The following is a 46,543-nucleotide window of genomic DNA, read 5'->3' as shown; positions in this document are numbered from 1 at the left end:
CAAGATCGCCTCCGCCGAGCTGCTGGACCTGCCGCTGATCCGGCTGGCCGCCTCCACGGGCAAGCCGCTGGTCATCTCCACCGGCATGGCCACCCTCGGGGAGGTCGACGCCGCGCTGTCCGCGGCCCGCGGCGCCGGGTCCGGCCAGGTCGTCCTGCTCAGCTGCACGGCCGCCTACCCCGCCGACCCCGCGCAGAGCCACCTGGCCAACATCGCCGTCCTCCGCGACGCCTTCGGCGTCCCGGTGGGGCTGTCGGACCACACTCCTGGCATCGGCGTGCCGATCGCGGCCGTGGCGCTGGGCGCGGTGGCCGTGGAGAAGCACATCACCCTCAGCCGGGACGGCGGCGGCGTCGACTCCGCCTTCTCCCTGGAGCCGTCCGAGCTGGCCGCGCTGGTGCGCGAGTGCGCCGCCGCCCGGGCCGCCGTGTCACCGGGCCCGGCGTTCGGGGTGCGCCCCGGCGAGGAGGAGACCGCCCGCTTCCGCCGCTCGCTGTGGGTCACCCGCGACGTCGCCGCCGGTGAGGTCGTCGGCCCGGACACCGTGCGGGCGCTGCGCCCGGCCGGCGGCCTGCTGCCGGGCACCCTGGAGCAGGTGACCGGGCGCCCCTTCGCCCGCGCGGTCCGCCGGGGCACCCCGCTGGGCTGGGACCTGCTCGACGCCCCGGTCGGCCCCTGAGGGTCAGCCGGCGAAGTAGGCCCTGACCAGGTCGCAGACCCGGTCGACGTCGTCGTCGGTGAGGCCGACGAACAGCGGCAGCGAGATCTCCTGGCGGTACCAGCGCTCGGCGACCGGGCACTGCCCGCGCTGGTAGCCCAGGTCGGCGAAGACCGGGTGCCAGTAGGCAGGTACGTAGTTGACCTGGACGCCGATGCCGGCGGCCCGCAGGTGCTCGAACAGCGGCCGCCGGGCGTCCTCGGGGACCCGGGCCGGGTACAGGTGCCAGGCGACCTCGGCGTCGGCCGGCCGGGTCGGGGTCCGCACCTCGGCCACCTCGGCCAGCGCCGCGTCGTACCGGGCGCTGATCTCCGCGCGCCGGGCGACGAAGCCGGCCAGCCGCCGGAGCTGGCTGGAGCCCAGCGTGCACAGCACGTCGGGCAGCCGGTAGTTCAGCCCCAGGGAGTGCACCTCCTGGTGCCACGGCCCCTCGTCCGGCCACCGCTGCTCGGCCGGGTCGCGCACCAGCCCGTGGTTGCGGAACCGGGCGGCCGCGCGGTGCAGGTCCGGCGAGGTGCTCACCACCGCACCGCCCTCGGCGGTGGTGAGGTTCTTGGTGGCGAAGAAGCTGAGCGTGGTCAGGTCGGCGAGCGAGCCGACCGGGCGCCCGCGCCAGGTGGTGCCGATGGAGTGCGCGGCGTCCTCGAGCAGCAGCGCGCCGGCCCGGTCGGCCACCGCACGCAGGGCGTCCATGTCCGCCGGCGCCCCGGCGTAGTCGACGCTGGCGACCACGGACGTGCGCTCGGTCAGCGCGGCCTCGGCGGCCGCCGGGTCCAGGCAGCCGGTCGCCTCGTCGACGTCGGCGAAGACGACCTCCGCCCCCAGCAGCGCGGCGGCCGCGGCGGTGGCCACGAAGGTCAGCGGCGGGACGACGACCTGCTGCCCCGGACCGACCCCGGCCGCGGCGTAGGCGGTGTGCAGGGCCGCCGTGCCGGAGGTGACGACGACCGAGGGGTGCCCGCCGGTCCAGGCGGCGAGGTCGGACTCGAACCGCGCCACCGCCGGGCCGGTGCTCAGGAAGGGGTCGGTGAGCGCGGAGGAGACGGCCTCGACGTCGGAGGCGTCGATCTCCTGCCGGGCGTAGGGCAGCACGCCGCTCAGTCCAGGGACTCGACGAGCCGGCGGACACCGTCCACGTCGAGCAGGAGGTCGTTGGTGTCCGACTGGTACGCCTGCCCCTCGGGCACCTGCTCCCCGGCGGGCGGCTCGTACCCCCAGCCGGCGAGGTAGGGGGTGATCACGTACCGGTCGCCGGTGAGCAGCGTCCGGCGCGCGTCGTCGGCGGCGATCATCTCCTCGTGCAGCTTCTCCCCCGGCCGGATGCCCACGTCGACCGTCGCCGCGCCGGGCGCGACGGCCTCGGCCAGGTCGATGAGCCGGCTGCTGGGGATGCGCGGGACGTACAGCTCGCCGCCCACCATGAGGTCCAGTGACTCCACGACGAAGTCCACGGCCTGGGGCAGGGTGATCCAGAACCGGGTCATCCGGCGGTCGGTGATCGGCAGCGGCCGGCCCTCGGCGGCCAACCGGCGGAAGAAGGGGATGACGCTGCCCCGGCTGCCCAGCACGTTGCCGTAGCGCACCACGGCGAACCGGGTCGGCTGGTGGGCCGCGTAGTGGTTGGCGGAGATGAACAGCCTGTCGGCCGACAGCTTGGTCGCGCCGTAGAGGTTGATCGGGCTGGACGCCTTGTCCGTCGACAGCGCGACGACCTTCTGCACCCCGCAGTCGATGGCGGCCTCGACCACGTTCTCCGAGCCGTTGACGTTGGTGCGGATGTACTCGACCGGGTTGTACTCGGCGGTGTCGACCTGCTTGAGCGCCGCGGCGTGGACCACGACGTCGACCCCGTGCATGGCGCGGCGCAGCCGGTCGCGGTCCCGGATGTCACCGATGAACCAGCGCAGCCGGTCCTCGCCGGGGAAGTCACCGCGCATGTCGTGCTGCTTGAGCTCGTCGCGGCTGAAGACGACGACGCGGCGGGCACCCTCCTCCAGCGCGCGGCGCACGAAGGCCTTGCCGAACGAGCCGGTGCCGCCGGTGACGAAGACCGAGGCCCCCTCGAGAGAAGTCCGACCGCTCAGCTCCACCAGGTGTTCCCCCTACCGCGTTCGGTGACCCCGTGCCCGGATCGTGTCACAGCGTGCTGCAGCGGGCTCCGCCGCGGTCGGCGCCGTGGGGCAGGATGAGCGGGTGCGGGTCGCAGCTGTCGTCCAGGCCCGGATGGGCTCCACCCGGATGCCCGGGAAGGTGCTGCGGCCGCTCGCCGGCCGTCCGGTGCTCTCCTGGGTGCTCCGCGCGGTCGCCGAGAGCGGCTGCGCCGACGAGGTGGTGGTGGCCACCAGCACCCTCCCCGAGGACGACGCGGTGGCCGAGCTGGCCACGATCGAGGGCGTGGCCGTGGTGCGCGGCCCGGTCGACGACGTGCTGGACCGCTTCCTGCTGGCCCTCGACGCCCACCCCGCCGACGCCGTGGTGCGGCTGACCGCCGACTGCCCGCTGCTCGACCCGGCGCTGCTGCGCTCCGTCGTGGGCGCGTGGCGGGCCGCGCCGGACCAGCACGACTACGTGGCGACCACGCTGCAGCGCACCCTCCCCCGCGGGCTGGACGTCGAGCTGGTCACCGCGGCCGCGCTGCGGACGGCCGGGCGCCTGGCCCGCGACCACGACCGCTCGCACGTCACCTCCTACGTGTGGTCCCACCCGGCGGACTTCCGGCTGCTCGGGCTGGTGGTCGCCCCGGCCGCGCAGGACCTGCGGGTCACCCTCGACACCGCCGAGGACGCCGCGCTGCTCGACGCCGTGGTCGCCGAGCTGGGCGACCGGGCGCCGGGGTGGCGTGAGCTGGTGGCGCTGCTGCGCTCCCGCCCGGAGCTCATCGCGCTGAACGCGGCGGTGCAGCAGAAGGCGCTGGAGGAGGGCTGACCGTGACCGCTCCGGGCACGGCGCCCCTCGTGCTGCTGCGGTGCGACGCGGTGCCCGCCGGCGGGGTCGGTCACCTGGTGCGCTGCCTGGCGGTCGCCGAGGCGGCCCGCGCGGCGGGCTGGCGGTGCGTGCTGGTCGGTGAGGTGACCGCGCCGCTGGCCCGGGAGATGGTCGGGCACGCGGGCGTCCTGGTGCACCCGGCCGGCCCGGGCCCGCTCGACGCGCTCGCCCGGCAGCTGGGTGCCGCGGCGGTGCACGTCGACTCCTACGACCAGCTCGACTGTGCCGTCGGGGACCCGGCCGAGCTGCTGGTCAGCGCCGTGCAGGACGGCCGGTACGGACGCCGCGACGCCCACGTCGTGCTCGACGCCTCCGCCGCCGGGCACGTGACCGCCGCGGTGGTGTCGTCGGCGCGGGTCCGGCTGACCGGGCCTCGCCAGGCGATGGTGCGTGCGCAGGTCCGCACCGCTGCGCAGACCCGCACCGGACGCACGCCCGCGGCCCGGGTGCTGGTCGTGGCCGGCGGCACGGATGCCACCGGGGTCGCGCCCCGGCTGGCGGCCCTGGCGCTGGCGGCCACCGACGGGCTGCGGGTCGGCGGCGTCCCGGTGGAGGTGCTGTCCCTCGACCCGGCCGCCGGGGAGGAGCCGTCCACCGATGGGCGGCTGGTGCGCCGGCGCCCGGCGGCCGACCTGGTGGAGCTGGCCGCCGACGCGCTGCTCGTGATCACCGCGAGCGGCACGACCACCGCCGAGCTGGCCGTCCTCGGGGTGCCGATGGCCGTGGTGCAGGTCGTGCCCAACCAGGCCGAGACCCACGACCGGCTGGTCACCGCGGGCGCGGCGCTGGGTCTGGGGGCGGCCGAGGAGCTGGCCGACGACGGCGCCCGGGCGCTGCGGGAACTGCTGGACGACCCGGACCGGCTGGCCGCGCTGACCGCCGCCGCCGCCGACCAGGTCGACGGTGCGGGTGCCGCCCGGCTGGTGGCCGCGTGGAGTGCGGTGGCGGCGGGGTCGAGCGCGCCGGAGCAACGCGGCTGGGAGGTGGCACCCGCGACGGCCGCCGACAGCGACCTGCTGCTGTCCTGGCGGAACGACCCGGAGACCCGGCGCCGTTCGCTGAACCCGGCGGAGGTCTCGCCCGCCGAGCACGGGGCGTGGTTCGACCGGGTGCTCGCCGACCCGGACCGCGAGCTGCTGCTGGTGCGGCACGACGGGGACCCGGTGGGCACCGTGCGGTTCGACCGGGACACCGGCACCGACCGGGAGGTGTCGATCACCCTCGCCCCGCAGCAGCGGGGCCGGGGCCGGGCGGCCACGGTGCTGGCCTGCGGCGAGGAGTTCCTGGCCGCCGGGCCGGCGGCCGACTGCCGGGTCACCGCCCGCGTCAAGGTGGACAACGCCGCCTCGGGGGCGCTCTTCCGGCGGGCCGGGTACTCCCGCGACGAGGCCGCGTCGGCGGCGGACCCCGGCGTCGACCACTGGGCCAGGACGCTGGACCCCGGACCCGCCGGGTCACTCCGCGCAGGATCGGCCGGCCCCGGCCCGACCCGGTAGGCCGACCCGGGAGGTCGGGTCCAGCCGGGTCGACCCGGGGCGTCAGCTCGCCAGCCGGGAGCCCTCCCGGCCGCTGACGACCTCCAGTCGGCTGGTGATCCGGGTGCGCAGCTCCTCGACGTGGCTGATCACGCCGACGGTGCGCCCGCCGCGGCGGAGCTCGTCGAGCACGGTCATCACCGCGTCCAGCGACTGCGGGTCCAGGGTGCCGAAGCCCTCGTCGACGAAGAGGGTGTCGATCTGCACGCCGCCGCTCTCGGCGGTGACCACGTCGGCCAGGCCGAGCGCCAGGGCGAGGGAGGCCATGAAGCTCTCGCCACCGGAGAGGGTCTTGGTGGGCCGGCGCACGCCGGTGTACTCGTCGAGCACGTCGAGGCCGAGGCCACCGCGGGCACCGTGCCGGCCCTGGGCGTCGCTGTGCAGGAACGTGTAGCGCCCACCGGACATGTCGCGCAGCCGACGGCTCGCCACCTCGGCCACCTGTTCCAGCCGCGCGGCGAGCACGAAGGACTGCAGCCGCATGCGCAGGGTGTTCGCCCCCCGCCCGTTGACCAGGTCGGCGAGCGCGGTCACCTGCTCGGCCGCGGCCCGCCGCTCGTCGAGCTCGACCTCGACGGCGGTCAGGTCGGCGGCCAGCCCGTCGAGCGCGGTGGTGCGCGCCCGCGCCTGGGCCAGCGCGGCGACGGCGTCCTCGCGGGCGGTGGTGGCCGTGCGGCAGGTGGCGGTGATCGCCTCGACGTCGGGCCGCGGGGCGAGGTCGGCCAGCTCGGGCTCGGCCAGGGTGGCGTTGACGACCTGCCACTGCTGGTCGTGCCCGGCCACCCGGGCGCCGATCGTGGCGGCGCGCCCACGGTCGAGCAGGGCGTCGGCGGCGGCCAGCAGGTCGGGGAAGCCGGCCTCGACCACCCGCTCCCGGGCCAGCCGCTGCGCGGCGTCGGCCACGGCGCGGGACCGCAGCTCGGCGCCCTCGGCGTCGACGAGCGCCTCGCAGCACTCGGCCTCGCCGGTCAGGCGCCGGATCCGCTCGGCGAGGCCGGCGTCCTCGCCCCGGGCCGCGGTGAGCCGCTGCTCGACGTCGGCGAGCTGGTCCCGGGTGGCGGCGAGCTCGGCGCGGGCCAGGGCCAGCTCCTCGCGGGTGGCAGCCCGGGCGGTCACCGCGGCGTCCCGTTCGGCGACGAATGCGGCGAGTGCCCGGCGGGCGCCGTCGAGTGCGCCGGCCCGGTCGCGGACCACCCGCTCCTCCGCCGCCGCCGCGGCCAGCGCCGCCTCCTGCTCGGCGAGCGGCGTGCTGCCGGCCCGGGCGCGCAGCGCGGCCAGCTCGCGCTCGGTCTGCTCGGCCTGCTGCTGGACGGCCCGGTGCGCTGCCTCGAGCCGGTCGGTGGTGGCGCGGGCGGCGTCCTCGTCGGCCTGGGTGACGACGGGGCCGGTGTGCACGGCCAGCCGGGGGTGCTCGTGGGCGCCGCACACCGGGCAGTCGGCGCCGTCGGCGAGGCCGGCGGCCAGCTCGGCCGCCATGCCCTCCAGCCGCTGGGCCCGCAGGTCGGTCCAGCGCTCGCGGGCGTCCAACCAGGTCTCCCGGGCGGCGGTGGCCCGGTCGTGCTGCTCCTGCGACCGGGCGGTGAGGGAGAGCACCGCGGCGGCGGCCCGCACCGCTGCCCGGCCGCGCTCCAGGGCCTCGGTCAGCCCCGGCAGCCGCGCGGCGGCCTCGGCGGCAGCCTCGACCACCTGCTCCTGGGCGGCCACCCGGGCCGGCCAGGCCTCGGCCGCGGCGTCGTCGGCGGTGCTGCGGCGCTCCAGGTCCTCGACCCGGCGGACGCCGCGGCCGACCGCGGTGGTGAGCGCGGCGGCCCGGTCGACCTCCGGCAGCAGGGCCCGCAGGGAGGCTGCCTCGTCCCGCAGCGCGCGGGCCAGCGCGGTGTCGGCGGGCCGACCGGCCGCGACGGCGGCCCAGGACCGCCGCGCCCCGGCCAGCTGCCCGGCGGCGTGCTCGGCGTCCAGTGCGACGCGCCCGGCGGCCTCCAGCACGTCGCGGACCGGTTCGGCCCGGGTGCCGGCGTCCAGCAGGTCGCGCAGCGGCTCGAGCTCGTCGGCCTCGGCGGCCAGCCGGGCCCGCTCGGCCCGCGCGCGGTCGCGGCGGACGTGCCGGTCGACCTCGGCCCGGGCCGCGGCCAGCACGGCGTCGACCCGGACCACCTCGGCCGCCGCCTCCGCGGCCGCCCGCTCCTGCGCGCGCAGGTGCTCGGCGGCCCCGGCCCGCACCCGGTGCACCCAGGTACCTGCACGTGCGGACGAGGGGGCGCCCACGAGGTCGGGTGCCAGCTCCTCGGGCACCGCGACGTCGGCGACCTGGGCGACGCGGGCCAGCAACGTGCCGGCCTGCCCCGCGACCGCCCGCAGCTCGCCCTCGGCGGCGCGGCGCTGCTCGTCGAGCCACCCCTCGACCTGGCCGAACCGGCTCACGTCGAACAGGGTCTGGAGCAGCTTGCCGCGCTCCTCGGGCTCGGCCCGCAGGAACCGGGCAAAGTCGCCCTGGGGCAGCAGCACGACCTGGCAGAACTGCTCGGCCGAGAGCCCCAGCCGGGTGCGCAGGTGCTCGGAGCCCTCGTCGATACGGGTGCTCACCGGCTCCCAGCCGGCACCGGTCCACCGCTGGACGGTGAGCCTCGCCTGCTCCTTGGTGACGCCGGTGCCCTTGAGCTTGGGGCGCTGCTGCTCGGGACGGCGGACCACCAGCAGGCGCTCCCCGCCCAGGGTGACCTCGCACTGGACCTCGGTGCGCACGCCGGGGCCGGCGTGGTCGCTGCGCAGCCGGCGCTCCTGCCCGCGGGCCCCGGGGACGGTTCCGTAGAGGGCGTAGACGACCGCGTCGAGCAGGGTGGTCTTGCCCGCGCCGGTGGGGCCCCAGAGCAGGAACAGCCCGTCGCGGCCGACCTCGTCGAGGTCGACGGCGACCGTGTCGGCGAACGGGCCGAACGCGGTCAGCTCCAGCCGGTGCACCCTCACAGCGCCGCCTCGGCGCGCGCCGCGGCGGCGAGCGCCCGACCCAGCAGCTCCCGCTCGACGGCGCTGGCCTCGACCCCGCCGCGGACGTGGGTGACGAACTCCCCGGCGACCTCGAGGTCGCTGCGGCCGGAGAGCCGCTCGGTGTAGGAGCGGGTGTCGGTGCCCGGGCCCGAACCGGTCCACTCCAGGTGGACGCAGTGCGGGAACCGGCCCTGCAGCTGGCGCATCGGGTCGACCGGGCGGACCGGGTCGCTGAGCTGCACGGAGACGAAGTGCTCCTCGACCGGAGCGAGGGCCGGGTCGGCGAGCAGCTCGGGCAGCTCGCCGCGCAGCACGGTGAGCCGGCGCGGCGTCGGCAGCGGCACGGCCCGCACCCCGGCCAGGCCACCGGCGTCGAGGTCGACGAGCCAGGCCTGCTTCTGCTGCCCGGCCTCGCCGAAGGAGTAGGCCAGCGGCGAGCCGCTGTAGCGCACCCGGTCGCTGAGGGACTGCGGGCGGTGCAGGTGGCCCAGGGCGACGTAGTCGACGCCGTCGAAGACCCCGGCCGGCACCAGGTCCACCCCGCCGACGGCGATGTCGCGCTCGCTCTCACTCGGCTGGCCGCCCCCCACGAAGGCGTGCGCCAGCACGACCGACCGCGCGCCCGGCCGCCGGGACAGGTCGGCCCGGACCCGCGTCATCGCCGCGGCGAGCACCGCCTCGTGGCTGCGGGCCTCGGGCAGGCCCAGCTCGTGGCGGGCGATCTCCGGCTCCAGGTAGGGCAGCCCGTAGACGGCCACCTCCCCGTGCTCGTCGGTGAACAGCACCGGCTCGTCGAGCCGCGGGGTGTCGGCGCGGACGTGCAGCCCACCGGCGGCGAGCACCTCCGACAGGGTGCCGAGCCGGCGGGCGGAGTCGTGGTTGCCCGGGGTCAGCACGACCTGCGCGCCGGCCCGGAGGAGGCGGTTGACGACCCGGCTGAACACGCCGGTCGCGTCGGCGGAGGGCACCGCGCGGTCGTAGACGTCCCCGGCGACCAGGACCACGTCGACCCCCTCGGCGGCCACCACGTCGGCGAGGGCACCGAGCACCGCCTCCTGCTCGGCGAGGAGGTCGGTGCCGTGCAGGGAACGGCCGACGTGCCAGTCGGAGGTGTGCAGCAGCCGCATGCCCCGCACGGTAGGTCGCCCCTCCGACAGGACCGGACGCGGCCCGCCGTCCGTCGCCGGGTCCGGGCTCAGAACCGCTCGGTGGGGTGCTGCCCGTCGTAGGCTTCCCAGGGCTGGTGGCCGGCGGCCGGGGACCCGCCGCGGGCGGCCCGCCGGTCGGCGTCCTCCTCGACCAGCTGGTTGAGCAACTGCTGCACGCCCTCGCTGTCGGGGATCGCGGAGAACACCGTGGCCCCGCCCTCCCCCGCGGTCTCGATCGAGACCGTGCCGGAGTTCACGACCCGGTCCCACAGGCTCTGCCGGAAGGAGACGTCGGTGATCCGGGACAGCCCGATGTCCCGGCCGTGCCGGGCCAGCACCCCGGTGCGGAACAGCAGCCGGTGGGTGGTGAGCACGTAGTGCGTCGTCCGCCAGCGCAGCAGCGGGACGGCGACGAACACCAGGGCGAGGACCAGCGCGGCCGCGACCAGGACCAGCCGCCACGTCCCCTGGTCCGCCCCCGCCGGCACCAGCGCGGCACCGAAGGACGTCGCCCCGACCAGCACGAGGAAGAGCACGACGGGCCGCAGGACGGTCAGCCAGTGCGGGTGCAGGTGGCGGACGACCTCTTCGTCCTCGCCGAGGACCTTGTCGGGGTACGGCACCCCCTGAGGATGCCCGAGCACCGGCCCGATCGAGGGCACCCCCGCCGTGGTGACCGTGTCCCTCCCCTCACCCGCGCGGCACCGTGCCTAGCATCGCCGAGGGGCCCGGGGCCGGCGCGGCCCCGCCCGCCACCGGTGACCGCGCCCAGCGCAGGGAGGAGGCCCGTGGACGTCGACCGCCGCGACGACCGGGTCGGCCGGGAGCGCACCGGCCGGCCGGTCGGGGGCGCGGGCGTGACGGCCGTCCACCCGGCGCCCGGTCCCGTCCCCGGTCTGCTCGCCGTCCTCGCCGCAGGCGTGGGCCTGGCCGCGCTGCTGTGGGTGCTCGCCGGCGTCGTGGGCCCGGGTCTCACGGTCCGCTCCGTGCTCGCCGTCGCCGGGCTCACCGCGCTGCACTGCGGTCTCGTGGCCCTCGCGCTGCCGCGGGCCGGCGCTGCCGTGCGCCTGCTCGTCGGCGCGGTCGTCGGCCTGGCCGTCGCCGGGACCGCGGTGTGGCTGTCCGGCGTCGCCGGCTGGGCGGGCCTGCGGTGGGTGGTCGTCGCGGCGCCGGCCCTGGCCTGGCTGCTGCCCGCTGCCCGCACCGGCTGGCGGTCCCCGGCGGAGGACCGGTGGGCGCGGCTCACCCGCCACGCGCCGGCGCTGTGGGGCCTGGCCGGCGCGTGGCTGCTCGCCGCGCCGGTGCTGGCCGACCGGATCGGCCCGTCGGCGGGGGCCGGCCCGTTCCGCGTCTACTACGTCGACGTCACCTGGCACATCGCGCTCACCGCCGAGGCCATGGCCCGGGCACCCGAGGTCTACCCGTGGATCCCCGACGTCCCGATCGGCTACTCGTGGCTGTTCTTCGGCACGCTCGGGCTGCTGGGCAACGCGACCGGCGCGACGGCCGCGCAGCTCGTGCTGGCGGTCGGGCCGGCGCTGATGGCGGTCCTGGTGCCGGTGGCGCTGGCCGGCTGCGCGTGGGTGGTGAGCCGCAACCGGCTGGCCGCCGCGCTGGCCCCGGTGCTGTTCGCGGTCATGCGCGGCCCGGTCCTGGCCACCGTCGAGCAGGTGCAGCAGACGCCGGGCTGGGTGCTGATCAACCGCGACTCCACCAACGCCCTGGTGCTGGCGGTCGTCGTCGTCCTCGTGCTGCAGGTGCGCACCCCACGCGGACCCCGGGGTGCCCGGGCGGCGTCGGTCCTGCTGCTGTTCCTGCTGACCTTCGCCGCGGCCGGCGGCCGTGGCGGGGCGGTGCTGCCGGTCCTGGGCGCCGTGGGCCTGACCTGGCTGGCCTGGCTGCGCGACCGGGACCGCCGCCTGCTGCTCACCTGGTCGTCGGTCGCCGTCGTGGTCGCGGTCGTGGGCGCCACGCTGGGGGTGACCCGGTCCTCGGGGAGCTTCCGGGTCGAGCCGCTGAGCTTCCTGCCGGCCGGTGCCACCGTGGGCCACGACGGCCCGCTGCTGCAGCTGGCCTCCGTCGCGGTGATGGTGGCGATGACCAGCGCCCTGCTGCTGCTCCACCGGTGGACGCCGCAGGCAGCCGCGGGCCAGCCGGCGCTGGTGGGCGGCGCGCTCGCCGGGGTCCTGGGGCTGGCCGTCTTCGGGCACCCGTCGTTCTCCCAGCTCTACTTCTTCCACGCCTGCTGGCCGCTGCTGGTCGTGGGCCTGGCGGTGCTGCTGGCCGGGGCGGTGCGTGCTCTGGGACCGCTGGTGCTGGTACCCGTGGCGGCCGCCGTCGTGGCCACACAGCTGGTGTCCCGGCCGCCGGCGGCCCTGTCCGCCACCTCCGGGCCGGTCCGCCTCGCCCTCGCCGCGGCCCTGGTCCTCGCCGGGCTGGTCGTCGTCGGCCTGGCCGTGGCCCGGCGCCGCGGTGGGCTGTGGCCGGTCGTGTGGGCGCTGCCGGTCCTGGTGCTGGCCCTGCAGCCCTGGGCGCTGCCGGAGGTGCTGCACGCCTCGGTCACCGTCGAGGCCGTCCCGAGCGACGCGACGGTCAGCGACGGCCAGCTGGCGGTGATGGCCGAGCTGCGTGAGCGGTCGGACCCCGAGGACCTGGTCGTCACCAACAAGCACTGCCTGCGCGGCGACGTCGGCGACTGCGACGCGCGGTGGTTCACCGTCGCCGCCTTCTCCGAGCGGCGGGTGCTGGTCGAGGGGTGGTCCTACGACTACACCTGGACGTCGTCGGGGAACGACACCGCCGACTACGACGACCCGGAGCTGCTGGCCGCCAACGACGCGCTGATCGCGGCCCCGTCGGCCGCCGGCTGCGCCCGGATGCGGGCCGAGGGCGTGCGCTGGGTCTACGTCGACGAGCGGGAGGCGTGGAGCCCGGCGCTGGCCGACGTCGCCGACCTCGTGGCCTCAGCCGACGACGCGGCCCTCTACCGCCTGCACGACGACTGCGGCTGACCGCTCAGCTGCGGGGACGGACGTGCCGCACGTCGCCCGACGCCAGCTCGACGACGCCGCCGTCGGTGCGCACCACGAGCCGGCCGTCCCAGTCGACGGCCTCGGCGACGCCGTCGAGGGTCGAGCCGTCGGGCAGGGTCACGGTGACCGTCGTGCCCACGGTGGAGCACCAGGCCAGGTAGTCGCGGGCCAGCCCCGACACCACCGGGTCACCGAGCACCTCGACCCAGCGGGTGTACCGGGTCTCGAACGCCCGCAGCCAGGCCAGCAGCAGCGCGGCCCGGTCGACCGGGGCGCCGGTGGCCAGCTCCAGCGACGTGCCGGTGTCGGGCAGCTCGTCGGCGCGGGTGGAGACGTTGACCCCGGCCCCGATGACCACCGCCTGCCCCGAGCCCTCGGCGAGGATGCCGGCCAGCTTCGACCCGTCGGCGGCGAGCAGGTCGTTGGGCCACTTCAGCGACGTGCGGACGCCGGCCACCCCGGCCACCGCCTCGGCCAGCGCGACCCCGGTGAGCAGCGACAGCCAGGCCCGCCGGGCCGCCGGGACGTCGGGGCGCACCAGCACCGAGACGGTGAGCCCGGCCCGCGGCGGGGAGGTCCAGCTGCGGTCGAGCCGGCCGCGGCCGGTGACCTGGTGCTCGGCGACCAGCACCAGCCCGGCCGGCTCCCCGGCGGCGGCGCGGGCGGCCAGCTCGGCGTTGGTGGAGCCGATCTCCTCGACGACCTCGACCGACCGCCACAGCGCGCTGGACCCGGCGACCGCGGCGGTCAGCGCGGCGGCGTCCAGCGCCGGCCGGTCGGGGTGAGGAGCTGCGGGGGAGGCGGCGTCGGGCACGTCACCTACGCTACGGCGCTGTGAGTGCCGCTGAACCGGAGAACACAGCTCCTGACCCGCACACCACCGCCGGGAAGCTGGCCGAGTACGAGCGGCGGGTGGAGGCGGCGACGCACGCCGGCTCCGAACGTGCCGTGGAGAAGCAGCACGCCGCGGGCAAGATGACCGCCCGCGAGCGGATCGAGGCGCTGCTGGACCCAGGCTCGTTCACCGAGCTCGACGAGTTCGCCCGGCACCGCTCCACGAACTTCGGCATGGAGGCCCGCCGCCCGTACGGCGACGGCGTGGTCAGCGGCTACGGCACGGTCGACGGTCGCCAGGTCTGCGTCTTCTCCCAGGACGTCACCGTCTTCGGCGGCAGCCTCGGCGAGGTGTACGGCGAGAAGATCGTCAAGGTGCTGGACCTCGCGGTGCGCACCGGGTGCCCGGTCATCGGCATCAACGAGGGCGGCGGCGCGCGCATCCAGGAGGGCGTGGTCAGCCTCGGCCTCTACGCGGAGATCTTCCGGCGCAACGTGCACGCCTCCGGCGTCGTCCCGCAGATCTCCCTGGTCCTGGGTGCCGCGGCCGGCGGGCACGTCTACTCCCCCGCGCTCACCGACTTCATCGTGATGGTCGACAAGACCAGCCAGATGTTCATCACCGGCCCCGACGTGGTGAAGACCGTCACCGGCGAGGACGTGACGCTGGAGGAGCTGGGCGGGGCACGCACCCACAACACCCGCTCCGGGGTCGCCCACTACCTGGCCGAGGACGAGACCGACGCGCTGGACTACGTGAAGGCCCTGCTGGCCCACCTGCCCAGCAACAACCTCGACCCGCTGCCGGTGGTCGAGGTCGCCCCGGTCGACGTCGCGCTGCCCGAGGCCCTCACCGAGGCCGACCGGGAGCTCGACACCTTCATCCCCGACTCCCCCAACACCCCCTACGACATGCACACCGTGCTCACCCACGTCCTGGACGACGAGGAGTTCCTCGAGGTGCAGGCGCTGTGGGCGCCCAACATCCTGGTCGGCTTCGGCCGGGTCGAGGGCCGCCCGGTGGGCGTGGTGGCCAACCAGCCCACCCAGCTGGCCGGCACCCTGGACATCGACGCCAGCGAGAAGGCCGCCCGCTTCGTGCGCACCTGCGACGCCTTCAACATCCCGGTCCTGACCTTCGTCGACGTCCCCGGCTTCCTGCCCGGGACGTCGCAGGAGTGGGACGGGATCATCCGGCGCGGGGCCAAGCTGCTCTACGCCTACGCCGAGGCCACCGTCCCGCTGATCACCGTGATCACCCGCAAGGCCTACGGCGGCGCCTACGACGTCATGGGCTCCAAGCACCTGGGCGCCGACGTGAACCTGGCCTGGCCGACCGCGCAGATCGCCGTCATGGGCGCGCAGGGTGCGGTCGGCCTGCTGTACCGCCGTGAGCTGGCCGCCGCCGAGGACCCCGAGGGCCTGCGCGCCGAGCTGGTCACCGAGTACGAGGACACCCTGGCCAACCCCTGGGTCGCCGCCGACCGCGGGTACGTCGACGCGGTCATCCCGCCCTCGCACACCCGCGTCCACGTCGTCCGGGCGCTGCGGCTGCTGGCGAACAAGCGCCAGACGCTGCCGCCCAAGAAGCACGGGAACATCCCGCTGTGACCGGCGTCCCGATACTGCAGGTCGTGAAGGGCGAGCCGACCGCGGAGGAGCTGGCCGCGCTCACCGTCGTGGTCTCCGCCCTGTCCCAGCGCCGTCCCGCGCGCCGTCCTCCGCTGCCGGTCGGGGGCTGGTCGGCGCGGGCCGGCCTGCTGCGCCGTCCGCTGCAGGTCGGCCCCGGTGGCTGGCGTGCGGCCGGGGGCCCGGCATGAGCCGGCGTCTGGTGCTGGCGTCCCAGTCCCCGGCCCGGCTGGCGCTGCTGCGCCAGGCGGGGCTCGCACCCGAGGTCGTCGTCAGCGGCGTGGACGAGTCGGCGGTCACCGCGCCGCGGGTGCCGGAGCTGGTGGCGCTGCTGGCCACCGCCAAGGCCCGCGCCGTCGCCGAGCAGACCGACGACGCGCTGGTCCTGGGGGCGGACTCGCTGCTGGAGTTCCGCGGCGAGCCGCTGGGCAAGCCGGCCGACGCCGCCGAGGCACGCCTGCGCTGGCTGCGGATGGGCGGCCGCTGCGGCACGCTGCACACCGGCCAGGCCGTCCTCGACGTCCGCGACGGGGGCATCGCCGCCCGGGACGTCGCGGTCTCCTCCACCGTCGTGCACTTCGCCACCCCCACGCCCGAGGAGCTGGAGGCCTACCTGGGCTCCGGCGAGCCGCTGCACGTCGCGGGCGCCTTCACCCTCGACGGGCTGGGCGCACCGTTCGTCCGCCGGGTCGAGGGTGACCCGTCCGGCGTCGTCGGGCTGTCGCTCCCGCTGCTGCGCACGCAGCTCGCGCGGCTGGGAGTCCGGCTCACCGACCTCTGGGTGCGCTGAGGCCGCAGCTCAGGGACGCACGAGGTCGTGGACGATCGCCCCCGCGAGGAACGGACGGTGCTCCCAGCGCCGCTCCAGGCGCGCGGCCCAGCCGGGGACCCGGGCCACGCCGCTGGGGTAGGTGAACAGCCGCCGCCGCCGGACGAGCGCCCAGCCGCGGGACCGGGCGCGCCGCAGGAAGTCACGGGCCGGGAAGGTGCGCTCCCCCTCGGTCAGCACGTGGTAGGCCAGCACGTAGGGGTGCAGCCGGTCGGGCTCCATGGCCACCCAGCGGCCGCTGCGCCTCGTGGCGGTGAAGACCTCGTCCACGACCCGGTCGAGGTCCTGGACGTGGTGCAGGGCGTCGACGCTGATGACCAGGCCGGCCGACCCCGGCGGGACGACCGTGCCCAGCACCTCCCCCGTCGCCGCCTCGAACCGGACGTTGGACAGCCCCAGCGCCGCCGCCTCCCGCCGGGCGAAGTCGACGTAGTTGGCCAGCGGCTCGACGCCGAGGAAGGACCGGTCGGGGTGGGCGGCCGCCAGCTGGCGCAGCAGCGTGCCGGTGCCGCAGCCCAGCTCGACCACCGGTCCGGGGGTGCGGTGGACCGCCATGCTGAAGAACGCCACCCGCCGCCGCGCCATGTGCCCGGCGGCCCGCAGGTCGTCGTACTGCTCGGGGTCGTCGTCGAAGCTGCCGTTGAGGGCACGCCCCTGGGCCACCTGCGCAGCGAGCATGTCCCCGTCGACGGCCATGGGCAGAACCTAGGGCAGAACGGGCCGATCGACTCACTGGCGGCGCGCGTCGCGGCGACCGGCGTCACACCGGCCCGCCGCGGGTGGCGCCGCCCACCGCACCGACCCACCGCCCCGGCTGACTACAGTCCGATGGTCGTCGTCGAGGGAGTGCGAACGTGCAGAAGGTCCTGATCGCCAACCGCGGTGAGATCGCGGTACGGGTGGCGCGTGCGTGCCGGGACGCCGGGCTGACCAGCATCGCGGTGTACGCCGAGCCCGACCGCGACGCCCTGCACGTGCGCAGCGCCGATGAGGCCTTCGCCCTCGGTGGCACCACGCCGGGCGACTCCTACCTGGTCATCGACAAGATCCTGGACGCCGCCCGCCGGTCCGGCGCGGACGCGGTGCACCCCGGGTACGGGTTCCTGTCCGAGAACGCCGACTTCGCCCAGGCGGTCATCGACGCCGGGCTGACCTGGATCGGGCCGTCCCCGCAGGCGATCGTCGACCTCGGCGACAAGGTCGCCGCGCGGCACATCGCGATGCGCGCCGGCGCCCCGCTGGTGCCCGGCACCAAGGACCCGGTGGCGAACGCCGAGGAGGTCGTCGCCTTCGCGCAGGAGCACGGGCTGCCGGTGGCGATCAAGGCCGCGTTCGGCGGCGGCGGCCGCGGCCTCAAGGTCGCCCGCACCATGGAGGAGATCCCCGAGCTGTTCGACTCCGCCGTCCGCGAGGCGGTCTCCGCCTTCGGCCGCGGCGAGTGCTTCGTCGAGCGGTTCCTGGACGAACCCCGCCACGTCGAGGCCCAGGTGCTCGCCGACACCCACGGCACCGTGATCGTCGTCGGCACCCGGGACTGCTCGCTGCAGCGGCGCAACCAGAAGCTGGTCGAGGAGGCCCCCGCGCCGTTCCTCACCGCCGAGCAGCGCGAGCGCATCCACTCCTCGGCCAAGGCCATCTGCCTGGCCGCCGGTTACGTGGGCGCGGGCACCGTCGAGTACCTGGTCGGCACCGACGGCTCGATCTCCTTCCTGGAGGTCAACACCCGGCTGCAGGTCGAGCACCCGGTGAGTGAGGAGACCTCGGGCATCGACCTGGTGCGCCAGCAGTTCCGGATCGCCGACGGCCTGCCGCTGGAGATCACCGAGGACCCGGTGCCCCGCGGGCACAGCATCGAGTTCCGGATCAACGCCGAGGACGCCGGCCGCAACTTCATGCCCGCCCCCGGCCCGGTCACCCGGCTCGTCGTCCCGCAGGGACCCGGCGTGCGCTGGGACTCCGGCGTCGAGGCCGGCGGTGAGGTGGCCGGCGCGTTCGACTCCATGTTGGCCAAGCTCATCGTCACCGGGGCCACCCGGGCCGAGGCGCTGCAGCGGGCGGCCCGCGCGCTGGACGAGCTGGTCGTGGAGGGCATGCCCACCGTCGTCCCGTTCCACCGGGCCGTGGTGCGCGACGCCGCCTTCACCAGCGAGCCGTTCACCGTGCACACCCGCTGGATCGAGACCGAGTGGGACAACCAGGTCCCCGCCTACTCCGCCGCGCCGGTCGAGGCCGCCGACGCCGAGGGCCGGCAGACCGTCGTGGTCGAGGTCGGTGGCCGCCGGCTCGAGGTGACCCTGCCGGCCGGGCTGGCCGCCGGCGGCGCTCCCGCCGCCGCCGCCGCCGCGAAGGCGCGCCGGCGCAGCGGCGGCTCCGGTGGCGCAGCCGCCTCCGGGGACGCCCTGACCGCGCCGATGCAGGGCACCATCGTGAAGGTCGCCGTCGCCGACGGGGCGACCGTCGCCGCCGGTGACCTCGTCGTCGTCCTGGAGGCGATGAAGATGGAGCAGCCGATCACCGCGCACAAGGCCGGTGTCGTCTCCGGGCTCACCGCCGAGGTCGGCGCCGCCGTCACCAGCGGCGCCGTCCTCTGCAGCATCGCCGACGCCGGCTGATCCCCCGGGCGGGACGGCGTCCGTCGTCCCGCCCGGGTCGGCTCAGAGGACGCGGACGGCCCGGGTGCTCGCCGACCGGAGCAGCGTCCCCCCGTGGAAACGCTGCGAGGTGTCGCCGTTGGACAGCACCACGACCGCGGCGACCGGGTAGCCGAGCTGGCCGTTCTCCCAGCCCAACTGGCCCCAGCGGGTGCGGATGTCACCGTCCACGGGGTGCGCCCCGGTGGTCGGGGACCAGTAGACCGACCCGCCCTGGAACGGCTGGAAGCACCCGCCGTCGCGCAGCCCGCAGACCTGCTCGGCGACCGGGTACCCCAGCGCGCCGTTCTCCCAGCCGGTGCGGGCCCAGCGGTCGGCGACCGGACCGGCCGGCACGAGGCGGGCGCCGGTGGCGTCGGAGCGGTAGACCGCGCCCCGCTGGAACTGCTGGAAGCAGCCACCGTCGCGCAGGCCGCACACCTGCTCGGCCACCGGGTAGCCCAGCGGTCCCCGCTCCCAGCCCGAGGCGCCCCAGCGGTCGCGCAGCGCACCGGTGACCACCGTGGCCGGCGTCCCCGTGCTGACGTAGACCGCGCCGCCCTGGAACTGCTGGAAGCAGCCGCTCGCCGGCAACCCGCAGGCCGAGTCCGACACCGGCCAGCCCAGGGCCCCGTTCTCCCAGCCCGCCCGGGCCCACCGGTCGGCCACCGCGCCGGCCAGCACCACCCGGACACCGGTGGCCGGCGACTGGTACAGCGCGCCCCGTTGGAACTGCTGGAAGCAGCCGCCGTCGCGCAGCCCGCACACCTGCTCTGCGCTCGGGTAGCCCAGCGCGCCGTTCTCCCAGCCCGCGGCGCCCCACCGGTCGCGCACCGCACCAGTCACCACCGTCGCCGGGGTCCCCGCGCTGACGTACACCGACCCGCCCTGGAAGTGCTGGAAGCAGCCGCCGCCGGCCAGCCCGCAGGTGGCGTCCGAGACCGGCCAGCCCAGCGCGCCGTTCTCCCAGCCCGCCCGTGCCCACCGGTCCGCGACCGGCCCGGCCGGCACCACCCGGGCACCCGTCGCCGGCGACCAGTAGATGCTGCCGCGCTCGTAGGTCCGCAGACACCCGCGGTCGCGCAGCCCGCACAGCTCGGCTGCGGTCGCCGCGCCGAGCGGACCCGCTGCCCCGCCGGTGGCGCGGTACGCCAGCTCGACCGGTGACACCTCGACGGCCACCCGGACGACGGCGGCCGCGGCGCCCTGGCGGAGGACGGTCACCCGCACGCCCGCGCTGCCGACCGGCACCGACATGCCCACGGGGAGGGCCGTGGCGCGGTCGTCCCGCCAGCCCGACCGCGGCGAGGGGGTGGCGTCCAGCAGCAGCGACGTGTCGTCACCGTGGCTCCCGACCCGGACGGTCACCCCCGGCTGCAGCCGCGGCCAGTTCACGGTGGCGTCGCCGAGCCAGGCGTCCTGGCCGCTCGCCGTCCGGTACTCCAGCCAGTAGACGTCCCCGCTCACCGGGTCGACGTAGCGGGCCGCGCGGACCCCCGAGCCCGCCGAGACCGGGGCGAGGGCCACCTCGGCCGGCGCGCGGACCTCGGCGACCTCGGCGCCGGGGAGGAGGCCCAGCAGCGCCGCCTGGACCCGGTTGAGGGTGCCGACCGGGCCCCAGGAGACGCCCATGACGTCGTACTGGTCGCCGTAGGAGGCGACCAGGCAGTCGCCGGACTCGACGGCGCCGTCGCACTGGACCGCCGAGGAGTGCCCGAGCCCGAGGTTGTGGCCGAACTCGTGGGCGACCACCGAGGTGGCGGTCGACTGCACGTAGGCCAGTCCGCCGTCGTCCAGCGAGGTGCCCACGGTGCCCAGGCCGTAGGCGCAGCCCGGGGCGCCGGCCGGGACGTACACGAGCAGGTGCCGGCCCGACCCCGGGGTCCAGCCGGCCACCCGGGCCGCCGCGTCCCAGAGCGACCAGGGCGTGCCGCAGCCGGCGTCGGTCGTCGTCCAGTCGTGGCCGGCGACGACGGTGGGGCGCACCGCACCCCCGCTCTGCCGGACCCAGAAGTCGCTGACCGGCCCGTTCACCGCGGCCACCACGTCGGCCAGCGTCGTGCGGTCGGCGGCCCGCTGGCTGCTGCTCCCGGCCGGCTGCAGCATCACCACCGTCACCTGCTGCTGGGCGAGGGCCGCCGGTGCCGCGGCGCCGGGGTCCGCCGGGGCGACCACCGCGGCGGACAGCACGTCTCGCGCCGGCGCGAGACCGGCCTCGGTGACGCCCGCGTCGCGCACCTCCCCGCCCAGGGCGACCCGCAGCGTGGCACCGGCCTCGAGCCCGGTCACGTCGTCGGTGGGCACCCGCACGGCCGCGGTGGCGCCGGTCTGCACCCAGCTCAGCAACCCGCCGTGCGCGTCGCCCCCGTCCGCCCCGTGGTGCTCCTCCGGGCCGGGGTCGGCGTAGCCCTGGACGAGCTCCCCCACGACGGTGCTGCCCGCCGGCCCCCCGGCGGACGCCAGGGGCGGGACGGCGAGGGGCAGGGCCGCGGCGAGCAGGACGGCGGCACCGGACAGGGCGACCCGTCGGGACCGGGGGCGGGGCAGGACGCGCACGACGACTCCTGAGCAGAGGGGACCGTCCTCTGCATCGGCACCGCGCCGCGGATGTGGAGCGCTGCGGCCCGACCGGTCCCCGCCGGCACGTGCACCACCGGGGACCGGCGTCCCGGGTCAGACGACGCGGACCGTCCGGGTGCTGGCCGTGCGGTACAGCGTCCCGCCCTGGAAACGCTGCGAGGTGTCGCCGTTGGACAGCACCACCACCCCGGCCACCGGGTAGCCGAGCTGGCCGTTCTCCCAGCCGAGCTGACCCCAGCGGGTGCGGATGTCACCGTCCACGGGGTGCGCCCCGGTGGTCGGGGACCAGTAGACCGACCCGTTCTGGAACTGCTGGAAGCAGCCGCCGGCGCGCAGACCGCACACCTGGGCCGCCGTCGGGTAGCCCAGCGGCCCCCGCTCCCAGCCCGAGGCGCCCCACCGGTCGCGCAGCACGCCGGTGACCACCGTCGCCGGGGACGCGGAGCTCACGTAGACCGACCCGCCCTGGAACTGCTGGAAGCAGCCGCTCGCCGGCAGCCCGCAGCCCTGGTCGGACACCGGGTAGCCCAGCGCCCCGTTCTCCCAGCCCGTCGCACCCCACCGGTCGCGCACCGCGCCGTCGGGGACCACTCGGGCCGCCGTACCGTTCGACCGGTACACCGCGCCCTTCTGGAAGCGCTGGAAGCAGCCGCCGTCACGCAGCCCACAGACCTGGGCCGCCGTCGGGTAGCCCAGCGGCCCCCGCTCCCACCCCGAGGCACCCCACGCGTCGCGCAGCGCACCGGTCACCACGGTGGCCGGCGACGCGGAGCTCACGTAGACCGAGCCGCCCTGGAACTGCTGGACGCAGCCGCTCGCCGGCAGGCCACAGGTGGGGTCGGACACCGGGTAGCCCAGCGCACCGTTCTCCCAGCCGGTCGTGCCCCAGCGGTCGCGCACGGCACCGTCCAGGACCGCCCGGGCCCCGGTCGCCGAGGACCAGTAGACGGTCCCCTTCTGGAACCGCTGCAGGCAGCCGCCCGAGCGCAGCCCGCAGGTCTGCTCGCCGGCCGGGTAGCCCAGCGCGCCGTTCTCCCAGCCCTGCGTGCCCCACCGGTCGCGCACCGGCCCGGTGACGGCGACCGCCGGGGTGCTCGCGCTGACGTACAGCGCACCGCCCTGGAACTGCTGGAAGCAGCCGCCCCCGGTCAGCCCGCAGACCTGCTCGGCCGCCGGGTAGCCCAGTGCGCCGTTCTCCCAGCCCGCGGCGCCCCAGCGGTCGCGCAGCGCCCCCCTGACCAGGCGGGTGCCGCCGGCCGGTGACCGGTACAGCGTGCCGCCCTCGAACGCGTGCAGGCAGCCGCCGTCCCGCAGGCCGCACAGCTCGGCGGCCAGCGGCGCACCCAGCCGCGCCGGGTCGCCACCGGCTGCCTGCCAGGCGAGCACCGTCCGGCTCGGCGCCGGACCGGACAGTCTGGCGGGCGCGCTCGGGGCACTGGTCGGGCCGGTGCCGGCGTCGTTGACCGCCGCGACGGTGAACGTGTAGTCCGTGCCCCAGGTCAGGTCCCTGTCCACCGAGGCGTACCCGTAGGCGGCCTCCGGCGTGGTCTGCACGACCATCGTCCGGCCCCCGGGGTACAGCGTCACCCGGTAGCTGCTGACCCGGCTGCCGTTGCCGTCCGGGGTGTCCCAGGACAGCTGCAGGTCGCTCGGGTTGGCGGTGACGTGCAGGCCGGTGGGCACGGCGGGCAGGCCCTGGGGCACGACGTACGCCCCGGTGCTGGCCGGCCCGGTGCCCACCGCGTTCCGGGCCGTGACGGTGATCGTGTAGCCGGTGCCGTTGGCCAGGTCGGTCAGCTGCACCGACGTCGCCCCGGTGGTCGTCACCCGGGACGCGCCGGGGGACGCGCTGACGGTGTACCCGGCGACCGGCGACCCGTTGGCCGCCGGCGCGGTCCACGACACGGTGGTGCTGCGGTCCCCGGGCACGGCCGTCACCGCGGTCGGCGCGGACGGGACGTCGACCGCCTCGGGGCTGACCGTGACGCCGGCCGCAGGACCGGACTGCCCCCACGCGTCCACGACGGACACCTGGTAGGTCCGGGTGCTCCCCGGCGGGGCGGTGAGGGTGACGCCGGCGGTGCTCGGGGTGGCCACCACCGCGCCGGCCCGGCTGACCGAGTAGGTGTACCCGGGACCCTGGTCGTCCCAGCTGAGCAGGTCCCGGCCTCCGCTGCTCAGGCCCGAGAGCCCGGTGGGCGCTGCAGGCGGGGCCGGGCGTCCGGTACCGGTGGTCACCGCGTTGGACTGCGCCGACAGCCGTCCACGGTCGTCGACCCCGCGCAGCTGCCACCGCGTCTCCTGGGTCGGCATCGCACCGATGCCGAGGTTGACCGTGCGCAGGTCGGGGGCCAGGGAGAAGGCGTACGTCCCGACCGTGACGCCGTCCCGGAGCAGGGTGTACCGCGGGGCCGGCGTCGCGGCCACCGACGCGCGGATCTGCAGGGTGGCGTTGCTGCTGGTCCCCGACAGCGTGGCCGAGGACACGGTCGGGGTGCCGGGCACGGCGCCCGGGGTGACCAACGCGGCGGGGCTGCGCCCGCCGTCGTCCGCCTGGACGTCGATCGCCACCTGGGTGCCGTCCACCAGCCCGGTCAGCCGCGTGGCGACGCCCGCGGTGACCCGGTCGACGACGAGGCCGTCGACCCGGACCGCGTAGCTCGTGGCACCCGGGGTCCCCTCCCAGGACACGTCGAGCCCCTCGGGGCCGGCGAGGACGGTGGGGGCCGCCCCGGCCCGGTCGGTCGCCGCGAGGGCGGCGGGGACGTCCAGCCGGCCCGCGCCCCAGGCCCGGTCCCACGGGCCACCGCTGTCGGCCGTGGCCTGCAGTGCGGCCTGCACGTCGGCCGGCGTGATCCCGGGGTGGGCGGCCCGGAGCAGGGCCACCGCACCGGCCACCGCCGGCCCGGAGAACGAGGTCCCGGAGCCGGAGAGGTAGTCGCCCTGCGGCACGGGCAGGAGCACGCTCTCGCCGACGGTGGAGACGTCGACCTGCCAGCCGTGCTGGGCCCACGGGGCCGGCGTCCCGTCCGGGCTGGTGGCGGAGACGCCGATGACGCCGTCGAGGGCCGCCGGGTACTGCACCGCGTTCCCCTCGTCGCCGCTGTTGCCGGCCGAGGCGACCACCGGGACGTTCCTGTCCAGCGCGTAACGGACCGCGGCCGCGGTGACGTCGGACCAGCCACCCGACAGCGACATGTTGATCACGTCGGCACCGTGGTCGGCCGCCCACAGCACGCCGCGGGCGATCGCGGCCGACGGGCAGCTGGCGTTCGTGCAGACCCGGACGGGCAGGACCTGCGCCTCCGGGGCCATGCCGGCGCTGCCGACGCCGTTGTCGGCGCGCGCGGCGACCACGCCCGCGACGCCGGTGCCGTGCCACTCCGTCGAGTCCGCCGGCAGGCCGGTCGTGTCGGTGCCGGGGAGCACGGCGCCGGCCAGGTCGGGGTGCTCGGCGTCGACGGCGGTGTCCAGCACCGCGACGACCTGTCCCGCCCCGCGGGTGCGCGACCACACCTGCTCCACGCGGCTGACGGCCTGCGGGTCGTCGGCCTCCCAGTACGGGTCGAGGCTGCCGTCGAGCCGGTACTCGACCGCGGCGCTGGCCGTGACGACGTCGGCCCGGTCCTCGAGGGCCGCCTCGGTGGCCGCTGCCTGGGCCCGGGGTGCGGTGACCGTCTCGACGACGTACTCGCCGTCGACGATCCGCAGGACGTCGATGGTGACCTGCTCGGCCGCACCGGCCGGGGCCGCGGCGAGGAGCACCGGCCCGGCCAGCAGGACGCCGGCCAGGGCCATGAGCACGGGCCTGCGGCGCGACAGGGATCGCTGGGACTGCATGCGGTGAGAATCGGCCGGGCCGGTGTCGTCCTTGACCGCCCGATCGGGTGGCGGTCCCCGCGGGTCAGCTGTGCTCGTCCTCGATCCCCATCAGCCGGCGGCCGGCCTCGGTGATGGAGCCCGACAGCGACGGGTAGATGGCGAAGGTCTGCGCCAGGTCACCGGCGGTGAGCCCCTTGGTGACCGCCAGCGCGATCGGCAGGATCAGCTCCGAGGCGCCCGGGGACACCACGACGCCGCCGATGACGACGTCGGTGGAGCGGCGGGCGTAGAGCTTGATGAACCCGTCGTGCAGGTCGCCCATCTTGGCCCGGGCGTTGGTGGCCAGCGGCAGCCGGATCACCTCGACGTCGGCGCCCTCGGTGAGCGACTCCTCCTGCACGCCCACCGTGGCGATCTCCGGGTGGGTGAACACGTTGGCCGCGACGGTCTTGAGCCGGATCGGGGCCACCGCCTCGCCGAGGGCGTGCCACATGGCGATCCGGCCCTGCATGGCCGCGACCGAGGCGAGCTGGAAGACCCCGGTGACGTCGCCGGCGGCGTAGATGCCCGGCACGGACGTGCGGGAGACCCGGTCGACGACGATGTGCCCGGACCGGGTCACCGCGACCCCGGCGGCCTCCAGGTTCAGCCCCTCGGTGTTGGGCACGGTGCCCACGGTCATCAGCGCGTGCGAGCCCTCGACGACCCGGCCGTCGGTGAGCTCGACCCGCACGCCCTTCTCGGTCCGCTCGACCTTCTCCGCCCGGCCGCGCTCGGCGATCCGCCCACCGCGGGACTGGAACACCTTCTCGACCACGGCGGCGGCGTCGGCGTCCTCACCGGGCAGCACCTGGTCGCGGGAGGAGACCAGCGTGACCGGGACACCGGCCTCCAGGTAGCCGGAGGCGAACTCCGCGCCGGTGACGCCGGAGCCGACGACCACCAGGTGCTCGGGCATCTCGTCGAGGTCGTAGACGTCGCGCCAGGACAGGATGCGCTCGCCGTCGGGCTCGGCGCCGGGCAGCACGCGCGGGTCGGCGCCGGTGGCCAGCAGCACGACGTCGCCGGCGACCTCCTCGGCGACCTCGCCGTCGGGGCCGAGCACCTGCACCCGGTGGGCGGCCAGCCCCGGCTCCTGGTCGGCCAGCCGGGCCTGTCCGCTGACCACCCGCACGCCCTCGGACTCCAGCCGGGCGTGGATGTCGGCGGACTGGGCCATGGCCAGGCCCTTGATCCGCTGGTTGACCGCAGCCAGGTCGAGGCTGACGGTGTCCAGGTCGGTGCCGCGCAGACCCAGGACGGCGGAGTCGCGCACCGAGGTCATCGCGCCGGCGGAGGCGATGAAGGTCTTGGACGGGACGCAGTCGGTGAGCACGCTGGCCCCGCCGATGCCGTCGCGTTCGACCACGGTGACGTCCGCACCGAGGGAGGCGGCGACGAGCGCGGCCTCGTAGCCGGCCGGGCCACCGCCGATGATCACGATGCGGGTCATGGTTCCTCCTGCGAGCTGGGTTGCTGCGGCCATTGTCCCCCGTCCTCGCACCCCTGTCGGCCACCGACGCGGATCGGCCGGACCGGTGCTGGCTAGGCTCCCGAGGATGGGCCTCTACGCCGCGTACGGGTCGAACATGGACCCCGCGCAGATGCTGCAGCGCTGTCCCTCCTCGCCGTTCTCCGGCACCGGCTGGATCCCCGGCTGGCGGCTGACCTTCGGGGCGGAGGACGTGGGCTGGGAGGGCGCGCTCGCGACCCTGGTCCCGGACGAGGGGGCACCTGGGGTCTTCGTCGCCCTCTACGACCTCACCGCCGCCGACGAGACGGCGCTGGACGCCTGGGAGGGCGCCGACCACGGCCTGTACCGCAAGGTGCGGCTGCGGGTGCACACCCTGGCCGGTGACGTGGTGGCCTACGCCTACGCCCTCGACGCCTTCGAGGGCGGCCTGCCCTCGGCGCGGTACCTGGGCGCCATCGCCGACGCCGCCGAGGCCGCCGGCGCCCCGGACGACTACCTGGCCGAGCTGCGCCGCCGCGACTGCCGGTCCGTCACCGGCTGAGCCGGCGCGGGACCCGGACGCTCAGCCCCGGGCGCGCCGCCGGCGGATCTGCCAGACCGCGGTGACCGCCTCGACGGCGATCGCCGGGGCCATCTTCGACTCCCCGAACTGCCGGTCGCGGAAGACGATCGGCACCTCGGCCACGACCGCACCCAGCGAGAGGGCGCGGGACGTCGTCTCGATCTGGAAGGCGTAGCCCTCGGAGGTGGCGACGTCGAGGTCGAGCCGGGCGAGCAGCGACGTCCGCCACGCCTTGAACCCGCCGGTGAGGTCCTGGACGTGCACGCCGAGCACGGTGCGGGCGTACAGGTTGCCGGACGACGACAGCACCCGCCGGTGCCACGGCCAGTCGGCCACCGCCCCGCCGGGCACGTAGCGCGAGCCGAGCACCAGGTCGGCGTCGGCGGTGCGGGCCAGCAGGTCGTCGACCGAGGCCGGGTCGTGGGAGCCGTCGACGTCCATCTGCACGACGACGTCGAACCGGTCCTGGGCCAGCGCCCAGCCGAAGCCGGCGACGTAGGCCGAGCCCAGCCCGAGCTTCCCGGACCGCTCGATGAGGTGGACCCGGCCGGGGTGGGCGGCGGCCAGCTCGCGGACGGCGGCCCCGGTGCCGTCGGGTGACCCGTCGTCGACGACCAGCACCTCGGGTGCGGACGGGCGGGCGAGGACGGCGGTGACGTGCGTCCCGACGTTGTCGATCTCGTCGTACGTCGGGGACACGACCAGGACTCGCACGCTGTTGATCTCCACTCCCGGCGAGGAGCTCGACGCTCCTGGTCGCAGCGACCTTACGGAGCCCGGTCACGCTCCCCGGACAGGCCCGCGGTGAAGGCCGCCACCAGCCGCTCGGCGGCGCGGGCCGGCGGCAGCCCGCCGGCGAGCACGCCGGCCTCGAGCTCGGGCACCAGCGCCGCCACGTCCGGGTGGGTGCGCAGCCGGTGGTCCAGGGCGTCGCGCACGAGCTGCCACATCCAGCGCACCTGCTGCTCCCGGCGCCGCTGGTCCAGCGCCCCGGAGTCGCGCAGCCGGTCCTGGTGGTCCACCAGCGCCGCCCACACCTCGGGCACGCCGGTGCCGGTGAGCCCGGCGCAGGTGAGCACCGGCACGACGTCGGTGGCCCCGCGCAGCATCCGCACCGCACCGGCCAGCTCCCGGGCGGCCCGGCGGGCGTCGGCCTCCCCCGGCCCGTCGGCCTTGTTGACCGCGATGACGTCGGCGATCTCCAGGATGCCGCGCTTGATGCCCTGCAGCTGGTCGCCGGTGCGGGCCAGGGTCAGGAACAGGAAGGTGTCGACCATCTCGGCCACGGTCACCTCCGACTGCCCCACCCCGACGGTCTCGACCAGGACGACGTCGTGCCCGGCGGCCTCCACGACCACCATCGACTCCCGGGTGGCCTGCGCTACCCCGCCGAGCGTGCCGGCGGTGGGCGCGGGCCGGATGAAGGCGCGCGGGTCGACGGCCAGCCGCGACATCCGGGTCTTGTCGCCCAGGATCGAGCCGCCCGACCGGGTCGAGGACGGGTCGACGGCCAGCACCGCCACCCGGGAACCGGCCGCGGTCAGCGTCGTCCCGAGGGTGTCGATGAAGGTGGACTTGCCCACGCCGGGGACGCCGCTGATGCCCACCCGCCGCGCTCGCCCGGCGTGCGGCAGCAGCGCGCCCAGCAGCTCCTGGGCGGCGGCCCGGTGGTCGCCGCGGGTGGACTCCACCAGCGTGATCGCCCGCGCCGTCGCCCGGCGGTGCCCGGCGAGCACGCCGTCCACGAGAGCCGGGACGTCGGTCACGAGGGGGCCGTGTCGGCGGACATGGCCGCGGTCACGGGTGGCCCAGGCGCTGGGACAGGGTGGTCAGCAGCTCCTGCGCGGCGTCGGCGATGACCGTGCCGGGCGGGAAGACCGCGGCCGCGCCCATCTCCTCCAGCGTCGGGACGTCGTCGGGTGGGATGACCCCGCCGACCACGACCAGGACGTCGTCGGCGCCGAGCTCGGCCAGCGCAGTGCGCAGCGCCGGGACCAGCGTCAGGTGCCCGGCGGCCAGCGAGGAGACCCCGACGACGTGCACGTCGGCCTCGACGGCCTGGCGGGCGACCTCCTCCGGCGTCTGGAACAGCGGGCCGACGTCGACGTCGAAGCCGAGGTCGGCGAAGGCGGTGGCGATGACCTTCTGCCCGCGGTCGTGCCCGTCCTGGCCCATCTTGGCCACCAGGATCCGCGGACGACGGCCCTCGGCCTCGGCGAACGCGGCCGCCCGGGCCCGGGTCTCGGCCACCGCGCCGTCACTGCCTGCCTCGTCGCGGTACACACCCGAGATGGTGCGCACCTGGCCGGCGTGCCGCCCGTAGACGGCCTCCAGCGCGTCGGAGATCTCCCCCACCGTGGCCTTCGCCCGGGCCGCGTCGACGGCGAGCGCGAGCAGGTTCTGCTCCAGCCCCGGCCCGCGGCGGCCCTCGGCGGCGGCCCGGGCGGCGTCGGTGAGCCGGCGCAGCGTGTCCTCCACCGCGCGGGGGTCGCGGGTGGCCCGCAGCTCGGCCAGCCGGGCCGTCTGCTGGGCGAGCACGTCGGCGTTGTCGACCCGGAGCACCTCGACCGGCTCGTCGGTGTCGACGCGGTACCGGTTCACCCCGATCACCGGCTGCCGCCCGGAGTCGATCCGCGCCTGGGTGCGGGCGGCGGCCTCCTCGATGCGCAGCTTGGGGATGCCGTCCTCGATCGCCTGCGCCATGCCGCCGTGAGCGGCGACCTCCTCGATGTGCCCCCACGCCCGGCGGGCGAGGTCCCGGGTGAGCCGCTCCACGTACGCCGAGCCGCCCCACGGGTCGATGACCCGCGTGGTGCCGGACTCCTGCTGCAGCAGCAGCTGGGTGTTGCGGGCGATCCGGGCGGAGGAGTCCGTCGGCAGCGCGAGCGCCTCGTCCAGGGCGTTGGTGTGCAGCGACTGCGTGCCGCCCTGGGTGGCGGCCATCGCCTCCAGGCAGGTGCGGACGACGTTGTTGTAGACGTCCTGCGCGGTCAGCGACCAGCCCGAGGTCTGGCAGTGGGTGCGCAGCGACATCGACTTCGCGGTGGTGCCGCCGGCGTCCCGCACGAGCCGGGCCCACAGCAGCCGGCCGGCGCGCAGCTTCGCGACCTCCATGAAGAAGTCCATGCCGATGCCGAAGAAGAAGCTCAGCCGCGGGGCGAACGCGTCGACGTCCAGCCCGGCGCCCCGGCCGGCGGACAGGTACTCCACGCCGTCGGCGAGGGTGTAGGCCAGCTCCAGGTCGGCCGTCGCCCCGGCCTCCTGGATGTGGTACCCGGAGATGGAGATCGAGTTGTACCGCGGCATCCGGGCCGAGGTGAAGCTGAAGATGTCGCTGATGACCTGCATCGAGGGCTTGGGCGGGTAGATGTAGGTGTTGCGGACCATGAACTCCTTGAGGATGTCGTTCTGGATCGTCCCCGTGAGCTGGTCCGGTGCCACCCCCTGCTCCTCCGCGGCGACCACGTAGAGCGCGAGCACCGGCAGGACGGCGCCGTTCATCGTCATCGACACGCTCATCCGGTCCAGCGGGATGCCGTCGAAGAGCTGCCGCATGTCCAGGATCGAGTCGATCGCCACCCCGGCCATGCCCACGTCGCCGGGCACCCGCGGGTGGTCGGAGTCGTAGCCGCGGTGGGTGGGCAGGTCGAAGGCGACGCTCAGCCCCTTCTGCCCGGCGGCGAGGTTGCGCCGGTAGAAGGCGTTGGAGGCCGCGGCGGTGGAGAACCCGGCGTACTGCCGCACCGTCCACGGCTGGGTCGTGTACATCGTCGGGTAGGGCCCGCGGAGGAACGGCGGGAGGCCCGGGAGGGTGTCCAGGAAGTCGGCGCCGGCCAGGTCGGCCGCGGTCGCCAGCGGCGGGACGGCGATCCCCTCCGGCGTCTGCCAGGTCGCCTCGGCCACGCGGTGGCCGGTCACCCGCTCGTACTCGGTGGCCCAGTCCGCGGCGCCGGGGCTCGGCATGCCCAGCTCCAGCCCGCCGAAGTCGGGGATCGCGCTCATGCCCGCACCTCCTCGGAGCCGTGTTCGCCACCACGGCCCTCCTGCTCGGACAGGTCCTGACCCAGGTGAGGGCCATGTTGGCGAACATGGCCGGGGATCAGGTGGTCGACCACGGTGGTGAGGACCTCCAGGGCGTCGCAGCCGGTGTACAGGTGGCCGTCGACGCCGTCGACCTCGGCGGTGCCGGCCAGCCACACCTGGGTGGCGCCGGCGGCGCGCAGCTCGGCGACCAGCTCCGCGCCGCGCTCGGCGTAGTCGCGGTCGGTGCCGCAGAGGCAGGCCACCGTGGTCCCGGGGAACCCGCTCGCGCCGTCTCCGGTCGGGGTCGCCAGGCCGCCGGCGGCGAACAGGTTGGCGGCGAAGCCCGCGCGGGCGGTGTGCCGGGCGACCGGGCCGATCGTGGCCAGGTAGACGGCCGGGCGGGGATCGAGGGCCTCGACCCGGTCGCGCAGGTCCTCCAACGCGGCGGCGGCGCGCACCCGGGGCAGCCCCCCGGACGGCGGCGGCGCGGCGGGGCGGCGCACGGGCAGCACCTCGGCGGGGTCGGGGAACTCGCTCACGCCGGTGAGGGGGTCGGTGCGGTGCGCGACCCGGTCGGCCCGCTGCGCCCAGGCGGCGGCGAGCCGCTCGGCCACCAGCCCGCTGGACAGCGCGGCGGCCAGCCCGCCGGCGCGCTCGATCTCGGTGAACCACGCCCAGGCCGCCTCGGCCAGCGCGGCGGTGAGCGACTCGACGTACCAGGAGCCGCCGGCCGGGTCGAGCACGCGGGCCAGCGACCCCTCCTCGACCAGCAGGCTCTGGGTGTTGCGGGCGATCCGCCGGGCGAAGGCGTCGGGCAGGCCGAGGGCTGCGTCGAAGGGCTGCACGGTGACGACGTCGGCGCCGCCCACGCCGGCGGCGAAGCAGGCCACCGTCGTGCGCAGCATGTTCACCCACGGGTCGTGCCGGGTGACCATCACGTCGGCGGTGACCGCGTGCTGGCGCTGCGCCCGGGCGGCCGGCGACGCACCGCTGGCCTCGCCCACCCGGTCCCACAGCCGGCGCGCGGCGCGCAGCGCGGCGATGGTCGTGAACTGGTCGGCGCCGGCCGACAGCCGGAACTCCAGCTGGCCGAACGCCTCGTCGACGCCCAGCCCGCCCTCGGTGAGCGCCCGCAGGTAGGCCACCCCGGCGGCGGTCGCGCAGCCGAGCTCCTCCACCACCGAGCCGCCGGCGGCCGCGAACACCGTCCCGTCGGCGACGACCGCCCGCGTGCCCGGGTGCGCCTGCGCGCGCCGGGCCAGCGCCGCCAGGCCGGTGAAGTCCTGCGGCTGCCCGGTCGCGGCCTGCACGCCCAGCGGGTCCAGGCCCAGGCAGCTGCCCGGGGCCAGGTCGGTGCGCCCCTCGACCAGGTCGAGGAACGCCTCGGCCGCGGCGACGCCGCCCTGCACGGTCACCGGCGCCAGGTCCAGGTACACCCCGTCCAGCACCCGGCCCAGCGCCCCGACCGGCACCGCCCCCTCGCCCAGCACCAGCCACAGCGAGGAGACGCCGTTCTCCAGGTCGGCGAGCACCGCCTCCGTGGTGCGGACGACGTCGGGGTCGGCATGCCGCTGGCGGACGTCCCAGCCGGCGGGGGTGTCGACGTCGGTGCCGCCGGCCCGCGAGCCGCGGACGAACGGCGGCAGCCCGGGCACCCCGGCCAGCGCGGGCAGGTCGCCGGCGTCCTCGGCGGTGTAGAGCGGGCCCACGGTCACCCCGGTGGCGACCGGGTGCCGCAGCGCGTCCTCGACCGCGTCCGGGTCGACGTCACGGCCGGCCTTGCGCAGCACCCCGGTCACCAGGTCGCGCCACTGCGCGCGCGTGACCGCCGGGAAGTCACCGGCCAGCACGAGCTCCTCGGGCGGCGCCGGCTGGGCCGGCACGCTGGTCGGCTCCTCCGCGGCCAGGCTCGCGGGGGCCGGGCTCGCGGGGGCAGGGACCTCGCCAGAGTCGGGAGCCGGCCGGTCGGGGGTGCTCATCGAGTGGGTGCTGCCTCTCCGGTCGCGAGGGGGCAGACGCTACCGGGGGTCCTGGGCGGCCACGGGTGCGTCGGCGGCGGTGCGGTCGGCGGACAGGGCGTGCAGGGCGGTGCGGGCCATCAGCCGCACCCCGACCCCGATCGACCGCTCGTCGACGTCGAAGGTGCCGCGGTGCAGGTCCAGCGGTTGGCCGCCGCCGTGGGTGCCCAGCCGGGCCAGCGCGATGGGCAGCGCCTCGGCGAACCAGCCGAAGTCCTCCCCGCCCATGCTCTGCGGCGACAGCGCCACGCCCTCGCTGCCCACCGTCTCCAGCGCCGCGGAGCGCAGCAGCGCGACGCTGCGCGGGTCGTTGACCACCGGCGGCACCCCGCGCACGTACTCGATCTGCACCCCGGCGCCGGAGGCCTCGGCGACCTCGGTGACCAGCCGGCGCACCAGCTCCTCGGCCTGGCTCCACACCGAACGGTCCAGCACCCGCAGCGTGCCGCGCAGCTGGCCGGTCTCGGGGATCGTGTTGGCCGCGACGCCGGCGCTGAGCGCGCCCCAGACCAGGGACAGCGCGGAGCGGGGGTCGACCAGCCGGGACAGCAGCCCCGGCACCTCGGTGACCACCCGGCCCATGGCGTGCACCAGGTCGACGGTCAGCTGCGGGCGGGCGGTGTGCCCGCCGGGCCCGGTGAGGGTGACCTCGACCCGGTCGCAGGCGGCGGTGATGGCGCCGGTGCGCAGGCCGACCTTCCCGACGTCCAGCGAGGGGTCGCAGTGCAGCGCGAACGCCCGGGTCGCCCCGGTCAGCACGCCCTCCTGGAGGACCTGCAGCCCGCCGCCGGGCACCTGCTCCTCGGCCGGCTGGAACACGCAGCGCACCGTGCCGGGCAGCTCGTCGAGGGAGGCCAGCGCCAGGGCGACGCCGAGCAGCACCGTGGTGTGCACGTCGTGGCCGCAGGCGTGGGCCAGTCCGTGCCGGGTCGAGGCGTACGGGACGTCCTTGAGGTCGGTCAGCGGCAGCGCGTCGATGTCGGCGCGCAGCACCACCACCGGTCCGCCCACCTCACCGCCGACGTCGCAGACCAGCCCGGTGCCGCCCTTGAGCCGGCGCGGCTGCAGCCCGGCCCGGGTCAGCCGGGACTCCAGGAAGCCGGTGGTCTCGTGCTCGGCGAACCCCAGCTCGGGGTGGGCGTGCAGGTGCCGCCGGACGGCGACCAGCTCGGCCTGGTGGGCCCGCGACCAGCCGTCGACCGCGGTGCTCCGCACGTCCCCACCCGGGCGGGGAGTGCTGTCCGCCCCCGCCGTCCGCACGTCGTCCCCGCTCACTCCGCCGTCGCCCGAGGGGCGCCGTCGGCCGGCGGCAGGCCGTCGCGCAGCTCCGCCAGCAGGCTGTCCACCACCGGCTCCAGGGCGCCGCCGTGCGCCGCGGCGACGGCGCGCTGCCGCGCGGCGGACCCACCGGTGGCCACGATCCGCCGGACGTCGAGCAGCTCGGCCTCGCAGCCCAGCTCGCGGGCGACCGGCAGCAGCTCCTCGACCAGGTCGGCCAGGGCCTCACGGACCGGCCGCACGGTGCCGTCGTCGTCGACGACGATCGAGGCGTCCAGGCCGAACCGGGACGCGCGCCACTTGTTCTCCCGCGCCACCCAGCCGGCCGGCACGGGCAGCGTCTCACCGCGGTCGAGTGCCCGGTCGAAGGTCTCGACCAGGCACTGGGCCAGCGCGGCGACCGCGCCGATCTCGTCGAGGTTGGTCAGGCCGTCGCAGATGCGCAGCTCGACGGTGCCGAAGTCCGGGTGCGGGCGGATGTCCCACCACACCTCGCGCACGCTCTCCACCGAACCGCTGGCGATGAGCGTGCCCATGTACTGCTCGAACTCCGCCCAGCCGGCCAGCTGGTGGGGCAGGCCCGCGGTCGGCATCCCCTCGAACACCAGCGCGCGGGAGGACGCCAGCCCGGTGTCGATCCCGTCCCAGTAGGGCGAGGACGCCGACAGCGCGAGGAAGTGCGGCACGTAGCCGGTGAGCGCGTTGACGATCGGGATCGCCTTCTCCTGCCCCCGGACGCCGACGTGCACGTGCACCCCGAAGATCTGCATCCGCCGGACGACCCACTGCATCCGCTCGACCAGCTGCGCGTAGCGCTCCTTGGGCGAGATCTGCTGGCTCTCCCAGGGCGTGAACGGGTGGCTGCCGGCGCACATGACGCCCAGGCCGCGGCGGTCGGCGGCCTCGACGACCTCGGCCAGCGTGCCGGCCAGGTCGGCCTTGGCCTCGGCGACCGTGGTGCAGATGCCGGTGATGATCTCCACGGTCGACTGCAGCAGCTCGTGCTTGGCCTTGGGGTGCTCCTCGAGCCCCTCGGGCGTCAGCTCGGCGAGGATCTCGGTCGCGCCCGAGGTCAGCGCGCGGGTCTCCCGGTCGATCAGCTGGAGCTCCCACTCCACCCCCAGGCTGGTGCGCTCGGACGCGTTGAAGGGGATCTGCACGCGAGGAGTCTAGGCAGCGCAGGCCCAGGTCACCCCCCGAGTGATCACCTGCCGGGACGGCTCGGCTCGGACGGCGCCACCCCCTGCGTTAGCGTCGGTGCGTGAGCTCGCCGAACCCCGCCCCCGCCGACCCCACCGTCCTGGCCGCCCGCGCCGCCGAGGACCTCACCGCCGCACTCGGTGGCCGGCACGACGTCGCCGTGGTGATGGGCTCGGGCTGGGCGCCCGCGGCCGACGCGTTCGGGGAGACGCTGGCCAGCGTCGAGATCGGGCAGCTGCCCGGCTTCTCCGCCCCCACGGTCAGCGGGCACGGCGGTGAGGTGCGCTCGGTGGCCGTCGGGGACCGCAAGGTGCTGCTGTTCCTGGGCCGCACCCACCTGTACGAGGGCCGCGGCGTCGCCCCGGTCGTGCACGGCATCCGGACGGCGGCCGCAGCCGGGGTGCGCACCGTGCTGCTGACCAACGCCGCCGGCGGGCTCTCACCGGACCACCGGGTGGGCCAGGCGGTGCTGATCAGCGACCACCTGAACCTCACCGCGACCTCGCCGCTGGTCGGCGCCACGTTCGTCGACCTCACCGACCTGTACTCGGCCCGGCTGCGCGCGCTGGCCCGGGAGATCGACCCGGGCCTGGTCGAGGGCGTCTACGCCGCCCTCCCCGGCCCGCACTTCGAGACGCCGGCCGAGATCCGGATGCTGCGCACGATGGGCGCGGACCTGGTCGGCATGTCCACCGCGCTCGAGGCGATCGCGGCCCGCGCCGCCGGCGTGGAGGTCTTCGGCCTGTCGATGGTCACCAACGCCGCGGCCGGCATCACCGGCGAGGCGCTGGACCACAGCGAGGTGCTCGCGGCGGGCAAGGAGGCCGCGGGGCGGCTGGGTGCGTTCCTGGTCCAGCTGATCAGCCGGCTGCCGTGACCGGGCCGGACGACGTGCTGGCCCGGGCGCGCGCCTGGGCCGCGGACGACGCGCACGCCGGTGACCGGGCCGAGGTCGAGGCGCTGGTCGCCGCCGGGGGCGTTCCCGAGCTCACCCGTCGTTTCACCGGCCCGCTGACCTTCGGCACCGCGGGGCTGCGCGGCCCGCTGCGGGCCGGGCCCGCGGGCATGAACGCCGCCGTGGTCACCCGCGCCGCCGCCGGGCTGGGCGCCTGGCTGGCCGCGAACGGGCACGTCGGCGGCGGCGTGGTCCTCGGCTACGACGCCCGGCACCGCTCCGACGAGTTCGCCCGCATCTCGGCCGCGGTGCTCTCCGGCGCCGGCTTCGCCGTGCAGGTGCTGCCCCGCCCGCTGCCCACGCCGGTGCTCTCCTTCGCCGTCCGGCACCTGGGCTGCGTCGCCGGGGTGATGGTGACCGCCAGCCACAACCCGCCCCAGGACAACGGCTACAAGGTCTACCTCGGCGACGGTGCGCAGCTGGTGCCGCCGGCCGACCGGGAGATCGAGGCCGCGATCGCCGCGGTCGGCCCGGCCCGCGAGGTGCCGCTGTCCGACGACTGGCAGACCCTCGGCGACGACGTCGAAGCCGACTACGTCGCGGCCGTGGTCGGCGCCCTGCAGCCCGGCCGGGTGCCGCTCGCCGACCGGCAGCGGCTGCGCGTGGCCTACACGGCGATGCACGGCGTCGGCTCGGCGACCACCCGCCGGGTGTTCGACGCCGCCGGCTTCGCCCCGCTGCACGCGGTCGCCCAGCAGGACCGCCCCGACCCGACCTTCCCGACCGTCGCCTTCCCGAACCCGGAGGAGCCCGGCGCGGTCGACCTGCTGGTCGACCTGGCCGTCCAGGTGGACGCCCACGTCGCCATCGCGGAGGACCCCGACGCCGACCGCTGCTCGGTGGTCTGCGACGACCGGCAGCTGACCGGCGACGAGGTCGGCGCCCTGCTGGCCGACTGGCTGCTGCGCCGCGGGGTGCGCGGCACCTACGCGCGGTCGCTGGTCAGCGGCTCGCTGCTGGGTGAGCTGGCCCGGGCGCACGGCGTGCCCGCCGAGGAGACGCCGACCGGCTTCAAGTGGATCATCCGGGCCGGGTCGGCGCAGGCGCCGCTGGTGTTCGGCTACGAGGAGGCCCTGGGCTACGCGGTCACGCCCTCCGTGGCCCACGACAAGGACGGCGTCTCCGCCGCCCTCGCCGTCGCGCTGCTGGCCGCCGAGCTCGCCGCCGACGGCCGCACGCTCACCGACCGGCTGGACGAGCTGGCCGTCGAGCACGGGCTGTACGCCACCGGCCAGCTGTCGGTGCGGGTCGAGGACCTCACCCGCATCTCCGACGCGATGACCCGACTGCGGGCCGCTCCCCCCGTACAGCTGCTCGGCCGGGACGTCGAGGCCACCGACCTGGCCGCCGCCGACCCGCCGGTCGACGCCGTCCGGCTGCACGGGGACGGCGTTCGGGTGATCGTGCGGCCCAGCGGCACCGAGCCCAAGCTCAAGGCCTACCTGGAGACCGTCGTCCCGGTGGCGGACCCGGCCGGGGTCGCCGCGGCACGCGCGCGCGGCACCGACGAGCTCGACCGGCTGCGCACGGAGATGTCGACGGCCCTCGGGCTGTGACGCACCGGCCCTCCGCTGCGCCCCGGCGCGGCGCAGGGCCGGTCGGTCAGTGCCAGGTGGGTGGCACGTACAGCGGCTCGCCCGTGGTCGCGGGCGGGACGCCGGTGGGCGGGCCGTACCGGTTGGCGCCGGCGTCCCCGCGGACGAAGCCGGTGAGGCCGAGCAGGGCCAGCTGGCCGAACAGCGGCACGAACACGATCAGCATCAGCCAGGCGGGCAGCCCGCGGTCGTGCAGCCGGGTGACGGCGCCGGAGATCGAGGCCGGCAGCGTCAGCAGACCGACGGCCTGCACGAAGGGGCCGTAGTCCGGCACCCCCGTCTCCAGCATCCGCTGCAGGTCGGTGTTGCCCAGCGCCAGGTCCGCGAACAGGGCCAGCACGCTGAGGGCCGCCACCGGCAGGGCGTACTGCAGCCACCAGGTGCGCCGGTCGATCCGCCCCCGGCGCACGTACCACTCCCAGATGCTCACGTGCCCAGTGTCCCCGGAGTCGGGGTCCAGGGCAGGCAGGCGGCCCGGCCGGTCACGCCGCCACGGTCTCCCGGCAGCCGCTGCCCAGCGACCGCTGCGCGGCCTCCAGCACCCGGATGACGTCCCGGCCGAAGGCCGCGTCGCAGGGGTGCGCGCCCCCGGTGAGCGCCGCGTCCTGCAGCTCGTCGACGGCCACCCGGTGGGCGTCGACGGCGGTGTCGGACTCCGGCAGCAGCACCAGCCGGCCGGCGTCGCCGTGCACCCAGGACTCGATGCCGGCCGCCAGCGGGGCGGCGGTGGAGCTGAGGGTGACCGTGCTCGTGCGGCCCTCGGTGTGGGTGAGCACCAGGTGCACGAGGTCGCCCAGCCCGGCGCCGGCGGAGACCGCGGTGACCGGTCCGAGCGCGGGGACCAGCAGCGACAGCGCGTGCGGACCGACGTCCCACAGCGCGCCGTGCTCGTGTCGCCACGGCGAGGCGTCGAACGGGCTGCCGGCCAGCGAGCCCAGCCAGGTGACCGAGCCACCGGTCAGCGTCGTCCGGGCGGCCTGCTCCAGCCAGGTGGAGGTCGCCGTCCGGTAGCGGTTGGTGAAGAAGACGACCGACGCCACGCCGGCGTCCTCGGCGGCGGCGACCACCCGGTCGGCGGCGGCGACCGACAGGGCCACCGGCTTCTCCAGCAGCAGGTGCTTGCCGGCCGCGGCGGCGCGCTCGGCGAGCGGGGCCTGCACGTCCGGCGGCACCGAGATGCTGACCGCGTCGACGTCGGCCAGCAGCGCGTCGAGGTCGTCGGTGCCGGGGACGTCGAACTCCGCGCCGGCTGCCTGCGCCTTGGTCAGGTCGCGGCCCCAGATGCCGGCGAGCTCGGCGCGGGGGTGCTCGGCCAGCGACGCCGCGTGCACGGTGCGGGCCCAGAACCCGGTGCCGAGGACGGCGAAGCGCACCTCAGACCGCGCCGAACTGGCGGTCACCCGCGTCGCCGAGGCCCGGGACGATGTAGGCGTTCTCGTTGAGCCGCTCGTCGACGCTGGCGGTGAACACCCGCAGCGGCAGGCCGGACTCCTCCAGCCGCTGCAGCCCCTCGGGGGCGGCGAGGGCGCAGAGCACGGTGATGTCGGTGGCGCCGCGGTCGGTGAGCAGGGTGCAGCAGTTCACCAGCGAGCCACCGGTGGCCAGCATCGGGTCCAGGACGAAGACGTGCCGGTCGACCAGCGTGGCCGGCAGCGAGGCCATGTAGGGCTCGGGCTCGAAGGTGACCTCGTTGCGGGCCAGGCCGACGAAGCCCATCTGCGACTCCGGCAGCATGCTGTGCGCGGTCTCGGCCATGCCCAGCCCGGCACGGAGCACCGGCACGATCAGCGGCGGGCTGGCCAGCCGGTAGCCGGTGGTCGTGGTGACCGGGGTGGTGATCGGGTCCTCGGCCACCGCGAGGTCGCGGGTCGCCTCGTAGACCAGGTACGTCGTCAGGTCCCGCAGCGCGGCGCGGAAGGTGGCGTTGTCGCTGCGCTCGTCGCGCATCTTCGACAGGCGGGCACGGGCGAGCGGGTGGTCGACGACGGTCAGCTGCACGCCGCACACCGTAACGGCCCCGGCGACCTGCCGTCCGGCCCCGCTGCGGGGACCTGTGCCGTGCAGAGCGCGGCGTGGGCGGCAGCGGGGTCCGACTACGGGTTGACGGCCAGGAACACGAAGCTGGCCAGCAGCGCGAGGTGGACGACGCCCTGCAGCCGGGTCGCCCGGCCCGGCACGACGGTGAGCACCGCGGCCACGACGGTGACGCCCAGCAGCACCACCTGGGTCGAGCCCAGACCCAGCAGCAGCGGCCCGTCGAGCCAGATGGTGGCCAGCGCGATCGCCGGGATGGTGAGCCCGATGCTGGCCATGGCCGAACCGAAGGCCAGGTTGAGGCTGGTCTGCAGCCGGTTGCGGCGCGCGGACTTGGCCGCGGCGATGCTCTCCGGCAGCAGCACGAGCAAGGCGATGACCACACCGACGAAGGACTGTGGGAACCCGGCGGCGGCCACGGCGGCCTCGATGGCCGGCGACTCGACCTTGGCCAGCCCGACGACGGCGACGAGGGCGACCACGAGCAGGCCGAGGGAGGTGAGCGCGGCCCGGGCGGAGGGTGGGTCGGCGTGGTCGTCGTCGGTCAGCACCCCGCCGTCGGCGGCGACCGGTAGGAAGAAGTCGCGGTGCCGGACGGTCTGGGTGAGCACGAAGGCGCCGTAGAGGACGAGCGAGGCGACGGCGGCGAAGGCGAGCTGGCCCGGGGAGAACTGCGGCCCGGATGCGGCGGTGGTGAAGGTCGGCAGCACCAGGCTGAGGACGGCGAGCGTGGTGACCGTGGCCAGCGCGGCGCCGGTGCCCTCGGCGTTGAAGGACACCGTGCCGTGCCGCAGCGCCCCGAGCAGGATGGACAGGCCGAGGATGCCGTTGCAGGTGATCATCACCGCGGCGAAGACGGTGTCCCGGGCGAGGGTGGCGGTGTCGTCACCGCCGGAGATCATCAGTGTGACGATCAGCGCGACCTCGATGATCGTCACCGCGACGGCGAGCACCAGCGAGCCGTAGGGCTCCCCCACCCGGTGGGCGACCACCTCGGCGTGGTGGACGGCGGCGAGCACCGCACCGACGAGCACGACCGCGACGAGCACCGACAGCACCGCGGGCAGGTACCGACCCCAGGTGAGCGCCAGGACGAGGAGGGCGAGCACCGGGACGGCAGTGGTCCAGGTCAGGGCAGCGGGCAGCGGACGACGTCGGACCTGAGGCGTCATGCCCCCACGGTTGCACACAGCTCGTCGCCGCCCGGCCCGCCACAGGAGCGGCCCGATGAGGACCTCGGTGCCATCGGGTCGCCAGGTGCACCGTGGCCGACCGGGTGGCGCTCCGTCGTCGCGGCGACGCGGGGGAAGGCGGGCTCCCCGGCTCCACCGCCTGCCTCGGCCGGTGCGACCGAGGGGGCGGTCGGGTCGCCGACACATGACGACCCGTCGTCCCGGCGAGGGAGAACGCCCAGCCGGGACCGACCGCGTCGGCAGTGGAGAATGCCGGGCATGACCCACGTGCTGGACCCCGACGCCCTGGCCGGTGGTGAGCCCACGGTCGGCGGCCCGGCCGGCACGCCGCCGGACCCCTTCGCCGACGTCACCCGCTCCGACGCCGCCTTCCGTGCCTTCCTGCACGGGCTGCCCGGCGTCGACGCCGTCGGCGCGCAGCAGCGCACCGCCGTGCTGGGCACCCGGTCGATCAAGACCACGGCCAAGGCGTGGGCGATCGACACCGCCATCTCGATGGTCGACCTGACCACGCTCGAGGGCTCGGACACCCCCGGCAAGGTGCGCAGCCTGGCCGCCAAGGCCCGCCGCCCCGACCCGGAGGACCCGAGCTGCCCGACGGTCGCCGCGGTCTGCGTGTACGGCGACCTGGCCGACGTGGCGAAGGAGGCCCTGGCCGGCACCGGCATCAAGGTCGCCGCCGTGGCCACCGCGTTCCCCAGCGGGCGGGCCAGCCGCGCGGTGAAGCTCGCCGACGTCCGGGACGCCGTGGCGAACGGCGCCGACGAGATCGACATGGTCATCGACCGCGGCGCGTTCCTGGCCGGCCGCTACCTCGACGTGTTCGAGGAGATCGTGGCGGTCAAGGAGGCCTGCGGGCCGGCGCACCTGAAGGTCATCCTGGAGACCGGCGAGCTGGTCACCCTGGACAACGCCCGCCGCGCCTCCTGGCTGGCGATGCTGGCCGGCGGCGACTTCATCAAGACCTCCACCGGCAAGATCTCCCCCGCCGCGACCCTGCCGGTCTGCCTGGTGATGCTGGAGGCCGTGCGCGACTTCCGCGCCGCCACCGGCCGCCAGGTCGGGGTCAAGCCCGCCGGCGGCATCAAGACCACCAAGGACGCCGTCAAGCACCTGGTGCTGATCAACGAGACCGTCGGGTCGGACTGGTTGTCCCCCGACTGGTTCCGCCTCGGCGCCTCCAGTCTGCTCAACGACCTGCTCCTGCAGCGCCAGAAGCTCCGCACCGGCCACTACAGCGGCCCTGACCACGTGAGCGTGGACTGACATGACCAGCCTGTTCGAGTACGCCCCCGCCCTGGAGTCCCGCTCGATCGTCGACCTGCGGCCCAGCTACGGGCTCTTCGTCGACGGCGAGTTCACCGAGGGCACCGGCACCCCGCTGAAGACGCTGAACCCGGCCACCGAGGAGGTGCTCAGCGAGGTCGCCACGGCCAGCGACGCCGACGTCGACCGCGCCGTCCGCGCCGCCCGCCGGGCGTTCGTGAAGACCTGGGGCCCGATGCGCCCGGCCGACCGCGGGAAGTACCTGTTCCGCATCGCCCGGCTGCTGCAGGAGCGGGCGCGGGAGTTCGCCGTCCTGGAGACCCTGGACAACGGCAAGCCGATCCGGGAGAGCCGGGACGTCGACGTGCCGCTGGCCGCGGCGCACTTCTTCTACCACGCGGGCTGGGCCGACAAGCTCGAGCACGCGGGCCTGGGGTCGGCCCCGCGGCCGCTCGGTGTGGCCGGGCAGGTCATCCCGTGGAACTTCCCGCTGATGATGCTGGCCTGGAAGATCGCCCCGGCGCTGGCGACCGGCAACACCGTCGTCCTCAAGCCGGCCGAGACGACGCCGCTGACCGCGCTGCTGTTCGCCGAGGTGTGCCAGCAGGCCGACCTGCCGCCGGGCGTGGTCAACATCGTCACCGGCGCCGGCGAGACCGGCCGCGCGGTGATCAGCCACCCCGACGTCGACAAGGTCGCCTTCACCGGCTCGACCGAGGTGGGCCGCTCGATCGCCCGCACGGTCGCCGGCACGCACAAGCGGCTGACCCTGGAGCTGGGCGGCAAGGCGGCCAACATCGTCTTCGACGACGCCCCGGTCGACCAGGCCGTCGAGGGCATCGTCCGCGGCATCTTCTTCAACCAGGGCCACGTGTGCTGCGCCGGCTCCCGGCTGCTGGTGCAGGAGTCGGTGCACGACGAGGTGGTCGCCGCGCTGCAGCGCCGGATCGGCACCCTGCGCGTGGGCGACCCGCTGGACAAGAACACCGACCTGGGCGCGATCAACTCCGCCCCGCAGCTGGAGCGGATCCGCGAGCTGGTCGACGCCGGGGACGCCGAGGGCGCCCACCGCTGGCAGCCCGACGGCGACCTGCCCGCCCGCGGGTACTGGTTCAAGCCGACCGTCTTCACCGGCGTCTCCTCCGCCCACCGCATCGCGCGTGACGAGGTGTTCGGCCCCGTGCTGAGCGTGCTCACCTTCCGCACCCCCGACGAGGCCGTGGCGAAGGCGAACAACAGCACCTACGGGCTCTCGGCCGGCGTCTGGTCGGAGAAGGGGTCCCGGATCCTGTCGATCACCTCGAAGCTGCGGGCCGGGGTCGTGTGGGCCAACACCTTCAACGAGTTCGACCCGACCTCGCCGTTCGGCGGCTACAAGCAGTCCGGGTACGGCCGCGAGGGCGGCCGGCAGGGCCTGGCGGCCTACCTGCAGGAGGACAACCGATGAGCGACCGGCTGACGGTGCGCAAGACCTACAAGCTGTACCTGGGCGGGGCGTTCCCCCGGTCGGAGTCCGGTCGCACCTACGAGGTGACCGACAGCAGGGGGCACTTCCTCGCCAACGCCGCCTGGGCCTCCCGCAAGGACGCCCGGGACGCCGTCGTCGCCGCCCGCGCCGCGTTCGCCAAGTGGTCGGCCGCCACCGCCTACAACCGCGGCCAGGTGTTGTACCGGGTCGCCGAGGTGATGGAGGGCCGCGCCGCCCAGTTCGCCGAGGAGGTCGCCGCCGGCGAGGGGCTGTCGGGGTCCAAGGCCCGGGCCGAGGTCGACGCCGCGATCGACCGCTGGGTCTGGTACGCCGGCTGGACCGACAAGCTGGCCGCCGTGCTGGGCAGCAGCAACCCGGTCGCCGGGCCGTACTTCGGCTTCTCGATGCCCGAGCCCACCGGCGTCGTCGCGGTCCTCGCACCGCAGCGGTCGAGCCTGCTCGGCCTGGTCAGCGTGCTCGCCCCGGTGCTCGCCGGTGGCAACACCGCCGTCGTCGTCAGCTCGAAGGGCCGCCCGCTGCCGGCGATCACCCTCGGCGAGGTGCTGGCCACCTCCGACGTCCCCGGTGGCGTGGTCAACCTGCTCACCGGTGACGCCGCGGAGATCGGCCCGTGGCTGGCCGAGCACGCCGACGTCGACGCGATCGACCTGGCCGGCACGTCCGGCCCGCTGGCCATGGAGCTGGAGCGCTCGGCCGCCGGCACGGTCAAGCGGGTGCTGCGCGCCCCGGCCGAGGAGCCCGACTGGGGCGGGGACCCCGGCCTGTCCCGGCTGCGCCCGTTCCTGGAGACGAAGAGCGTCTGGCACCCCATCGGGCTGTGAGGTGGGCACGGCCGCGGGGCCGGCGGGTGCCGTGTGGGCACGGCACAGGCTCACCCGGCAGGATGGGCGGGTGGCCAGGCCCAGCATCGTCCCCATCGCCCTGACGCTCGACGACCGCACGGGCTACACCCTGTGGGCTCCCCCGTGGGAGGAGGACGGCGAGGAGTGGCAGGCCTTCCTCGGCAGCACCGTCGACCCCGGCCCGGACGACGACCCCGAGGCCCGGCCGACCGCGGTCGTGCACCTGTTCCCCTCACCGGCCGCGCTGGCCGCGTTCTGCCGCACCAGCACCGACCACGACCTGGCCGACCACCCGGTCTGGCCGGTCGTCTCCACGCTGGGCGCCGCTGACCTCACCCCCGACGAGGAGCACCGCTACGACCTCGACGGCGTCTACGACATCGTCGCGGAGAACCCCGACCGCTGGGCCGTCGAGGAGCTGGCCGCGGTGCTGGACGTGGTCGGCCGGCTGGCCGAGTGCTGTGACGCCGCCATGGAGGAGGACGAGGACGACGACGACGCGGAGACCGGCTTCGAGGCCGTCGCCGACCTCGCCTCCCGCCCCGAGGCCGCGGCCCTGGGTCTGGGCATCGACGCGTTCGTCGGCCGCGACGGCGAGCAGAGCTGGAGCCGGCTGGGCACCGCGATCGACGAGCTCTGGGAGGACGTCCTGGAGGACCTCGACGACCACCTCGACTGGTCCGGCGCCGGAGCCGTCTCCGTCGACGACTACCCGTCCGCGGCCGAGGAGGCCGAGTCCCGCACCGCCCAGCCCGCCGACCTCGACGACCTGGACGACGAGGACGCGGACGACGACCTGGACGACGTCACCCCCGCCGCCCGCCCGGCCGCCGGTTCGACCGCGGCCGCCCCGGCGCAGGCGGCCACCGCGGGGATCCGCACGATCCGCAGCGGCAGTGGCCTGACCGCCAGCCCGGCCGCCGTCGCCGCGGCCCAGGAGTTCTGGGAGGCCGTGGGCATCCTCCCGGTCGAGCTGGTCACCCCGACCGTCAGCGGGGTGACCCTGCGCTGCTACGTCGAGGACCGGGCGCGCTTCCTCGGCCGCGACGGGCAGGTGTTCGTCTTCCCCTCCCCCGTCGACCTCGCCCGCTTCTGCGCCGGCGACGAACGGCACGACCTCACCGACATCGCCTCCTGGCCCGAGGTGGCCGACACCGACGTCATGCCGCTGCCGGCCGACGAGGACCGCTACGACCTCACCGAGCTGACCGAGGTGCTCGCCGAGGTCGCCTCCGGCGCCGGCGGTCTGGTCACGCACGCGGTGCTGGTGCAGCCGGCCGAGGGCGCCCTCGACCTCGCCGAGTACGCGGCCCTCCCCCGGGTGCAGCAGCTGCTCGGCGCCGGCTCCCCGCTGGGCCGTGCCGTGGCCCGCGGCGACTCCGAGCCGACCGCACCGCTGTCGGCGGAGGAGACGCCCGCCCTGGCCTCAGCGTGGGACGACGTGGTCGCCGACGTGTCCACCGCACTGGTCCCGCGGAGCGACGTCCTGCGCTGAGGGCGCACCCGCTGCCCCGCAGCGGGTGCGCCGACGGACGACGACGGCCGGCCCCCGCAGTGCGGGAGCCGGCCGTCGCCGTCTCGTGCTCGTCCCCGCCCCGCGTGAGCGGGACGGTCAGCCCCCCGCCCTCACCCGCACGTGTGCGGGATGGGGCGGGGGTCCTTCGTCAGTAGGAGCGCGCCGGGCGGGCGGGCCGACCGGAGGAGCGCTGCCCCTCGGCCGAGCCGCGGTACCCGCCGGGACGGCGGTCGCCGCCGGCCGAGCGATCCCGGTCGCCGTAGGAGCGCTCGCCCGAGGGGCGGTCTCCGTACGAGCGATCGCGGTCGCCACCGGTGGGGGCACCGGCCGAA

The 46,543-nt window shown here is 76.0% G+C and carries 35 protein-coding genes and 1 pseudogene; 15 read left to right on the top strand and 21 right to left on the bottom strand.

The genetic code is table 11. The features are described from left to right. Positions 1-679: N-acetylneuraminate synthase family protein (locus GCU67_RS18015; protein ID WP_211661644.1), on the top strand; the 679-nt coding region annotated here is incomplete at its 5' end. Between the two features lie 3 nt (positions 680-682). On the opposite strand, the gene GCU67_RS18010 is transcribed toward GCU67_RS18015, so the two are convergent. Together GCU67_RS18010 and pseB are read right to left on the bottom strand one after the other, a co-directional pair. After that, a complete protein-coding gene (locus GCU67_RS18010) occupies positions 683-1,810 on the bottom strand; it encodes a DegT/DnrJ/EryC1/StrS family aminotransferase (RefSeq protein WP_211661643.1) in 1,128 nt (375 codons plus the stop codon). 5 nt (positions 1,811-1,815) lie between these two features. Continuing rightward, positions 1,816-2,808, bottom strand: a complete 993-nt coding sequence (pseB, locus tag GCU67_RS18005) for a UDP-N-acetylglucosamine 4,6-dehydratase (inverting) (RefSeq protein WP_338105126.1) — start codon at positions 2,806-2,808, stop codon at positions 1,816-1,818. A 103-nt stretch (positions 2,809-2,911) separates the two neighbouring features. Between pseB and GCU67_RS18000 the strand changes: the two genes are divergently transcribed. Together GCU67_RS18000 and GCU67_RS22900 are read left to right on the top strand one after the other, a co-directional pair. Further along, positions 2,912-3,643 (top strand): cytidylyltransferase domain-containing protein, encoded by a 732-nt coding sequence (locus GCU67_RS18000; RefSeq protein WP_163612734.1) that lies wholly within the window; start codon positions 2,912-2,914, stop codon positions 3,641-3,643. Positions 3,644-3,645: 2 nt separating this feature from the next. Further along, positions 3,646-5,199 carry a GNAT family N-acetyltransferase gene (locus GCU67_RS22900; protein ID WP_163612733.1) on the top strand — a complete coding sequence of 518 codons (1,554 nt, stop codon included), beginning with the start codon at positions 3,646-3,648 and terminating at the stop codon, positions 5,197-5,199. A gap of 42 nt (positions 5,200-5,241) precedes the next feature. Here the strand turns inward: GCU67_RS22900 and GCU67_RS17990 are convergent, their stop codons facing one another. The 3 genes from GCU67_RS17990 to GCU67_RS17980 form a co-directional block, all read right to left on the bottom strand. Further along, the gene (locus tag GCU67_RS17990; RefSeq protein WP_163612732.1) at positions 5,242-8,202 is read right to left on the bottom strand and encodes an AAA family ATPase; all 2,961 of its coding nucleotides are present in this window, start codon (positions 8,200-8,202) and stop codon (positions 5,242-5,244) included. Then, positions 8,199-9,350: an exonuclease SbcCD subunit D gene (locus GCU67_RS17985; protein ID WP_163612731.1), complete on the bottom strand. Its 1,152-nt coding sequence runs from the start codon at positions 9,348-9,350 to the stop codon at positions 8,199-8,201. The genes GCU67_RS17990 and GCU67_RS17985 overlap by 4 nt, the downstream gene beginning before the upstream one ends. A gap of 68 nt (positions 9,351-9,418) precedes the next feature. After that, entirely contained in the window at positions 9,419-9,994 is a 576-nt protein-coding gene (locus tag GCU67_RS17980; protein WP_163612730.1) for a PH domain-containing protein, read from the bottom strand. A gap of 165 nt (positions 9,995-10,159) precedes the next feature. On the opposite strand from GCU67_RS17980, the gene GCU67_RS17975 reads away from it, so the two are divergent. Further along, a complete protein-coding gene (locus GCU67_RS17975; protein WP_163612729.1) occupies positions 10,160-12,382 on the top strand; it encodes a hypothetical protein in 2,223 nt (740 codons plus the stop codon). Positions 12,383-12,386: 4 nt separating this feature from the next. Here GCU67_RS17975 and GCU67_RS17970 read toward each other — a convergent pair whose 3' ends face one another. After that, positions 12,387-13,217 (bottom strand): biotin--[acetyl-CoA-carboxylase] ligase, encoded by an 831-nt coding sequence (locus GCU67_RS17970; RefSeq protein ID WP_163612728.1) that lies wholly within the window; start codon positions 13,215-13,217, stop codon positions 12,387-12,389. Between the two features lie 20 nt (positions 13,218-13,237). Between GCU67_RS17970 and GCU67_RS17965 the strand changes: the two genes are divergently transcribed. Genes GCU67_RS17965 through GCU67_RS17955 form a run of 3 tightly spaced genes read left to right on the top strand, consistent with a single transcriptional unit; the run spans position 13,238 to position 15,656 of the window. Beyond that, positions 13,238-14,848 (top strand): carboxyl transferase domain-containing protein, encoded by a 1,611-nt coding sequence (locus tag GCU67_RS17965; RefSeq protein WP_163612727.1) that lies wholly within the window; start codon positions 13,238-13,240, stop codon positions 14,846-14,848. Beyond that, positions 14,845-15,057, top strand: a complete 213-nt coding sequence (locus tag GCU67_RS17960; protein ID WP_163612726.1) for an acyl-CoA carboxylase epsilon subunit — start codon at positions 14,845-14,847, stop codon at positions 15,055-15,057. The genes GCU67_RS17965 and GCU67_RS17960 overlap by 4 nt, the downstream gene beginning before the upstream one ends. Further along, on the top strand, positions 15,054-15,656 hold the full coding sequence (locus GCU67_RS17955; RefSeq protein WP_163612725.1) for a Maf family protein: 603 nt from the start codon (positions 15,054-15,056) through the stop codon (positions 15,654-15,656). The genes GCU67_RS17960 and GCU67_RS17955 overlap by 4 nt, the downstream gene beginning before the upstream one ends. 9 nt (positions 15,657-15,665) lie before the next feature. Here GCU67_RS17955 and GCU67_RS17950 read toward each other — a convergent pair whose 3' ends face one another. Further along, positions 15,666-16,391 (bottom strand): class I SAM-dependent methyltransferase, encoded by a 726-nt coding sequence (locus tag GCU67_RS17950; RefSeq protein ID WP_163612724.1) that lies wholly within the window; start codon positions 16,389-16,391, stop codon positions 15,666-15,668. Between the two features lie 158 nt (positions 16,392-16,549). Here GCU67_RS17950 and GCU67_RS17945 point away from each other — a divergent pair, with 158 nt between their 5' ends. After that, positions 16,550-18,307, top strand: coding sequence for an ATP-binding protein (locus GCU67_RS17945; protein ID WP_163612723.1), 1,758 nt, complete (start codon positions 16,550-16,552; stop codon positions 18,305-18,307). 42 nt (positions 18,308-18,349) lie between these two features. On the opposite strand, the gene GCU67_RS17940 is transcribed toward GCU67_RS17945, so the two are convergent. From GCU67_RS17940 to GCU67_RS17930, 3 genes are all read right to left on the bottom strand, one after another. Continuing rightward, the gene (locus tag GCU67_RS17940; protein ID WP_163612722.1) at positions 18,350-20,881 is read right to left on the bottom strand and encodes a zinc-dependent metalloprotease family protein; all 2,532 of its coding nucleotides are present in this window, start codon (positions 20,879-20,881) and stop codon (positions 18,350-18,352) included. A gap of 117 nt (positions 20,882-20,998) precedes the next feature. Then, positions 20,999-24,745 (bottom strand): S8 family serine peptidase, encoded by a 3,747-nt coding sequence (locus GCU67_RS17935; RefSeq protein ID WP_163612721.1) that lies wholly within the window; start codon positions 24,743-24,745, stop codon positions 20,999-21,001. Positions 24,746-24,809: 64 nt separating this feature from the next. Continuing rightward, entirely contained in the window at positions 24,810-26,252 is a 1,443-nt protein-coding gene (locus GCU67_RS17930) for an NAD(P)H-quinone dehydrogenase (RefSeq protein WP_420846370.1), read from the bottom strand. A gap of 73 nt (positions 26,253-26,325) precedes the next feature. Here GCU67_RS17930 and GCU67_RS17925 point away from each other — a divergent pair, with 73 nt between their 5' ends. After that, positions 26,326-26,781: a gamma-glutamylcyclotransferase family protein gene (locus GCU67_RS17925; protein WP_163612719.1), complete on the top strand. Its 456-nt coding sequence runs from the start codon at positions 26,326-26,328 to the stop codon at positions 26,779-26,781. Positions 26,782-26,802: 21 nt separating this feature from the next. Here GCU67_RS17925 and GCU67_RS17920 read toward each other — a convergent pair whose 3' ends face one another. From GCU67_RS17920 to GCU67_RS17895, 6 genes are read right to left on the bottom strand one after another with little or no spacing between them, the layout of a single operon-like run. Next, positions 26,803-27,516 (bottom strand): polyprenol monophosphomannose synthase, encoded by a 714-nt coding sequence (locus GCU67_RS17920; protein WP_211661642.1) that lies wholly within the window; start codon positions 27,514-27,516, stop codon positions 26,803-26,805. A 53-nt stretch (positions 27,517-27,569) separates the two neighbouring features. After that, positions 27,570-28,568 (bottom strand): methylmalonyl Co-A mutase-associated GTPase MeaB, encoded by a 999-nt coding sequence (gene meaB, locus GCU67_RS17915; protein WP_163612718.1) that lies wholly within the window; start codon positions 28,566-28,568, stop codon positions 27,570-27,572. Between the two features lie 31 nt (positions 28,569-28,599). Beyond that, the gene (gene scpA / locus GCU67_RS17910) at positions 28,600-30,804 is read right to left on the bottom strand and encodes a methylmalonyl-CoA mutase (protein WP_163612717.1); all 2,205 of its coding nucleotides are present in this window, start codon (positions 30,802-30,804) and stop codon (positions 28,600-28,602) included. Then, positions 30,801-32,804 (bottom strand): methylmalonyl-CoA mutase subunit beta, encoded by a 2,004-nt coding sequence (locus tag GCU67_RS17905; RefSeq protein ID WP_163612716.1) that lies wholly within the window; start codon positions 32,802-32,804, stop codon positions 30,801-30,803. Before GCU67_RS17905 ends, scpA begins: the two co-directional genes overlap by 4 nt. A 39-nt stretch (positions 32,805-32,843) precedes the next feature. Continuing rightward, positions 32,844-34,058, bottom strand: coding sequence for an amidohydrolase (locus GCU67_RS17900; RefSeq protein WP_163612715.1), 1,215 nt, complete (start codon positions 34,056-34,058; stop codon positions 32,844-32,846). A 56-nt stretch (positions 34,059-34,114) separates the two neighbouring features. Then, the gene (locus tag GCU67_RS17895; RefSeq protein ID WP_163612714.1) at positions 34,115-35,281 is read right to left on the bottom strand and encodes a glutamate--cysteine ligase; all 1,167 of its coding nucleotides are present in this window, start codon (positions 35,279-35,281) and stop codon (positions 34,115-34,117) included. 101 nt (positions 35,282-35,382) lie between these two features. On the opposite strand from GCU67_RS17895, the gene GCU67_RS17890 reads away from it, so the two are divergent. Both GCU67_RS17890 and GCU67_RS17885 read left to right on the top strand, forming a co-directional pair. Continuing rightward, a complete protein-coding gene (locus GCU67_RS17890; protein ID WP_338105125.1) occupies positions 35,383-36,198 on the top strand; it encodes a purine-nucleoside phosphorylase in 816 nt (271 codons plus the stop codon). Then, positions 36,195-37,832: a phosphohexomutase domain-containing protein gene (locus GCU67_RS17885; protein WP_163612713.1), complete on the top strand. Its 1,638-nt coding sequence runs from the start codon at positions 36,195-36,197 to the stop codon at positions 37,830-37,832. Before GCU67_RS17890 ends, GCU67_RS17885 begins: the two co-directional genes overlap by 4 nt. A 46-nt stretch (positions 37,833-37,878) precedes the next feature. On the opposite strand, the gene GCU67_RS17880 is transcribed toward GCU67_RS17885, so the two are convergent. From GCU67_RS17880 to GCU67_RS17865, 4 genes are all read right to left on the bottom strand, one after another. Beyond that, the gene (locus tag GCU67_RS17880; protein WP_163612712.1) at positions 37,879-38,301 is read right to left on the bottom strand and encodes a DUF805 domain-containing protein; all 423 of its coding nucleotides are present in this window, start codon (positions 38,299-38,301) and stop codon (positions 37,879-37,881) included. 52 nt (positions 38,302-38,353) lie between these two features. After that, positions 38,354-39,271 carry a Gfo/Idh/MocA family protein gene (locus GCU67_RS17875; protein WP_338105124.1) on the bottom strand — a complete coding sequence of 306 codons (918 nt, stop codon included), beginning with the start codon at positions 39,269-39,271 and terminating at the stop codon, positions 38,354-38,356. Then, positions 39,246-39,869, bottom strand: a complete 624-nt coding sequence (upp, locus tag GCU67_RS17870) for a uracil phosphoribosyltransferase (RefSeq protein ID WP_163612711.1) — start codon at positions 39,867-39,869, stop codon at positions 39,246-39,248. The genes GCU67_RS17875 and upp overlap by 26 nt, the downstream gene beginning before the upstream one ends. Positions 39,870-39,964: 95 nt before the next feature. Then, positions 39,965-41,077 carry a calcium:cation antiporter gene (locus tag GCU67_RS17865; RefSeq protein WP_163612710.1) on the bottom strand — a complete coding sequence of 371 codons (1,113 nt, stop codon included), beginning with the start codon at positions 41,075-41,077 and terminating at the stop codon, positions 39,965-39,967. Between the two features lie 279 nt (positions 41,078-41,356). On the opposite strand from GCU67_RS17865, the gene deoC reads away from it, so the two are divergent. The 4 genes from deoC to GCU67_RS17845 all read left to right on the top strand — a co-directional run bounded on the left by deoC (position 41,357) and on the right by GCU67_RS17845 (position 46,190). Continuing rightward, entirely contained in the window at positions 41,357-42,364 is a 1,008-nt protein-coding gene (gene deoC / locus GCU67_RS17860; protein WP_246215319.1) for a deoxyribose-phosphate aldolase, read from the top strand. A gap of 1 nt (position 42,365) precedes the next feature. Next, positions 42,366-43,811, top strand: coding sequence for an aldehyde dehydrogenase family protein (locus tag GCU67_RS17855; RefSeq protein WP_211661641.1), 1,446 nt, complete (start codon positions 42,366-42,368; stop codon positions 43,809-43,811). Beyond that, positions 43,808-44,674, top strand: coding sequence for an aldehyde dehydrogenase family protein (locus GCU67_RS17850; RefSeq protein ID WP_163612709.1), 867 nt, complete (start codon positions 43,808-43,810; stop codon positions 44,672-44,674). Before GCU67_RS17855 ends, GCU67_RS17850 begins: the two co-directional genes overlap by 4 nt. A gap of 70 nt (positions 44,675-44,744) precedes the next feature. Beyond that, the gene (locus GCU67_RS17845; protein ID WP_163612708.1) at positions 44,745-46,190 is read left to right on the top strand and encodes a hypothetical protein; all 1,446 of its coding nucleotides are present in this window, start codon (positions 44,745-44,747) and stop codon (positions 46,188-46,190) included. 169 nt (positions 46,191-46,359) lie between these two features. On the opposite strand, the pseudogene GCU67_RS21440 reads toward GCU67_RS17845, so the two are convergent. Next, positions 46,360-46,543 (bottom strand): annotated as a pseudogene (locus GCU67_RS21440) (DEAD/DEAH box helicase); the annotation flags it as partial.

This window comes from Modestobacter muralis (assembly GCF_010682105.1).
Lineage (GTDB): Bacteria > Actinomycetota > Actinomycetes > Mycobacteriales > Geodermatophilaceae > Modestobacter > Modestobacter muralis.
The sequence above is the reverse complement of the archived record's forward strand: the minus strand, read 5'-3'. Positions and strand labels throughout refer to the sequence as shown.

Coding starts and splice junctions, on each gene's coding strand:
- GCU67_RS17985 (WP_163612731.1), bottom strand. CDS start 9,350: ATGCGGCTGCTGCACACCTCCGACTGGCACGTCGGCCGTTCCCTGCAC.
- GCU67_RS17950 (WP_163612724.1), bottom strand. CDS start 16,391: ATGGCCGTCGACGGGGACATGCTCGCTGCGCAGGTGGCCCAGGGGCGT.
- GCU67_RS17865 (WP_163612710.1), bottom strand. CDS start 41,077: ATGACGCCTCAGGTCCGACGTCGTCCGCTGCCCGCTGCCCTGACCTGG.
- GCU67_RS17955 (WP_163612725.1), top strand. CDS start 15,054: ATGAGCCGGCGTCTGGTGCTGGCGTCCCAGTCCCCGGCCCGGCTGGCG.
- GCU67_RS17925 (WP_163612719.1), top strand. CDS start 26,326: ATGGGCCTCTACGCCGCGTACGGGTCGAACATGGACCCCGCGCAGATG.
- GCU67_RS17850 (WP_163612709.1), top strand. CDS start 43,808: ATGAGCGACCGGCTGACGGTGCGCAAGACCTACAAGCTGTACCTGGGC.
- GCU67_RS17930 (WP_420846370.1), bottom strand. CDS start 26,252: ATGGCCGCAGCAACCCAGCTCGCAGGAGGAACCATGACCCGCATCGTG.
- deoC (WP_246215319.1), top strand. CDS start 41,357: ATGACCCACGTGCTGGACCCCGACGCCCTGGCCGGTGGTGAGCCCACG.
- GCU67_RS17905 (WP_163612716.1), bottom strand. CDS start 32,804: ATGAGCACCCCCGACCGGCCGGCTCCCGACTCTGGCGAGGTCCCTGCC.
- scpA (WP_163612717.1), bottom strand. CDS start 30,804: ATGAGCGCGATCCCCGACTTCGGCGGGCTGGAGCTGGGCATGCCGAGC.
- GCU67_RS17855 (WP_211661641.1), top strand. CDS start 42,366: ATGACCAGCCTGTTCGAGTACGCCCCCGCCCTGGAGTCCCGCTCGATC.
- GCU67_RS17935 (WP_163612721.1), bottom strand. CDS start 24,745: ATGCAGTCCCAGCGATCCCTGTCGCGCCGCAGGCCCGTGCTCATGGCC.